A 57,671-nucleotide genomic window follows, 5' to 3' on the forward strand; every position below is an offset into this window, starting at 1 on the left:
TTCTTCCCGCGCTGGCTGCCATCCCCACTGCCCGGGTTACAAACCCCCGGACCCCCCACACCAGCCGCGCCCCCCCCCGGGCCGGGGGGGGGCCCATTCGACGTTCTCCGGGGCCGGGGCCGCCGGGCGGGACCGGGCCGGCGCGGGGCGACCGCGGCTTTTCGCAACGCCGGGGCGTGCGGCCCCGGCGGACCGCTACCGTCGGAGCCATGGCGGATCTGGAGCGCAGACGCAACGAGGAACTCGCCCGGATACTGCACCAGCTCGGCTGGAACCCGGAGCGGCTGGCCCGCGAGGTCAACCTCGCGCTGCCGGCGCGGCTGGCGATCAGCTCCACCGCCCCCTACAAGTGGCGCGACCGCGGCATGGTCCCGCGCAGTCCGCACGACCAGGCCGTCTGTGAGGTACTCAGCCGCACCCTCGGTATCGCCGTCACCTACGAGCAGCTCTGGGGCCGGATGGGCGGCCACCGGGGCGCCAAGATCCTCTCCCCGCGGCTGCTCACCGACCCGTGGACGGCCGACACCGCGCAGACCGCGCTGCGTGAGGCGGCCACCGATGCCGGACCGGTCCGCCTGGCCGACCTCTTCCGCGACTCGGACCTCGCCGAGGCGGCCCGCCGGCTGACCACCCCGCCGCCGCCCGTCGCCGGCGGTGACGGCGTGCTGCGCATCGCTCCCGGCCTGGTCGGTGAACTCGGCCTCGGGTACCGCAGCAAGCTCCGGTTGGAACGCTCCTGCGGCGGCGGACTCGTCCTCGGACCGGCGCGTGCCGAACTGGCCATGGTCGCCAAGCTGTTGGAGCTCGGTGCCTACGACGAACCGCTCGGCCGGGCCCTGTACGGCGCGGCCAGCCGGCTGGCCGGGCTGGCCGGCTGGGCGGCCTACGACCTCGGCCACGAGGCCGCCGCCCAGCGGGCGTTCGCAGCCGCGCTGCGTGCTGCGCACGTGAGCGGCGAGCACGGGCAGGGGGTGGCGGTGGTGGGCGGCCTGGTGGTGCTGGCCACCCAGGGGGCGGGCGGACGCGGGCCGGACGTGGTCACCGTGCTGGCGGAGGCGGTGGCGGCGGCCGGGGACGCGCTCGGTCCGGCCGACCGGGCGCTCCAGTTCGGACGGATCGCGCGCGCGTACGGACGGCGGGGCGACGGGGAGGCCCTGGCCGAGGCCGCGGAGCGGGCCTTCACGGAGCTGGGCGCGGTCGGGGTGGGCACCGCCGCCGGTGCGGGACGGGCGGTCGCCGGGGGCGCCGAGGCGGACGGGTACGGCGGGGGTGACGGGCTCGGCGGAGGTGACGGGGCCGGGACGGCCCACGGGGTCGGCGGAGTTGCCGGCCCGGGTGAGGTGCGGGCCGATCTGGCGGGCATGGTGGGGGAGGGGTACCTCTTCCTGGGCGACCACCGGCGTGCCCAGGCCCTGCTGGCCGAGGCGGTGGCGGGCCTCGGACCCGACCGGGCGCGGGCCCGGGCCCTCCTCATGGTCAGGCTGGCCGACTCCCGGCGCCGCACGGGTGACACGGCTTCGGCGATCGCCACGGCAGACGAGGCCCGGGCGCTGGCCGCAGGGATGCAGTCGGAGCGGGTCGCGCGGGCGCTGCGCGACATCGACGCGGCGTTCCGGGCGGCGACGGCGACGGTGCCGTCCTCGGCGGCGACCGCCGATCCGGCGGAGGCGGAGGCGGCGACGGAGGCGGCTTCGGCCTCGGCGGATGTTCCGGGGGTGGCGGAGGTGCCAGGGCCGCGTGACGGTGGTGCGGTCGGCGGTACTGCCGCGGGCGCCCGTACCGGAACCACCCGTGGGGGTGCGGAGGAGACCGCCGGAACCGCCGTCGCGGTCTGAGCCGCAGTCCTGAAGCGCAGTCCCGATCGGCGTCCGACCGCCCGCCGGGCCGCCGCCCGAAACGTGGGCCGATCGGCGTCCGGACGGACGGCCCGGAACACCGCCCGGGCCGTCCGTCCGGAATACCCGTCCGAGCCGCTGCCGCGGGCGCTGCGGATCCACCGGCGGGAACGGCCGGGAGGGGGCTGACCCCCTTGCGGTACCCTGAGCCCATGCGAACCGTGCGCCTGCTCCTTAGCCGGCCGCGCTGACCAGGACCGGCCGCGCCCTCGGGCGGAGCCGGAGTCGGCGTGGCGTCCCCTCCTGCGAGGGGCTTTTTTGTTTTCCGCCCGGGTGTTCGCCCGGTCTCCGCCCGGGTTTCCCGGCCCGGGCGCCGTTCGCCGCAGCCGGCCCGGCGCGCCGGTTCGCCAACTGACATCGATGGAGCTTGAAGGACCATGAGCGAGACGACCCCTGCGTCCGGCGCGGCCGAGACCGCGACCGAGCCGTTCCGGTACAGCGCCGCCCTGGCGGCGGAGATCGAGTCCCGCTGGCAGGACATCTGGGAGAAGGAGGGGACGTTCCACGCCCCCAACCCGGCCGGTGACCTGGCCGACCCGGCAGCCGGTGACGTCGCCGCGAAGCCGCACAGCTTCATCATGGACATGTTCCCCTACCCGTCGGGCGCGGGCCTGCACGTCGGCCACCCGCTGGGCTACATCGCCACCGACGTCTTCGCCCGCTACCAGCGGATGACCGGCCACAACGTGCTGCACACCCTGGGCTACGACGCGTTCGGCCTGCCCGCCGAGCAGTACGCGGTGCAGACCGGCACCCACCCGCGGATCTCCACCGAAGCCAACATCGCCAACATGCGCCAGCAGCTGCGCCGGCTGGGCCTGGGCCACGACCCGCGCCGCTCGATCTCCACGATCGACCCGGAGTACTACCGCTGGACGCAGTGGATCTTCCTGCAGATCTTCAACTCCTGGTACGACGCGCAGGCCGGCAAGGCCCGCCCGATCACCGAGCTGATCGCCCGCTTCGAGGACGGCTCGCGCGAGGTACCGGGCGGCCGGGCCTGGGCGTCGCTGAGCGCCGCCGAGCGCGACGAGGTGCTGGGCGAGTACCGGCTGGCCTACTCCAAGGAGGTGCCGGTCAACTGGTGCCCCGGCCTGGGCACCGTGCTGGCCAACGAGGAGGTCACCGCGGACGGCCGCTCCGAGCGCGGCAACTTCCCGGTGTTCAAGTCCAACCTGCGCCAGTGGATGATGCGGATCACCGCCTACTCGGACCGGCTGATCTCGGACCTGGACCTGCTGGACTGGCCCGAGGCCATCAAGCTGCAGCAGCGCAACTGGATCGGACGCTCCGAGGGCGCCCGGGTCGACTTCGCCGTCGACACGCCGACCGGTGACGCCGAGAAGATCACCGTCTTCACCACCCGTCCCGACACCCTGTTCGGCGCCACCTACATGGTGCTGGCCCCCGAGCACGACCTGGTCGACGCGATCGTGCCGGCGTCCTGGCCGGAGGGCACCCGGGAGGAGTGGACCGGCGCCGCCGCCACCCCCGCCGAGGCCGTCGCCGCCTACCGCGCCGCCGCAGCCGCCAAGTCCGACGTCGAGCGCCAGGTCGAGGCCAAGGTCAAGACCGGCGTCTTCACGGGCTCCTACGCCGTCAACCCGGTCAGCGGCGAGCCCGTACCGGTGTTCATCGCCGACTACGTGCTGATGGGCTACGGCACGGGCGCCATCATGGCCGTCCCCGCCCACGACCACCGCGACTTCGCCTTCGCGCGCGCCTTCGAACTGCCGATGCGCTGCGTCGTCGAGCCGACCGACGGCCGCAGCGAGGACCCGCACGACTGGGACGACGCGTTCGACACCTACGACTCCGTCATCGTCAACTCGGCGCACGCGGACGGGACCGAGGACGGCATCTCGCTGAACGGCCTGGGCGTCGTCGACGCCAAGGCCGCCGTCACCGCTTGGCTGGCCGGGCGCGGCATCGGCGAGGGCACCGTCAACTACCGCCTGCGCGACTGGCTGTTCAGCCGCCAGCGGTACTGGGGCGAGCCCTTCCCGATCGTCTACGACGAGGACGGCGTCATGCACGCGCTGCCCGAGTCGATGCTGCCCGTCGAGGTCCCCGAGGTCGACGACTACTCGCCGCACACCTACGACCCCTTCGACGCCACCTCCTCGCCGAAGACCCCGCTGTCCCGCAACGAGGACTGGGTCAACGTCGAGCTGGACCTGGGCGACGGCGTCAGGAAGTACCGCCGCGAGACCAACACCATGCCCAACTGGGCCGGTTCCTGCTGGTACGAGCTGCGCTACGTCGACCCGACGAACGGCGCCGACGTCGTCGACCCGGCCAACGAGCGGTACTGGCTGGGCCCGACCGAGCAGAAGCCGGGCGGCGGCGCCGACCTGTACGTCGGCGGTGCCGAGCACGCCGTGCTGCACCTGCTGTACGCCCGCTTCTGGCACAAGGTGCTGCACGACCTGGGCCACGTCTCGTCCGTCGAGCCGTTCCACAAGCTGTTCAACCAGGGCATGATCACCGCCGACGTCTACCGTGACGAGCGCGGCTTCCCGGTGCCCGCCACCGAGGTGGAGGAGCGCGACGGCGCCTACTCCTGGCAGGGCGAGCCGGTCAAGCGCGAGGCCGGCAAGATGGGCAAGTCCCTGAAGAACGCCGTCGCCCCGGACGAGATCGCCGACGAGTACGGCGCGGACACGCTGCGCCTGTACGAGATGTCGATGGGCCCGCTGGACGTCTCCCGTCCCTGGGACACCCGCGCGGTCGTCGGCTCGTACCGCTTCCTGCAGCGGCTGTGGCGCAACGTCGTCTCCGAGACGACCGGTGAGCTGGTCGTCGTGGACGAGCCGGCCGACGAGCCGACCCTGCGCGCGCTGCACAAGGCCATCGACGGCATCCGCGGCGACATGGCCGGGCTGCGGTTCAACACGGCCGTCGCCAAGGCGATCGAGCTGAACAACTTCCTGGTGAAGCGCGGTTCGACGCCGCGCGAGGTGGCCGACCAGCTGGTGCTGATGGTCGCCCCGCTGGCCCCGCACATCGCCGAGGAGCTGTGGCGCCGGCTGGGCCACGTCGAGTCGCTGGCCCACACCGACTACCCGGTCGCGGACCCGGCGTTCGTGGTCGACGAGTCGGTGACCTGCGTCGTGCAGGTCAAGGGCAAGGTCAAGGCCCGGCTGGAGGTCGCGCCCTCGATCTCGGACGCCGAGCTGGAGGCGCTGGCGCTGGCCGACCCGGCGGTCGTCGCGGCGATCGGCGGGGCCCAGGTGCGCAAGGTCATCGCGCGGGCGCCGAAGCTGGTCAACATCGTCACCGGCTGACGTCGGTCGGTGACGCCGGTCGGCGACGTCCGCCGGCCGAGGCCGACCGGGTGACGCCGATCGGGTGACGTCGACCGGCGTGAGGACGTTCGGACGGCGAGTTGTGGGCGGGTGTCCCTTCGGGGGCGCCCGCCCCGCGGCGTTCCGGGGCCGGCCCCGCCGGGCGCGCGCAGGCAGAGCGGGTATGGGCAGAGCGGGTGTGGGCAGAGCGAGTACGGGCAGAGCGGATATGGGCAGAACGGGGGCCGGAGCGGCCGGGTGCTCTCGGGGTGATCCCGGATCTGTCCCTGATCTCGGGCCCGCCGGGCCCGATCGGTCTCCTCCCCGACGAGTACGGGGGCTACGGTGGAACCCTCGGTGGTCCGGCCCGCGTTGGGACCGGTGGGGGCCGGTTCGGCTGGCGGAAGGTGGCTCGTGATGGACGTGCTCGGCGTGATGGTCGGACTGGCCCTGCTGTTCGGGCTCGTGGTGGCTGCGCTCGTCGTGGTCGGCGTGGTGAAGGCGGCCCGCGCGGTCGGCGAGAAGATGGAACGCCAGGAGGCCAAGGCCCGGCGTGCGGTGGAGAACGTCACGCTCAAGGCCAAGACCTACACCCAGACCGGCCCGCAGGGCCAGATCTCCGCCGTCCGGCTGGGCTTGCGGACCTCCCTGAGCGGCACCCGGCAGGTCCTGGAGGGCGGCCTCACCCAGGACGGCCAGCTCACCGAGTCGCTCGCGCTGCTGGCCCGGCTGGACACCCACGCGGCCGAGCTGGACGGCGAGCTGCGGACGCTGGAGCGCGAGCCCGACGTCGGCCGGATCGCGGCGAAGCTGCCCGAGCTGCGGGAGCGGGCCGAGCGGATCACCCACTCCGCGGAGACGATGCGCTGGGCCGCCCAGGACCGGATGCACCGGTTCGCGGACGACGAGCTGGGCCGGTTGAGCCAGGAGTGCGAGAACGAGGCTGGGGCGCTGCGCCACTGGGACGCTGCTGCGGGCGCTGCGGGTGCGGGCAGCGGGGCGCGTTCGGGCGCGGCGAGCGGCGGGGCGGCCGGTCCGGGCGCCGCGCGTGAGGCCGCGCGGGACGGGGCGGCCCGGAACGCGCTGCCGGACGGAACGAGCGGTCGGCCGAGCGCGGAGGAGCTGCTGGGTCTCTCCGACCCGCTGGCCAAGCTGGCGCACCGGCTGCGGAAGCCTACGGCCGGTCCCTCGGCGGGCTGAGCACGGCGTCCGGGCGCTGTCGCCCGGGCCATGCGGGGGGTAACCTCCGCCTCATGCCCGCCGACCTCGCGCTTGTCACCGATTCCACGGCCTACCTGCCCCAGGAAGCGGTCGACAGGCACAGCATCACGGTGGTCCCGCTGAGCGTCGCGGTCGGTGACGACGTGTTCGCGGAGGGGGTCGAGATCTCTCCCAAGGACGTCGCCGAGGCGTTGCGGGGCAAACACCGGGTGACCACCTCACGGCCCAGCCCGGAGTCGTTCGCGGCCGCCTACCGGTCGGCCGCCGAGAACGGCGCGCAGGGGATCGTCTCGGTGCACATCTCCGGCGAACTCTCGGGGACGGCGGAGGCGGCCCGGCTGGCCGCCGCAGAGTCGCCCGTCCCGGTCCGGGTGGTGGACAGCCGACTGGTCGGCATGGCGCTCGGGTACGGGGTGCTCGCGGCTGCGGAGGCGATCGCGGCCGGGCGCGGCCTGGACGAGGCCGCTGAGGCCGCCACCCGGCGGACGGCCGTGAGCAGCGGTTTCTTCTACGTCGACACGCTGGAGTACCTGCGCCGGGGCGGCCGGATCGGCGCCGCTCGGGCGCTGCTCGGTTCGGCGCTGGCGGTCAAGCCGCTGCTGCACCTGGACGGGGGGCGGATCGAACCCCTGGAGAAGGTCCGGACGGCGTCCCGCGCGATCGCCCGGCTGGAGGAGATCGCGGTCGAGCGGGCGGGGGAGCAGGAGGTCGACATCGCGGTCCACCACCTGGCCGCGGAGGACCGGGCCGAGCCGCTCGCGGAGCGGCTGCGCGGGCGGGTACCGGGACTGCGCGACCTGTACGTGGGTGAGGTCGGTGCGGTGATCGGTGCGCACGTCGGACCGGGGCTGCTGGCGGTGGTGGTCTCACCCCGGTGAGTCGGGGTGGGCTCCGGTGAACCTCGGTGGGTCCGGTGAACCTTGGTGGGCCCGGTGGGCCCGGCGCGGGTGGCTCCGGCCGGCTCCCGCGAGTCGCGGCCAGGGGGTTGCTGCGTACGGGCCGGTGGCGGAACGCTTCGTAGGCTCGGGAGCCCGTGGAGCCGGCGTACCGTCAATGCGCACATGGTCAACTACTCCCTGTGGGTGACATCTTCTCTCCACAGCCCCCCGGTTTTCCACAGGGCTTCGGCAATTTCCGCGCGACTCCGCAGCGACTCCTACCGTGCTCCGCATGACGAGCATGCGCATCGGCGCGACAAGGCGCCGCCGGATTCAGCACATCACCGAGACCGCGGGGTTGCGGATGGCGGCACTGCTGCCGGCCGCCGAGGAGCCGCCCGAAGAGCTGTCGGTGTACGAGAAGCCCGCGGCGCGGGCGGCGGAGCGCGCCGGAGCCTCCCCGGCCGGTGGGCCGCCGAGCGGCGGGCCCCTGCACGCCGGCCACTTCGCCGGCGACCTTCCTGTCGGTGACTTTCCTGCGGGTGACCTTCCTGCGGGTGGCTCCCTGGCCGGTGGTGCACCGGCCGGGACCGGGCCGCCCCGCGGGCGACCGGACGCGGGACCCGTTCCACCGCACGGTGTGCCGCCCGACGGGCCGGGCGAACCCCCGTCCGACAGCCTGCCGACCGGGCTGCCCGGCGGGAGCCCGGCCGTCGTACCGGCGGGCGCGTACCCGTGGGCGGGCGCGGCCCACGCCCTCGACCGGCGGGCGGTGGCGGGACTGCTCGTCCTGCTGCTGCTCGCCGTGGGCTACGGAGTCCAGCACTTCTGGCTGGCCAGGCCGCAGTCCGTCGACGTGCCGACGGCGGCGGTCGCCTCGGTGGGGCCCGGCACCCCGCTGTCGGGCCTGGCCGGTCCCGAGGCCGGTGGCGGCCCCGGGACGGGCGCTGCGGACAGCGGCACCGCCGCGGGCGCGGGCGCGTCCGCCCCGGTGGTGGTCGACATCGGCGGCCGGGTCCACTCGCCGGGGCTGCACACCCTGCCCGGCGGTTCCCGGGTCGCGGACGCCCTGCGCGCGGCCGGCGGCCCGCTGCCGGGGACGGACACCAGGAACCTCAACCTGGCCCGCGTACTGACGGACGGTGAGCAGATCCTCGTCGGCGAACCCGGCCTCCAGCCGGCCGCCGGTGCGGCGACCGGGCCACCGCCGGCCGGTGCGCCGAAGCAGCCCGTCAGTTTGAACCGCGCCACCCTCGAACAGCTCGACACCCTCCCGGGCGTCGGTCCGACCCTGGCCCAGCGGATCATCGCCTTCCGCACTTCGCACGGCGGCGCGTTCCGTTCGATCGACCAGCTCCGGCAGGTGAGTGGCATCGGGGAGCGGACCTATACGGAGATCAAACCGCTGCTCACCCTCTGACGACCGTCCGGACCGCTCCCACCGGCGGCTCCCGTACCCACCCCTGCCCGAAAGGAGGTGCCGTCATCGCCACCACCGCCCTCACCCCCGTCACGAGGAAGAGCCCGACACCGACCACGACGCGGCCGAGCGACTTCCGCCTGCTCCTGCCCGCCGTCTCCGCCTGGGCGGTCTCGGCTGCGGCCCTCGGGATGGGGCCCGGTCACGGGGCGGTTCTTCTCCCGGCCGCAGGGGCGGCCGGACTCCTCGGGCTCGTCCTGCTCGTCCGTCCCCCGGGCACCGGCCGCCGCCGTTCCGCCGCCGTGACACTGGCAGCCCTGCTGCTCACCGGGGCCGCTGCCGCGGGCGCCACCTTCCTCCACACCGCCGACCTGCACCGGGGCCCGCTGCCCGAGCTGGCCCGCGCCGCCCTTCCCGCCCCGGACGTCGACGTCGAACTGACCGTCACCGGCGATCCCCACCTACACACCTCACGGACCGGGGGATCCGGCGCCGGACAACGGCTGCTCACCGTGGACGCGGTCGTGGACCGGGTCGCCGTCCCGGACGGCCTCCTCCCCGGCCCGGGCCCGCACACGGTCCGTACCCGGACACCGGTCACGGTGATGGTCCGAGGGGACGACGGGGCGGACACCTGGGAGCGCCTGCTGTCCTCGACCGAACTGGCCGTCGCGGCGACGGTCCGCCCGGCGGGGGAGCAGGACGACGCGTCGGCGGCACTCCTGATCGTGCACGGCGTGCCGCGACAGCTCGCGCCGCCGAACGTCGCGCAACGCATCGCCGGCCGCCTGCGGTCCGGGTTGCGCGCGGCGACCGACCACCTCCCGCCGGACGCGCGAGGGCTCCTGCCCGGTCTGGTGGTGGGGGACACGTCGCGCCTGCCCGACGAGCTCCGGGAGGCGTTCCGGAGCACCGACCTGGCCCACCTGGTCGCCGTCAGCGGAGCGAACCTCGCGATCGTGCTCGGCGTACTGCTGGGCGCGCCGGGCCGGGCCGGAACCGCCGAACGGCGCGGCCTGGCCGCCCTGTTCGGGATCCCGCTGCGCACCAGCGCGCTGCTCGGAGCCGTTGTCACGCTGGCCTTCGTCACGATCTGCCGTCCGGAACCCAGCGTGCTCAGGGCGGCGGGGACAGGACTGCTCGGACTGCTGGCGCTGGCCACCGGCCGCCCCCGCCAGGCGGTGCCGGCCCTGGCGGGCACCGCCCTGCTTCTGGTCCTCCTCGACCCGTACCTGGCTCGCTCCTTCGGCTTCCTGCTGTCGGTGCTCGCCACCACCGGACTGCTGGTTCTCGGCCCGCACTGGGCGGACGCCCTGCGGGCCCGTGGCTGGCCGGACCGCCTCGCGGGTGCCGTCGGGGCGACGGCTGCGGCCCAGGCGCTCTGCGGGCCGGTGACGGTGCTGCTCTCCGGGCACGTCAGTCTGGTCGGCGTCCCGTGCAACCTGCTGGCCGAGCTGGCGGTGGCCCCGGCGACCCTGCTCGGGTTCACGGTCCTCGCGGTTGATCCGCTCTCCCCGGCGCTGGCCAGGCTGCTGGCCGAACCGGCCGCGGTGCCGGCCGGCTGGCTGGCTGCGGTGGCCAGGCACGGTGCCGAGCTTCCGGGGGCCCGGTTGTCCTGGTCGGGCGGCCTCGTCGGCACGGCCACGCTCGCCGTGGGGACGGTCGCGTTCTGCTGGACGGTTCCGCTGCTGCTGCCCCGCCGCGCCGGCCCGGGGGGACGGCGAGCGCCGCGCGGCAGGCTCCGGCCGGTGGTGACGGGCGTGCTCCTGCTGGCCCTGCTCGCCGTGCTGTTCCGGCCACCGCTGCTCGCCAGGGTCGCGACCGGCTGGCCGCCCCCGGGCTGGCGGCTGGTCATGTGCGACGTCGGGCAGGGGGACATGCTGGTGCTGCCCGTCGTCGGGGAGGGCCACGACCCGCCGGACAGTGCCGTGGTGGTGGACGCCGGGCCGGATCCCCGGACGGCCGACCGGTGCCTGCGCGACCTCGGGATCACCCGGGTGCCGCTGATCCTGGCGACCCACTTCCATGCCGATCACGTCGAGGGGTTGCCCGGCGTGCTGCGGGGCCGACGGGTCGGGGCGTTGGAGGGGACGGTGCTGGACGACCCGCCGGGCGAGGCAGCCAGGGTGGCGGCGTGGGCGGCGGCGGCCGGGGTGCCGCTGATGCGGGCGGGGCGCGGGGAGCGACGCTCGGCGGGGTCGGAGGTGTCGTGGGAGGTGCTGTGGCCGGACGGAGCGGAGCCGCTGGTGGCCTCAGGCGCCAACAACGCGAGCGTCGCGGTGCTGGTGACGTTGGCGGGCGGGTTGCGGCTGGCCCTGCTGGGCGATCTGGAGCCGCCGGCGCAGGAGGCGCTGCTGAGCCGGCTCAGTGCGGCCGGTGGTCGTGCGCGGGTGGACGTGCTGAAGGTGGCCCACCACGGCTCGGCCCATCAGGACTGGTCCCTGACTGCGGCGTTGAGCCCTCGGCTGGCGTTGATCTCCTGTGGTGCGGGCAATCCGTACGGCCACCCGTCGCCTCGGACGGTGGAGCGGTTGCGCGCGTTGGGGGCCACGGTGCTGCGGACGGACCGCGTCGGTGACATCGCGGTGACGGGGGACTCCCCGGCCCGCCTCGGAGCCGTCGTCCATGCGCAGGGTCCGCACACGGCCCCCGGGCGGCGTGCCCCGCCGGGGTGATCCCCCGGAGCTCCGCCCTCCTCCCGACCCCGAGCGGGGCTGCGGGCCAGGGGAGCGGGCCAGGGACCAGGGAGGAGGCGGGGAGGGGGCGGGGGTGGGGGCGGGAAGCCCGAGGGGCACGTTGTTGTTCGCGATCGCCTCGCACAGGAAGTCGGACCCGCCGACTTCCTGTGCGGGGCCGCCGGTGGAGGCCGTCCGCGAGGGGCAGCGGCGGTCAGCCCTGCTCCCGCCAGCCCTCGTGAGTGGCGGCGAGGGCGTCGAGGGCGCGGAGGCGGTCCGGGGTCCAGCCGGAGTCCGGAGGCTCCAGGACCACCAGCCACTGGGCGTCCTCGGCGTCGTCCTCGCCGGCGAGAGCGTCGCGGACGATTTCGAGTTCGCCGAGGTCGGGGTGGTCGAAGCCGAGCTCCTCCGCGGCCTCCTCGGCGGCATCGCGGTCGGGCAGGACGAGCAGTTGCCGGGCACCGGGGTCGAAGCCGCCGGGCTGGTCGGTGGTGGGATCTTCGGTCACCGGGCCATTGTCCCGTGAGCGGCGGACGGGTGGGCCAGCGGTGTCCGTACCCCGTGGGATGCTGGTAGGCGATGGCCAGGAAGAGTGCACCCGACGACCTGCTCGCCCCGCTGACTCTCGCGGTCGGCCAGGAGGAGCTGCTGCTGGATCGCGCGGTCGCCCAGGTGGTGGCCGCGGCGAAGGCGGCGGACCCGGACACCGACGTGCGGGATCTCGCGCCAGGGAGCCTCCAGCCCGGCAGCCTGGCCGAGCTCACCACGCCCTCGTTGTTCGCCGAGCGCAAGGTGATCGTGGTCAGGGCCGCGCAGGACCTCTCCGCCGACTCCGTGAAGGAGGTCAAGGCGTACATCGAGGCTCCCGCCGAAGAAGTGATCATCGTCTTGGTCCACGCGGGCGGCGCCAAGGGCAAGGGTCTGTTGGACGCGGGGCGGAAGGCGGGAGGCCGGGAGGTCGCCTGTGCCAAGCTGGCCAAGGCGAACGAGCGGCTGGCGTTCGTCAAAGGCGAGTTCCGGACGCTCGGACGCTCGGCGACGCCGGAGGCCTGCCAGGCCCTGCTGGACGCGCTCGGCAGTGATCTGCGTGAACTGGCGGCCGCGTGCAGCCAGCTGACCTCGGACGTCGAGGGCACGATCGACGAGACCGTGGTGGCCCGCTACTACAGCGGCCGGGCCGAGGCGACCGGCTTCGAGGTGGCGGACCTCGCGGTCACCGGTCGGGCCGCCGAGGCACTGGAGCGGCTGCGCTGGGCGCTCGCCGTGGGGCAGCCGCCGACCGGTATCACCTACGCGCTGGCGTCCGGTGTGCGGAGTATCGGGCGGCTGGCGACGACCGGACGGAACATGCGTCCGGCGGACCTCGCGCGCGAGCTGGGCATGCCGCCCTGGAAGGTCGACCGGGTGCGGCAGCAGATGCGCGGCTGGACCGGCGACGCCGTGGCCGTGGCGCTGACCGCGATCGCGCAGGCGGACGCCGCCGTCAAGGGCGGCTCCGACGACCCGGCCTTCGCGCTGGAGCGGGCGGTGGTCGCCGTGGCCAGGGCCGCCCGGGCCGGCTCCCGCCCGTCGTACTGACCACGTCCACCGGGGGATGCTCGTAGAGCTTGTAGGGCCCGGGGGCCAGGACGGCCGGAGAGGGACGGCCGGGCGCTCGGCCAACGCGGACGCCCCGGCCTCCGGCACGGACACACCGGCCGCCGCCGCCCCGGCGCCCCTCCCGGTTACTTGCCGCCGATGGCCTTGAGCATGTCGCGGGTGTCGTCGAGGATGGTCCGCCGGACGGTCTCGCGGTCCAGCGTGTGGTTCTTGCCGACCTGGTAGTTGTCGGTCCAGTAGAACGAGTACGTCATGCCGCCGTCGCGGACCTGTAGGTAGTAGTTGATGTCGTGCAGACTCTTGTCGGAGCTGGTCGGCTCGTCCCCGTAGGCGAAGTAGGCCTCTTCGCCGAGGTTCGGCACGTCGGTGATCTCGTACTTCTGCTGCTCGAAGTAGTGCCGGGTGGCGGCGAACTCGGGTGAGGAGTCGACGGCCTTGTGCAGCTCGACGCGGATGTCGAGGGTGGCGTAGTCCGGGGTGTCGCTGTCGCTGACCGTCCGCTTCACCAGGGCGTAGCACCGCATGATGTCCATGGACTCGCTGCGCCCGGTGTGCTCCAGCGGATAGTTGTCCACCATCTTGTACTTCTGCCGGAACCCGGTGAGCTTGCCCGCCTCGCAGATCTTGTCGACGGGGTGGTAGCCGCGGAGGCTCTGCGCCGAGGAGCCGCCGTCCACGAGGCTGGGCACGACGGCGACGGCGCCGGCCCAGGCGGCCGAGGCGATGATCGCACCGACGAACGCCCAGACCGCGTTCCGGCGCAGGTTCCCGCCCTTCCGGTCGCCCGCGGCACCGGCTGCGCCGCCGGGCACGGTGGGGGTCCCGGGCGGGGTGGGTGCGCCCGGCGAGCTCGGCAGCCCGGGCGGCGGACCGAAGCCGGGAGGGCCGCCCGGTGTGGGAACCGTCGGTGGTGACGAGGGCAGTGGCTGCTGCGGGAAGCCGGCGAAGCCCGACCCGCTCTGCGGCGGTGGCGGCGGTGGTGTCCCCAATGTGAGCCCCCCTTGGGCCTGCGACGAAGGTGCCGGAACCAGACCTTATCGGTCGGGCCGCAGGACGCGACAGGAGTCGCAGCGGCCCCGCCCGACCGCTGTCACCGGGCTCCGGAAACGACTGCTGCCCGCCCGGTGTGTACCGGGCGGGCAGCAGTGGAAGGGCCTAGGAACCGGCACTTCTGGTGGCGCTCTGTGCACCGCACCCGCGTGGCGAACGCAGGCCGCGTGCGGTGCGAGTCGTTCTGTGCTCCTCGGGCGTCCGGGTAGAGGGCCGGTGCGTCCCGAGGGGAGGGGCCGTCGATGCGGCCCCGAGGGCGTCAGGCCTGGACGGCGGTGTTGACGCGCTTGGTGATGGCCGACTTCTTGTTGGCGGCCTGGTTGGCGTGGATGACGCCCTTGCTCACGGCCTTGTCGAGCGCCTTGGAGGCGGCGCGGGCCAGCTCGGCGGCCTTCTCGGTCTCGCCGGCGGCAGCGGCCTCACGGGCCTTGCGCAGAGCGGTCTTCAGCGAGGACTTGACGGCCTTGTTGCGCAGGCGCGCCTTCTCGTTGGTCTTGTTGCGCTTGATCTGGGACTTGATGTTCGCCACGAAGGAGCCTCAGTCTTGTCTGGAATGAAACGGTTGGAACGGGCTGCACCGCGCGGCCGCCGGACCAGCTGAGAGGGCATGCCGGGGCCAGGTGCAGCGGCCAACGCTACCAGGGGCGCACCGTCCGCCCCAAACCGGGCGGCGGTCCGTACGGCGGTCCGGTCCGGTTCCGGGCGTGGTCTAGGCGCGCAGGACCGGTTCGCCGTAGTGCTCCACCTCGGGGAACGGCCGGTAGTGGTGGTGCAGGGACTCGCGCCACCGCTGGTACTCGGCGGAGCGGCGGAACCCCTCGGTGTGGTCCTCCAGTCTCTCCCACTCCACCTGCAGCAGGAACCGTGAGCCCCGCCCCTCGTCCAGGCAGCGGCGCAGCTCCAGTGAGCGGAAGCCGGGCTGGACGGAGATCAGCGGTCGGGCCTCGGCGAAGGCGGAGAGGAAGGCCTCCTCCTGGCCGGGCAGGACGTCGAGCAGTGCGCTTTCCAGGATCATGCGACATCATCCTGCCCGGGCCCGGTCGCCCGGGGGAGAGTCGACGGCCGAGGTCCGCAGGAGAGGCCCGTGGAACGCGCCCGGCGGAGGCGCGGACCGCCCCCGGAGGCGCCCCGGTGGCGCCCCGGCAGGGGCGAACCGGACGGCGGCGCGCGTCCTGCTCGCGGGAAGTGGGAGGATGGGAGGAACTATCTCGATCGGACGACCGTCCGGTCGCCCGGGAAGCCGGTCAGCGATGACCCGGACACCCCCGGCCCCCGGACCAACGGAGAATCGGACCAAGGTGCCCGCGACCCCCAGCAATGTGCCAGAGCCCAGCCGTACCGACCCGGCGCTGATCCGCAACTTCTGCATCATCGCCCACATCGACCACGGCAAGTCGACGCTCGCAGACCGGATGCTGCAGATCACCGGTGTGGTCGACCCGCGGCAGATGCGCGCCCAGTACCTCGACCGCATGGACATCGAGCGCGAGCGCGGCATCACGATCAAGTCGCAGGCCGTCCGTCTCCCGTGGGCGCCGAAGACCGGCGTCAACACCGGCAGCACGCACATCCTCAACATGATCGACACCCCGGGCCACGTGGACTTCACGTACGAGGTGTCCCGCTCCCTGGCTGCCTGTGAGGGCACCGTCCTGGTGGTGGACGCGGCCCAGGGCATCGAGGCGCAGACCCTCGCCAACCTGTACCTGGCGCTGGAGAACGACCTCACGATCATCCCGGTGCTCAACAAGATCGACCTGCCGGCCGCGCAGCCCGAGAAGTACGCGGCGGAGATCGCGCACATCATCGGGTGCGACCCGGGCGACGTGCTCAAGGTCAGCGCCAAGACCGGCCTCGGCGTCGAGGAGCTGCTGGACCACATCGTCGACAACATCCCGGCCCCGGTCGGCGTGAAGAACGCCCCCGCCCGCGCGATGATCTTCGACTCGGTCTACGACTCCTACCGCGGCGTGGTCACCTACGTCCGTGTCGTCGACGGCCAGCTCACCAAGCGTGAGCGGATCGCGATGATGTCGACCGGCGCGACGCACGAGCTGCTGGAGATCGGCGTCATCTCGCCGGAGCCGAAGGTCGCGGACGGCCTCGGCGTCGGTGAGGTGGGCTACATCATCACCGGCGTGAAGGACGTCCGGCAGTCCAAGGTCGGTGACACGATCACCTCGATGCACAAGGGTGCGACCGAGGCGCTGGGCGGCTACAAGGACCCGCGCCCGATGGTGTTCTCCGGCCTCTACCCGCTGGACGGCTCGGACTACCCGCTGCTCCGCGACGCCCTGGACAAGCTGCGGCTGAACGACGCCGCGCTGGTCTACGAGCCGGAGACCTCGGTCGCGCTCGGCTTCGGCTACCGCTGCGGCTTCCTGGGCCTGCTGCACCTGGAGATCATCCGGGAGCGCCTGGAGCGCGAGTTCAACCTCGACCTGATCTCCACCGCCCCGAACGTGATCTACCGCGTGGTGATGGAGGACGGCACGGAGCACACCGTCACCAACCCGAGCGAGTTCCCGACCGGCAAGATCGCCGAGGTGTACGAGCCGGTCGTGCGCGGGACCATCCTGGCGCCGAACGAGTTCGTCGGCGCGATCATGGAGCTGTGCCAGTCCCGCCGCGGCAACCTGCAGGGCATGGACTACCTCTCCGAGGACCGTGTCGAGCTGCGCTACACGCTGCCGCTCGCGGAGATCGTCTTCGACTTCTTCGACTACCTGAAGTCCAAGACCCGCGGCTACGGCTCCTTCGACTACGAGCCGATCGGCGAGCAGTCGGCCGACCTGGTGAAGGTCGACATCCTGCTGCACGGTGACGCGGTGGACGCGTTCTCCGCGATCGTGCACAAGGACAAGGCCTACAACTACGGCGTGATGATGGCCGGCAAGCTGCAGAAGCTGATCCCGCGCCAGCAGTTCGAGGTGCCGATCCAGGCCGCCATCGGCTCGCGCGTGATCGCCCGCGAGACGGTCCGGGCGATCCGCAAGGACGTCCTCGCGAAGTGCTACGGCGGTGACATCTCGCGTAAGCGCAAGCTGCTGGAGAAGCAGAAGGAAGGCAAGAAGCGGATGAAGATGGTCGGCCGGGTGGAGGTCCCGCAGGAGGCCTTCATCGCCGCGCTGTCGACGGACGCAGAGGCGCCGAAGGAGAAGAAGTAACGACGGTGCCGTCGAGGGGCCCGGGACGTGACGTCCCGGGCCCCTCGGGCGTTCCGGGGTGCTTCAGGTGCTTCAGGTGCTGCGGTTCGGTTCAGCGCAGCGACATGACCACGCCGTTGACGATGGCCGCCTTGGTCAGCCGTCCGGTCAGGCCGGTGAGGACGGAGGTCCGCATCGAGTCGTCGCCGTGGATCAGCTGGACCATGCCCTCGCGCCGTCCGAGGCTCAGGCACTGCACGGCGTACCGGAACGCGAACGGCTTGTCGGTGCGTCCGGCGAGGACGTTGCCGAGGTAGCGGCCCATCGGCTGGGCGGTGGCGCAGCCCATCCGCAGGGTGCCGGTGCCGGGGACGGTGACCTCGGCGGCGTCGCCGATCACGTACACGTCGGGGTGCGAGACCGACCGCAGGTGGCCGTCGACGACGGCCCGGCCGGTCGGGCCGACGGTGAGGCCGGCCTCGGCGGCGAGCGGGTGCGGTTCCATGGCGGCGGCCCAGACGACGAGGTCGGCGGGGATCCGGCCGGCCGCGGTGGTGAGGCCCTCGGGGTCGACGGCGGTGACGGTGTGGTGCTCGTGGATCTCGGCGCCGAGTCCGCGGAGCACGGTGTGGACGTGGCGGCGGCCCTTGGCCGAGAACCAGCCGCCGACCTGGCCGGCGGCGACGATCCGGACCTTCCACCCGGGGTGGGCCTCGGCGAGTTCGGCGGCCAGTTCGATGCCGGTGGCGCCACCGCCGACCACGGCGAGGGTGCCGGGCCGTTCGGCGGTGCGCAGCCGTTCGGCCACCTCGCCGGCCCGCTCGACCCCGTAGGCGTGGTCGGCGGCGCCGGGGACGCCGTGCCAGGCGGTCCGGCTGCCGAGCGCGTAGACGAGGGTGTCGTAGGCGACGGCGTCGCCGTTGTCGAGGAAGACCTTGCGGGCGGTGAGGTCGATCCGGGTGGCGCGGGCCCGGAGGTGCCGCACGCGGCGGCCGCGCAGGACCTCGGCGACGGCGGGCCGGTGTTCGGGGTGGCCGGCGGCGGTCTCGTGCTGGCGCACGCGGTGCAGGAAGCGGCTCTCGGGGGCGATCAGGGTCACGCGGCCGCGCTTGCCGGCGCGGGTCGCGGCGGTGAGACCCGCGTAGCCGGCGCCCAGTACGACGATCTGCTTCTCGGTCATGTCGTCCCGCTCCTTCGCGGCGCCCGGGGGCGCCCTCTCGCGGCGTTCCCGGGGTTGCCGGGAGCGCTTCTGCGCGTGTTCGAGAAGGGGACGACGCGGCCGGACGGACTGTGACCGTGATCTGCGTCACGGGAAGGTCAGGAGGCTGCCACGTTCAGGTGGGCGAGCTTCTCCGGGTTGACGACGGTGTACGCCTCGGTGATCCGGCCGTCGGTGACGGTGAACGCGATCACGCCGCCGACCAGCCCGGGCTGCGGGTACCAGATCACCCCGGGCTCGCCGTTGACCAGCGCGAAGCCGAAGCTCCAGCCGGGTGCGAGGAACTTGGCGGCCAGGCCGCGGACGAGCCGGGAGACCTTGTCGGCGCCGAACACCGGGCGGGCGCCGGCGGTGACGATGCCGCCGCCGTCGGAGTGCCAGACCACGTCGGGGTCGAGGACGGCCAGCAGGCCCTCGATGTCGCCGCGGGCGGTGGCGGCGGCGAACGCCTCGACGGCCTGCCGGTGCTCGGCCGGGTCGGCGGTGGACCGGCGGCTGCCGGCCTTGACCCGGCGGCGGGCCCGGGAGGCCAGCTGGCGGGCGGCGTCGGGGGTGCGGTCCAGCGAGGCGGCGATCTCGTCGAAGCCGACGGCGAAGACGTCGTGCAGCACGAACGCGGCGCGCTCGGCCGGGGTGAGCTGTTCCATGACGGCGAGCAGCGCCATCGAGACGGACTCGCCGAGTTCGGCGACCTCGGCGGGGGAGGCGGGGGCGTCCTGGTACGAGACGGCCGGTTCGGGCAGCCACTCGCCGAAGTAGGCCTCCCGGCGGGCGCGGGCGGAGCCGAGCTGGTCGTAGCAGAGGCGGGTGACGACCGTGGTGAGGAAGGCGCGGGGGTCGGCGACGGCGGAGCGGTCGACCGAGCGCCAGCGAAGCCAGGCTTCCTGGAGGACGTCCTCGGCGTCGGTGAACGAGCCCAGCAGCCGGTAGGCGACCGACCCGAGGTAGCGCCGGTTCACCTCGAAGGGGTCGGACAGCGGCTGGTCGGGCCCGGTGGCCGGGGCGTGCACGGTCGCGGTCGACGGGTCGTCACTCACGGGCCCTACCGTAGCGCCGGTCGTCGCGATCATGAAGACCCGACCGGGGCGGGAAACGCCGGCCCGGCCGTCCGGACGCGCGGCCACCGGGTCAGCCCGGACACCCGGACACCCGCACACCCGCACACCCGGACGCCCGGACACCCGGACGCGCGCACACCCGCACACCCGGACGCCCGGACACCCGGACGCGCGGGAGCCCGGGGCGGTACGGCCGTCGGGCCGTCCTCCCCGGGCTCCCGCCCGGCGTCCGCCGGGGTCATTCCCGCTCGGCGACCGCTTCGGCGAACTGCGCCTTGTAGAGGCGTCCGTACGCCGCGTCGGCGGCGATCAGCTCGTCGTGCGTGCCCTGCTCGACGATCGAGCCGTTCTCCATCACCAGGATCACGTCGGCGTCCCGGATGGTGGAGAGCCGGTGGGCGATCACGAAGCTGGTGCGGCCGCTGCGCAGCCGGGCCATGGCGCGCTGGATGAGCACCTCGGTCCGGGTGTCGACCGAGCTGGTCGCCTCGTCGAGGACGAGGATCGACGGCTGGGCGAGGAAGGCCCGGGCGATGGTGATCAGCTGCTTCTCGCCGGTGCTGACGCCCGCGCCGTCGTCGTCGATGACGGTCTCGTAGCCGTCCGGCAGGGTGCGGACGAAGCGGTCCACGTGTGCGGCCCGGGCGGCCTCGACGACCTGTTCGCGGGTGGCGCCGTCGGCGCCGTAGGCGATGTTGTCGGCGATGGTGCCACCGAACAGCCAGGTGTCCTGGAGGACCATGCCGATGCCGGAGCGCAGGTCCTCGCGGGACATGGCGGCGATGTCCACCCCGTCGAGGGTGATCCGGCCGGAGCTCACCTCGTAGAACCGCATCAGCAGGTTGACCAGGGTGGTCTTGCCGGCGCCGGTCGGGCCGACGATGGCGACGGTCTGACCGGGTTCGACCTTGAGCGAGAGGTCCTCGATGAGCGGCTTGCCCGGGTCGTAGCGGAACGCGACGTCCTGGAAGACGACCCGGCCGCGCAGGGCGTCGGGGCGTTCCGGCATGGCCGGCTCGGGGGTCTGCTCGGGCGAGTCGAGGAGTTCGAAGATGCGCTCGGCGGAGGCGACGCCGGACTGCACCAGGTTGGCCATGCTGGCGACCTGGGTGAGCGGCTGGCTGAACTGCCGGGAGTACTGGATGAACGCCTGGACGTCGCCGATGGACAGCGCGCCGGTGGCCACCCGCAGACCGCCGACCACGGCGATCAGCACGTACTGCAGGTTGCCGATGAGCATCATCGCGGGCTGGATGATGCCGGAGATGAACTGGGCCTTGAAGCTCGCGGCGTACAGGGCCTCGTTGTGCTCGCGGAAGGTGGCCGCGGACTCCTTCTGCCGGCCGAAGACCCTGACCAGGGTGTGGCCGGTGTACATCTCCTCGATGTGGGCGTTGAGCTGCCCGGTGGACCTCCACTGCTGGACGAACTGCGGCTGGGCGCGCTTGCCGACCCGGGTGGCGACGACGACGGAGAGCGGTACGGCGATCAGTGCGATCAGCGCGAGCAGCCAGGAGATCCAGAACATCATGGCGAGCACGCCGACGACGGTGAGCAGCGAGTTGATCACCTGGCCGGTGGTCTGCTGCATGGTCTGGCTGATGTTGTCGATGTCGTTGGTGACCCGGCTGAGCACCTCGCCGCGCGGCTGCTTGTCGAAGTAGCTGAGCGGCAGCCGGGCGAGCTTGGCCTCGGCGCTCTGGCGCAGCCGGTAGCCGGCCCGCTGGATGGCACGCGCGGCGAGCCGGCCCTGGACGACGCCGAAGACGGAGGACGCGACGTAGATCGCCAGGACCCAGAGCAGGATGCTGCCGATGGCGTCGAAGTCCATGCCCTGGCCGGGGGTGAAGTCGACCGAGGAGAGCAGGTCGGCGATGTCGGTGTCGCCGCGTCCGCGCATGGCGTCGACGACCTCCTGCTTGGAGGCCCCGGCGGGGAAGCGGCCGCTGACGACGCCGGCGAAGATCAGGTCGGTGGCGTGGCCGAGGATCTTGGGGCCGACGACGGCGCAGCCGATGCTGAGCACGCCGAGGGCGAGGACGCCGGCGATCAGGGCGCGCTCCGGGCGGAGCAGTTTGAGCAGGCGTTTGCCGGAGCCCTTGAAGTCCATGGACTTCTCGGCGCCCTGGCCGCCCATGAAGCGCCCGGGGCCGGCCGGGCCGCGGCGGGCGGCGGCGGCCTGGGAGTCGCCGGCGGCCTTCGGGGGCCCACCAGGGCCGCCCCTGCCGGGGCCACCGGGGCCACCGGGGCCACCGGGGCCACCAGCGCCACCAGGACCGCCGAAGCCCCCGGGACCACCGGGGCCTCCGGGACCTCCCGGGCCGCCGGCGGGCGACTTCTTCGGGTCCGGCGCGGGCTTGTCGGGCGTGGTCACGCCGCCTCCTGCTCGGTGAGCTGGGAGAGCACGATCTCCCGGTACGTCGGGTTGCCGGCCATGAGTTCGCCGTGGGTGCCGCTGCCGACCACGGCGCCTTCGTCGAGGACGATGATCCGGTCGGCGTCGCGGATGGTGGAGACGCGCTGGGCGACGATCACCACGGTGGCGTCGGCGGTCTCGCGGGCGAGGGCCTTGCGCAGCCGGGCGTCGGTGGCGTAGTCGAGCGCGGAGAAGGAGTCGTCGAAGAGGTAGATGTCGGGCCGCCGGACCAGGGTGCGGGCGATGGCCAGGCGCTGGCGCTGGCCGCCGGAGACGTTGCCGCCGCCCTGGGCGATCGGCGCGTCCAGACCTTCGGCGAGCTGTTCGACGAACTCCTTGGCCTGGGCGATCTCCAGGGCCTTCCAGAGTTCCTCGTCGGTGGCGTCCGGCCGGCCGTAGCGGAGGTTGCTGGCCACGGTGCCGGAGAACAGGTAGGGCTTCTGCGGGACCAGTCCGACACTGTCGGCGATGGTCTCGGGGGCGAGTTCGCGGACGTCGACGCCGTTGAGCAGGACCTGGCCCGTGGTGGCGTCGAAGAGCCGGGGGACGAGGCCGAGCAGGGTGGACTTCCCGCTGCCGGTGGAACCGATGACGGCCGTGGTCTCGCCCGGGCGGGCGGCGATGTCGATGCCCCGCAGGACGGAGGCCTCGGCACCGGGGTAGCGGAACTCGACGTCGCGCAGTTCGAGGTGGCCGCGGCGGAGCACCTCGGTGACGGGCTCGGACGGCGGGACGACGCTGGAGTTGGTGGTGAGCACCTCCTGGATCCGTTCGGCGCACACCTCGGCGCGCGGCACCATCATGAACATGAAGGTGGCCATCATGACGCTCATCAGGATCTGCAGCAGGTAGGAGAGGAAGGCCGTGAGAGCGCCGATCTCCATGTCGCCGCTGTCGATCCGGTGGGCGCCGAACCAGAGCACGGCGACGCTGGAGACGTTCACGACCAGCATCACGCTGGGGAACAGGTAGGCCATCAGCTTGCCGACCTGGAGCGAGACCCCGGTGAGGTCCTCGTTGGCGCCGGCGAACCGGGCCTGCTCGTGGTCGTCCTTGACGAAGGCCCGGATGACCCGGATACCGGTGATCTGCTCGCGCAGCACCCGGTTCACGGTGTCGATCTTCTCCTGCATGCTGCGGAAGCGCGGGCGGAGTGCCCGCACCAGCACGATGACGACCGCGCCGAGGGTGGGCACGACGGCGAGCAGCAGGCCGGAGAGCGGTACGTCCTGGTTGAGAGCCATGATGATGCCGCCGATGCACATGATCGGCGCGGCCACCATCATGGTGAAGGACATCAGGACCAGCATCTGGACCTGCTGGACGTCGTTGGTGGTCCGGGTGATCAGCGAGGGGGCGCCGAACTGGCCCATCTCGCGGGAGGAGAAGCTCTGCACGCGGTCGAAGATGTCGGCCCGGACGTCCCGGCCGACTGCCATCGCGGTGCGTGCGCCGTAGTAGACGGCGCTGATGGCGCAGAGGGTCTGGAGCACGGTGATGCCGATCATCACCGCGCCCACGCGCAGGATGTATCCGGTGTCACCCTTCACCACGCCGTCGTCGATGATGTCGGCGTTGAGCGTCGGCAGGTAGAGCAGGCCGAGGGTGGAAATCAGCTGGAGCAGCACCAGCAGGGTGATCGGTCGGGTGTACGGGCGAAGGTACGCCCTGAGCAGTCTGATCAGCACTGGCTCACTCTTGTCGTCGGCGGCGGCTTTGGCATCCCAATTCTCGTTCTTCGGCGGGCTCGTTCAGGCCATTCCCGCCAAGCGAGCCGGATCTTTGTCCAGCCCTTTGCCGAACGTTCCGGTGGGCGGGGTGGTGCCGTGCACCGGGGGATCGGGAGGGTGCCAGCTGGCCGCTCCCTCTTACGGAATGACCGGTTTCCCCCTAGGCTGCTGATTGCCCCCTTGTTACTCACCGGTACCGGCCTGGTTACCGAAGGGGGCCGGCGACCGCCCCCACGGACGCCGCGACAATCCCTCAGAGCCTTCCCTCAGACGGCCACCCGCTCCCGGAGGTCCTCGTTGAGTTCCGCGCACTCCCTGATCGACTCCGGCCGCGCCGACATCGTCGCCGGGCGTCCTGCCTCCGTCGCCCACCTGTTCCTGGAGCGGGTCGCCGCCACCCCGGGCGCCGAGGCCTATCGCTACCCGGCCCCGGTGGACGAGCAGGCGGCGGACAGTGCCCCGGGCGCCGAGCAGTGGCGTTCGGTGACCTGGGCGCAGGCCGCGGCCCGGGTGTACGCGGTGGCGGCCGGCCTGCTGTCGCTGGGCATCCGTTCGGAGGACCGGGTCGCCCTGTCCTCCTCCACCCGGCTGGAATGGATCCTCGCCGACCTCGGCAACATGTGCGCGGGTGCGGCGACCACCGCCGTCTACCCGAGCACCAACGCCGACGAGACCGCGTTCATCCTCTCCGACTCGGGCTCCCGGGCGATGTTCGCGGAGAACGCCGTGCAGCTGGCCAAGGTCGTCGCCGAGCGTGAGCGGCTGCCCGAGCTGCAGACCGTGATCCTGTTCGACGCGCCGGCCGAGACCCCCGACGCCGCCGGGCTCAAGATCGTCACCCTCGCCGAGCTGGAGCAGCTCGGGGCCGACTACCTGGCCGAGCACCCGGGCGTCGTCGAGCGGACCGTCGCCGCGCTCGACAAGGAGCAGCTGGCCACCCTCATCTACACCTCCGGCACCACCGGCCGTCCGAAGGGCGTGCGCCTGGTGCACGACTGCTGGGCGTACGAGGGGAGAGCGCAGGAGGCGAGCGGGCTGCTGGCCGCCGACGACGTGCAGTTCATGTGGCTGCCGCTGTCGCACGTCTTCGGCAAGACGCTGATCTCGGGGCAGATCGCCACCGGCCACGTGATGGCCGTGGACGGCCGGGTCGAGCGGATCATCCACAACCTGCCGGTCATCCGGCCGACCATCATGGCCTCGGCGCCGCGCATCTTCGAGAAGGTCTACAACGGCATCGCCGGCAAGGCCCGGGCCGAGGGCGGCGCCAAGTACAGGATCTTCCTGTGGGCCGCCCGGACCGCCCGCGAGTACGCCCGGACCGCCCAGGCCAACCGGATCGCCACCGGCAGCGACCGCGTCCCGTTCGCCCTCGGCCTGAAGCACTCGCTGGCCGACCGGCTGGTGTACGCGAAGATCCGGGCCGCGTTCGGCGGGCGGCTGCGCGGTGCGGTCTCCGGCAGCGCCGCGCTCGCACCCGAGATCGGGTACTTCTTCGTCGGCGCCGGGGTGCCGATCCTGGAGGGCTACGGCCTGAGCGAGACCAGCGCCGGTTCGAGCGTCAACCGGGCGGAGGACATCCGGGTCGGCACGGTCGGCCGCCCGCTGCCCGGCACCGAGGTCAGGATCGCCGAGGACGGCGAGATCCTGCTGCGCGGCCCCGGCATCATGCGCGGCTACCACAACCTGCCGGAGAAGACCGCCGAGGTGCTGGAGGCCGACGGCTGGTTCCACACCGAGGACATCGGAGAGCTGTCGGCGGACGGCTTCCTGCGGATCACCGACCGCAAGAAGGACATGTTCAAGACCTCCGGCGGCAAGTACGTCGCGCCCAGCGAGGTGGAGGGCAAGTTCAAGGCGGTCTGTCCGTTCGTCAGCAACATCCTGGTGATCGGCAACGGCCGCAACTACTGCACCGCGCTGATCGGCCTGGACGAGTCGGCGATCATGCCGTGGGCCGCCGAGCACGGCCTGGCCGGCAGGTCCTACACCGAGGTGGTCGCCGACCCGCAGGTCCACAAGCTGATCGACGGGTTCGTGCAGCGGCTCAACGCCGACCTCCAGCGCTGGCAGACGGTGAAGAAGTTCCACCTTCTGCCGCGCGACCTGGACGTCGAGCACGGTGAGCTCACCCCGAGCCTGAAGATCAAGCGGCCCGTGGTCGAGCGCGAGTACGCGGACGCCGTCACCGCGATGTACGCGGGCAGCAACGAGGCCTGACCGTCGCCGTCCCGTACGGACCGGAGGACCACCCGGGCCGTACGGGACAATGGGGTCATGCCCTCCGCACTCCCCGACGGCGAACCGGTGCCGTCCGACGGTTCCCTGCCCGCATCCGCGCTCGACGGACTCGGCTCCCGGCCGTTCGGCTTCTACCTGCACGTGCCCTACTGCGCGAGCCGCTGCGGCTACTGCGACTTCAACACCTACACCGCCACCGAGCTGCGCGCCTCGGGCACCGTCGCCTCCCAGGAGACGTACGCCGACAACGTGGTGGCCGAGATCCGCCACGCCCGGAAGGTGCTGGGCGGTGCCGACCTGCCGGTGCGCACCGTCTTCCTCGGCGGCGGCACCCCCACCCTCCTGCCCGCCGGCGACCTGGTGCGGATGCTCGCCGCGATCCGGGAGGAGTTCGGGCTCGCCGACGGCGCCGAGGTGACCACCGAGGCCAACCCGGAGTCGGTCGACCCGGCCTACCTCGCCGAACTGCGCGCGGGCGGCTACAACCGGGTCTCCTTCGGCATGCAGAGCGCGCGGCCGCACGTCCTCCAGCTGCTCGACCGCCACCACACCCCCGGCCGCCCCGAGGCGTGCGTCGCCGAGGCCCGCGCCGCCGGCTTCGAGCACGTGAACCTCGACCTGATCTACGGCACCCCCGGCGAGTCCGACGACGACTGGCGGGCCTCCCTGGACGCCGCGATCGGCGCCGGGCCGGACCACGTCTCCGCGTACTCGCTGATCGTCGAGGACGGCACGAAGCTCGCCGCCCGGGTCAAGCGCGGCGAGCTGCCGATGATCGACGACGACGTGCACGCCGACCGCTACCTGATCGCCGAGGAGGCGCTCACCGCCGCCGGCTACTCCTGGTACGAGGTCTCCAACTGGTCCACCACCCCGGAGGGCCGCTGCCGTCACAACGAGCTCTACTGGACCGGCGGCGACTGGTGGGGCGCCGGCCCCGGCGCCCACAGCCACGTCGGCGGCGTCCGCTGGTGGAACGCCAAGCACCCCGCCGCCTACGCGCAGGCCCTCACCGGGCACCGCAGCCCGGCCCAGGGCCGCGAGCGGCTCACCGCCGAGGACCGCCGGGTCGAGCGGATCCTCCTGGAGCTGCGCCTCGCCGAGGGCATCCCGCTGGACCTGCTGACGGACACCGGCCTGAAGGCCGCCCGGCAGCACCTCGCCGACGGCCTCCTCGACGCCGGATCCCACTCCGCGGGCCGCGCCACCCTGACCCTCCGGGGCCGCCTGCTGGCCGACGCGGTCGTGCGTGACCTGGTGGACTGAGATTCGCTGGCGCCGGACACCGCCGACCTCCGGACGTACGCCTGACGCGCCTCAGTCCGGCAGGGTGACGAAGTCGATCAGCTCCTCGACCCGGCCGAGCAGCTCCGGCTCCAGGTCCCTGTAGGAGTCCACCGAGGCGAGGATCCGCTTCCAGGCGGCGGGGGTGTCCACCGGCCAGCCGAGACGGCGGCAGACGCCCTCCTTCCACTCCTCGCCGCGCGGGACGGCGGGCCAGCCGGGGATGCCGACACTGGACGGCTTCACGGCCTGCCAGACGTCCACGTAGGGGTGTCCCACCACGAGCACGGCCTCGCCGGTGACCCGGGCGGCGATCCGGTGCTCCTTGGTGCCGGGCAGCAGGTGGTCCACCAGGACGCCGAGACGCCGGCCGGGGCCGGGGGCGAAGTCGGCGACGATCGCGGGCAGGTCGTCGATGCCCTCCAGGTACTCGACCACCACGCCCTCGACCCGCAGGTCGTCGCCCCAGACCCGTTCGACCAGCTCGGCGTCGTGCCGGCCCTCGACGTAGATCCGGGACCCGCGGGCCACCCGGGCGCGGGCGCCGGGCACCGCGACCGAGCCGGAGGCGGTCCGGCCGGGCGTGCGCGCGGGGGCCGGCCCGGTGGGCCGGACCAGGGTGACCACGCGCCCCTCCAGCAGGAAGCCGCGCGGGACCAGCGGGAAGACCCGGTGCTTGCCGAACCGGTCCTCCAGGGTGACGGTGAACCCCTCGGCGGTCTTCTCGCAGCGCACCACCGCCCCGCAGAAGCCGGTTTCCGCCTCCTCGACCACGAGGTCCCGCTCGGCGGGCACCTCGGGGGCGGGCTGCTGCCGCTTCCACGGCGGGGTCAGGTCGGGTCCGTACCGGCGGCTGTGCATGCAGCGACTATAGGGAAGACGGACGGAGGGTCAGAGCCCTGGCGCGCCCCAGACCGGGAACCAGCGGGTGAGGTCCTTCTCCAGCCGCAGGTCGTTCCCGAGCAGGGCGTTGACCTGCAGTTCCAGCGGGCTGTCGCGCTTCTCCCCGCCGCCCGCCGCCGGCGCGAAGGGGTAGAAGGTGCCGCGCTTGTACAGGTAGACCAGCGCCAGCGGCCGGCCCCCCTCGTCGCGGAAGGCGACGAGCGAGCAGAGCAGCTGCGGCCCGAAGCCGTTCGCCTCCAGCTCGCTGTTGACCGCGTGCAGGTCGTTGACCAGCTCCGGCAGTTCCCCGGGAGCGTGCCGGGCCAGCAGCCAGGAGTAGCCGTACGCGTCCTTGGACGCCTCGACGGGGACGCCGCCGCGCTCGGTGTCGGCGTCCAGGAGGGCCCGGACCTGCCGTTCGACCTCGCCGAAGGCCCCGCCCTCCACGGAGGCGAAGCAGACCGACCCGACCCCGGTGGGCCGGAAGCCGGCCGCGGCCTCCAGGGTGATCGCGGCGGACGGCACGCCGAACAGCTGGTCGAGGTCGGGCCGGACGGGCTTGGTGCGGCCGAACAGGGCGTCCAGGATTCCCACGGTGGTCCCTTTCCCGGAGGAGGAGGCGGTTCAGTGGCCGAGCCGGGTGGAGATCTCGCCCAGCTGCTCCAGCCGCTGCTCCAGCGTCGGGTGGGTGGAGAGCAGCCGGCCGGCGGTCTCCCGGGCGCTCAGCGCGGGGGCGAAGTAGAAGGCGTTGTAGGCCTGCGCCTGGCGCAGGTCCCTGGTCGGGATGGCGGCGATCTGGCCGGTCACCTTGGTGAGCGCCGAGGCCAGCGCGCTGGGACGGCCGGTGAGCTGGGCGGCGGCCCGGTCGGCCGCCAGCTCCCGGTAGCGGGAGAGCAGCCGGGTCAGCAGGAAGCTGATCGCGTACACCACCACCGACACCAGCGGGACGATCAGGGCGGCGATCGCGGCGTTGGAGTCGTTGCTGTTGCGGCCGCCGCCCATGAACCCGCCGTACATGGCGATCCGGGTCATGGCTCCGGCGAGGACACCGAGGAACCCGGCGACGGTCATCACCGCGACGTCCCGGTGGGCGACGTGGGACAGCTCGTGGGCGAGCACGCCCTCCAGTTCCTCCGGCTCCAGCCGGCGCAGCAGCCCGGTGGTGACGCAGACCACCGCGTTCTTCGGGTTGCGGCCGGTGGCGAAGGCGTTCGGCATGTCGTTGTCGGCGACCGCCACCCGGGGTTTGGGCATGTCGGCCAGCGCGCAGAGCCGGTCGACGGTGCCGTGCAGCTGCGGGTACTGCTCGGGGGTGACCCGGTGCGCCCCCATGGCCCGTTCGGTGATCTTGTCGCTGAACCAGAACTGGGCGACGAACAGGCCGCCCGAGATCAGGACGACGATCGGCCAGGCGCCGCGCAGCAGCACGATCAACAGCCCGGTGAATCCGACGTACAGCAGCCCGATCACGAACATCGTGCCGACCATCCGGCCGGTCAGGCCGCGGTCCGGCGCGAAACGGGAGTGCTGGCCCGAGGTCGACATCGCTGGTCCTCCGTTCGCCGTCCGCTTCCGATGCTGCCACCAGGCCGGGCCCGCGGCATCACCCGCGCGCCGCGAACTGCGGGCAGGATCACTCCGGCCGGGCCGTTCCTGCCGTCGGACCCGGGCCTTACACTGGCAGGTAGGGTCCTGGCACTCGTATGTTCCGAGTGCCAAGCCCGGTTCCTCCCGGAACGGGCGAAGCTGCTCGAAACGGACACATGTCATATCGGACAACGCGTGAAGACGGAGGTGCGTGCCCATGGCCGGTGAGGTCCGCCAGCTGGACGACCGCAAACTCGCGGTGCTTCGCGCCATCGTCCAGGACTACGTGGGGACGGAGGAGCCGGTCGGCTCCAAGGCCCTCGTGGAGCGGCACAACCTCGGGGTCTCCCCGGCGACCGTCCGCAACGACATGGCCGCGCTGGAGGAGGACGGTTACATCCACCAGCCGCACACCAGCGCCGGGCGCATCCCCACCGACAAGGGGTACCGCCTGTTCGTGGACCGGCTGGCCGAGGTCAAGCCGATGAGCGCGCCCGAGCGGCGGGCGATCCGGCACTTCCTGGACGGGGCGGTCGACCTCGACGACGTGGTCGCCCGTACGGTGCGGCTGCTCGCCCAGCTGACCCGCCAGGTCGCGGTGGTGCAGTACCCCTCGCTCTCCCGGTCCACCGTGCGGCACATCGAGCTGGTCGCGCTGGCCCCGGCCAAGGTGATGCTGGTGCTGATCACCAACACCGGCCGGGTCGAGCAGCGGATGGTGGACTGCCCCGGGGCGGTGGGCGAGACCGTCCTGGCCGACCTCCGGGCCCGGATCAACGCGCGGGCCGCCGGACAGCGGCTCCCCGAGGTCCCGGGACTGCTGGAGGACCTTCCCGCGCAGTTCGAGGCGGGTGACCGGCCGACCGTCGCGACGGTCCTGGCGACGCTCTTCGAGGCGCTCGCCGAGCAGAACGAGGAACGGATCATGCTGGCCGGCACGGCCAACCTGACCCGTTTCGGCCACGACTTCCCGTTGACCATCCAGCCGGTGCTGGAGGCACTGGAGGAACAGGTCATCCTGCTCCGCCTCCTGGGTGAGACCGCGGACGCCGGGATGACGGTCCGGATCGGGCGTGAGAACGCCTACGAGGGCCTCAATTCCACCTCCGTCGTCTCGGTCGGTTACGGTTCGGGCGACGAGAGCGTGGCCAAACTGGGTGTGATCGGTCCGACCCGGATGGACTATCCGGGCACAATGGGGGCGGTGCGAGCGGTGGCACGGTACGTGGGCCAGATCCTGGCCGAGTCGTAGGAACGGCCACCGTCAGGACCCTGACGGTGGTTCCAGTCGCAAGCACTTCTACAGGCGGAACAAGCGGAGCATTTGGTGGCCACGGACTACTACGCGGTACTCGGCGTCCGACGGGATGCGGGGCAGGACGAGATCAAGAAGGCGTTCCGGCGCCTGGCACGCGAACTGCACCCGGACGTCAACCCGGACCCGAAGACGCAGGAGCGGTTCAAGGAGATCAACGCCGCCTACGAGGTGCTCTCCGACCCGCAGAAGCGCCAGGTCTACGACCTCGGCGGTGACCCGCTGTCGCCGAACGGCGGCGCGGGCGGCTTCGGCGCGGGCGCGGCGGGCTTCGGCTTCTCCGACATCATGGACGCCTTCTTCGGCGCCGCCTCGGGCCAGCGCGGCCCGCGGTCGCGGACCCGCCGGGGCCAGGACGCCATGATCCGGCTGGAGATCACCCTGGAGGAGGCCGCCTTCGGCACCACCAAGGAACTCCAGGTCGACACGGCCGTCACCTGCACCACCTGCAGCGGCGAGGGCGCGGCCCCCGGCACCTCCGCGCAGACCTGCGACATGTGCCGCGGCAAGGGCGAGGTCTCCCAGGTCACCAGGTCCTTCCTGGGCCAGGTCATGACCTCCCGCCCCTGCCCGCAGTGCCAGGGCTTCGGCACCGTCGTGCCGACCCCGTGCCCGGAGTGCGCCGGCGACGGCCGGGTCCGCGCCCGCCGCACCCTCACCGTCAAGATCCCCGCCGGTGTCGACAACGGCACCCGGATCCAGCTGGCCGGCGAGGGCGAGGTCGGCCCCGGCGGCGGCCCGGCCGGCGACCTCTACGTCGAGATCGCCGAGACCGCCCACACGGTGTTCCAGCGGCGCGGCGACGACCTGCACTGCACCGTCACCATCCCGATGACGGCCGCCTCGCTCGGCACCCAGGTGCCGTTGCAGACCCTGGACGGGCTGGAGGAGGTCGACATCCGGCCCGGCACCCAGTCCGGACAGTCGATCCCGCTGCACGGTCGCGGCATCACCCATCTGCGCGGCGGCGGCCGGGGCGACCTGATAGTGCACGTCGAGGTGCAGACGCCCTCCAAGCTCGACCCCGAGCAGGAGGACCTGCTGCGCCGCCTCGCGGTGCTGCGCGGTGAGGAGCGGCCGTCCGGCCAGTTCGCGCCCGGGCAGCAGGGCCTGTTCTCCCGCCTGAAGGACGCCTTCAACGGCCGCTGACGGCTCCGGCGCCCGGCACTCCGCGACCTCCGTCGCCGGGGTGCCGGGCGCCGTCGTTCCACCGCCCGACCCATTCCGGAGGAAGACCCCATGACCGCGCCCGTGTTCGTCGTCGAGACCGAGCGGATCGCCACCGCCGCCCCCGGCGTGCTGGTCCGGCTGGACGGGCCCGAGGGGCGGCACGCGGCGGCGGTGAAGCGGCTGGAGGCGGGCGAGGCCGTGACCCTGGCCGACGGGCTCGGCCTCGGGGTGGACGGCACCGTCGCGGCGGTGCACGGCAAGGACGCGATCGAGGTGACGGTGACGGCCGTCCGCCGCGAGGCCGAGCCGGCGCCCCGGATCGTCGTGGTCCAGGCGCTGCCCAAGGGCGACCGCGGCGAGCTGGCGGTGGAGACCATGACCGAGGTCGGGGTGGACGTGGTGATCCCCTGGTCGGCCTCCCGCTGCATCACCCAGTGGAAGGGCGACCGCGGCGCCAAGGCGCTCGCCAAGTGGCGCGCCACCGCGCGGGAGGCCGGCAAGCAGTCCCGCCGGCTGCGGTTCCCCGAGGTCCGCGAGCCGCTGACCACCCGGCAACTGGTCCCGGTGCTGGCCGGCGCGGCGTTCGCCGCCGTGCTGCACGAGGAGGGCGCCGAGCCGCTGGCCGGGGCCGCGCTCCCGGACTCCGGGGACCTCGTGCTGGTGGTCGGCCCCGAGGGCGGCGTCTCCCCGGAGGAGTTGGCGGCCTTCGCCGAGGCGGGGGCGAAGCCGTTCCGGCTCGGCCCGTCGGTGCTGCGCACCTCCACGGCAGGGGTGGCGGCCGGGGCCCTGCTGCTGGGCCGCACCGGCCGCTGGAGCTGAGCCGACCGCACCGGGCCGTTCGAGCGGGGCGGCGGGCCGGGTAGGCCGGGCGGGCCGGGCGGCCCCGGATCCCCGGTCCCCCGACAGGGGGTCCTGGTCGGCGAAAACCGGGCGTGGGCCGGGCACGGGTGCCTAGGGTGGCGGTGTGAGCGAACCCGAAAGCACCCCCGCCGGCGCCTACCTGCGCCACCCGCACCTCCACGGCGACCTCGTCACCTTCGTCGCCGAGAACGACGTGTGGCTCGCCCCGCTGGACGGCGGCCGGGCCTGGAGACTGACGGCCGATCACCTCCCGGTGCGCCGCCCGAGATTCTCCCCGGACGGGCGGCACGTCGCCTTCACCTCCGCCCGCGACGGCGCACCCGAGGTGCACGTCGTCCCGGTGGACGGCGGCCCGTCCCGACGGCTGACCCACTGGGGCGACGCCCAGACCCAGCTGCGCGGCTGGACCCCGGACGGCCGGCCGATCGCCACCACCGCCGCCGGACAGGGCTCGCTGCGCCGCACCTGGGCCCACGCGGTGCCGCTGGACGGCGGTGAGCCGGAACGGCTGCCGTACGGGCCGGTCGGCGGGCTGTCCTTCGAGGCGGGCGGCTCGGGGGCGCCCCCGGCCGAAGGCGGGGGGCGGGTGCTGCTGGTCTCCGCGTTCGGCGTGGAGCCGGCCTGGTGGAAGCGGTACCGGGGCGGGCGGACCGGCAAGCTGTGGATCGGTACGGAGCGGTTCGACCGGATCCACGAGGAGCTGACCGGGAACATCGACTCGCCGCTCTGGGTGGGGGAGGCGGACCGGGCGAGGATCGCCTTCCTCTCCGACCACGAGGGCGTCGGCGACCTCTGGTCCAGCCTCCCGGACGGCACCGACCTGCGCCGCCACTCCTCCTCCCCGGACGGCTTCTACGCCCGCAACGCCGCCACCGACGGCACCCGCGTCGTCTGGCACACCGCGGGCGACCTCTGGCTGCTGGACGACCTGGCCGACGAGGCGCCGCGGCGCCTCGACGTCCGGCTGGCGGGTCCGCGCACCGGCCGCCGCCCGCGTCCGGTCCCGGCCGCGCACTGGCTGGAGACCGCCGCGCCCGACCGCACCGGCCGGGCCGGCGCCGTCGTGGTGCGCGGGACCGTGCACTGGCTGACCCACCGGGAGGGCCCGGCCCGCGTCCTGGACGAGTCGCCGGGCGTGCGCGGCCGACTCGCCCGCGTGGTGCCCGGTTCGGGCGAGGACGGCGGGCAGGGCGTGGTCTGGGTGACCGACGCCGAGGGCGAGGACGCGATCGAGTACGCCCCCGCGGTGCTCGGCACCGAGCGCCGCCGGCTGGCCGCCGGGCAGCTCGGCCGGGTCCGGTCGCTGCTCGTCTCGCCGGACGGCAAGCAGGTGGCGGTCGGCGCGCACGACGGCCGGGTCCTGCTGGTCGCCCTGACCGACGGCGTCGTGCACGAGCTTGCGCACAGCACCGACGGCGAGGTCAGCGGCCTGGCGTTCAGCCCGGACTCGGCCTGGCTGGCCTGGTCCCAGCCCGCCCTCGGGCCGTGGTCGCTGCGCCAGATCGTGCTGGCCAACCTGACCACCCGGACGGTGTCCGAGGCCACCCCGCAGCGGTTCATCGACACCTCGCCGGCCTTCACCACGGACGGCCGGCACCTGGCGTTCCTCTCGGTGCGCAACTTTGACCCGGTCTACGACTCGCACGTCTTCGACCTGTCCTTCCCGAACGGCTGCCGCCCGTACCTGATCACGCTGGCCGCCGACACGCCGTCCCCGTTCGGGCCGCGGCGGGCCGGTCGGCCGGTCGGCGGCGAGGACGACGAGCCCAAGGGCAAGAAGACGGAGGGCGAGGAGGGCACGGCCGACGCGCCGCCGGTCACCCGGGTCGACCTCGACGGCATCGCCGACCGGATCGTGCCGTTCCCGGTCGAGGGCGGCCGGTTCGGCTCGCTGCGGGCCGCCAAGGACGGCGTGCTCTGGACGCGCGTCCCGCTGGTCGGCGAGCTCGGCGACGAGGCGGCCTCGCTGGAGGACGAGCGGCCGCGCCCCACGCTGGAGCGGTTCGACCTCCGCAAGCGCCGGGCCGAGCAACTGGTGGACGGGCTGGACTCGTTCGCGGTGAGCGGCGACGGCACCCGGCTCGCGGTGCTGGACGAGGGCGAGCTGCGGATCGTGCCCGCCGACCACAAGGCGGTCGGCGAGGACGACGAGATCGAGGTCGACCTCGCCCGGCTCCGAGTGACCGTCGACCCGGCCGCCGAGTGGCGGCAGATGTTCGACGAGAACGGCCGCCTGATGCGCGACAACTTCTGGCGCCCGGACCTCGACGGCGTGGACTGGGCGGGCGTGCTGGCCCGGTACCGGCCGCTGGTGGACCGGATCGGCTCCCACGACGACCTGGTCGACCTGCTCTGGGAGGTGCACGGCGAGCTGGGCACCTCGCACGCCTACGTGCTGCCGCACGGCCTGCACACCGAGCCGGCCCGCCGGCAGGGCCTGCTCGGCGCCGACCTCGTCAAGGACGGCGACGCCTGGCGGATCTCCCGGATCCTGCCCGGCGAGTCCTCCGACCCCCGGGCCCGCTCGCCGCTGGCGGCGCCCGGTGCCGCGATCCGCCCCGGGGACGCCGTCCTGGCGGTCAACGGGCGCCCGGTCGATCCGGTGACCGGCCCGGCGCCGCTGCTGGCGGGCACCGCCGGGCAGCCGGTCGAGCTGACCGTGGCCGGCAAGGACGGCACCGACCGGCGTCACCCCGTCGTCGTCCCGCTCGCCGACGAGGAGCCGCTGCGCTACCACGACTGGGTCACCGGCCGGCGGGCCGCCGTCCGGGAGCTGTCCGACGGGCGGCTCGGCTACCTGCACATCCCCGACATGCAGACCACCGGCTGGGCGCAGATCCACCGGGACCTGCGGTCGGAGATGGCCAGGGAGGGCGTGATCGTCGACATCCGGGGCAACCGGGGCGGGCACACCTCCCAGCTGGTGATCGAGAAGCTGGCCCGGCGGATCGTCGGATGGGGCATCGCCCGGGACATCGCCAGCCCGGCGCCGTACCCGGAGGACGCGCCGCGCGGGCCGGTCGTCGCGCTGGCCGACGAGTACTCGGGTTCCGACGGCGACATCGTCAACGCCGCCATCCAGGCACTCGGCATCGGCCCCGTGGTCGGCACCCGCACCTGGGGCGGGGTGATCGGCATCGACAGCCGGTACTCGCTGGTGGACGGCACCCTGGTGACCCAGCCCAAGTACGCGTTCTGGTCCGAGCGGTACGGCTGGGGCGTGGAGAACCACGGGGTCGACCCGGACGTCGAGGTGCTGTTCCCCCCGCACGCGTGGGCGGCGGGGGAGGACCCGCAGCTCGCCGAGGGCGTCCGGATCGCCCTGGCGGCGCTGGACCGGGCTCCGGCCAAGGCGGCGCCGGCGCTGCCCTGGGTGTAGGCACCGACCGGCGGTACGGGAGGCCGGCGGCGGGTCCGGCCTCCCGTACCCGGCCTCCCGCCCCGGGTACCCGTCCCTGGGGGCCCGTCCCGCCGAAGGTCGGCCTGCTCACCGAGGAGCCGGAGTCGGAGGGCACCGCCGCCGGGGTCCGCGTGGTCCGCCGGAGGCACCTGCGCGAGTACCAGCAGGCCGGGGCACGGCTCGGCTAGCATGCCGCCGTACGCCCCGACCGGCAGCGGGCCCGACGCCGGGCCCGGTTCCGGACCCGGGTCCGAGTCCCACCCCGACCGACAGCGCGAGGAGACCCCGATGGCCGGCGAGCCGCAGCCCGACTGCCTGTTCTGCAAGATCGTGGCCGGCGAGATCCCGGCCACCGTGGTGCGCAAGACCGACCGCGTCCTGGCCTTCCGCGACATCGCCCCGAAGGCCCCGGTGCACGTGCTGGTCATCCCGCACGTCCACTACCCGAACGCCGCCGCGCTGGCCGACGCCGAGCCGGAGATCGCCGGTGAGCTGCTCGCCGAGGCCGGCCGGGTCGCGGCGGACGAGGGCATCGCGGACTACCGCCTGATCTTCAACACCGGGGCCGGTGCCGGGCAGACCGTCTTCCACGCCCACGTCCACGTGCTCGGCGGTACGTCGATGACCGAGCGCATGGTCTAGCCGCGTGTCGCAGCGCGAACTCGTCGTCCTCGGCACCGCCAGCCAGGTCCCGACCCGGCACCGGAACCACAACGGCTACCTGCTGCGCTGGGACGGCGAGGGGCTGCTCTTCGACCCGGGCGAGGGCACCCAGCGGCAGATGCTGCACGCCGGGGTCTCCGCCACCCAGCTCACCCGGATCGCCGTCACGCACTTCCACGGCGATCACAGTCTGGGCCTGGCCGGGGTGATCCAGCGGATCAACCTGGACCGCGTCCCGCATCCGGTCGACGTCTACTTCCCGGCCTCCGGCGAGGTCTACTTCGAGCGGCTGCGGCACGCCACCGCCTTCCACGAGACGGCCGTGCTGCGCCCCCGCCCGATCGAGGAGTCCGGGCCCGTGCCCGCGCCCGGCGCCCGGTTCGTGCTGGACGCCGTCCGGCTCTCCCACCCCGTCGAGTCCTTCGGCTACCGGCTGAGCGAGCCGGACGGCCGCCGGCTGGTGCCGGAGCGCCTCGCCGACCTGGGCGTCTACGGTCCGGCCGTCGGCCGGCTCCAGCACCAGGGCGAGACCGAGGTGGACGGCCGGCGGGTCACCCTGGACGAGGTCAGCGAGCCCAGGCCGGGCCAGCGGTTCGCCTTCGTGATGGACACCCGGCTCTGCGAGGGCGTCCACGAGCTGGCCGAGGGCGCCGACCTGCTGGTCATCGAGGCGACCTTCACCGACGCCGACGCGCGGCTCGCCGACGACCACGGCCACCTCACCGCCGGCCAGGCCGCCAAGGTCGCCGCCGAGGCCGGTGCGCGGACCCTGGTGCTGACCCACTTCTCCCAGCGCTACCCGGACCTCGGCCAGCACCTCGCCGACGCCCGCAAGCACTTCGAGGGCCCGATCGTGCTTGCCGAGGACCTCGTGCGGGTACCAGTACCGCCCCGGCACCGCGGGTGAGGGGCCGCGCGGACCGCCAGGGCCGCGACGGCGGTCGCGGTGATGTCGAGAGCGGCCCGTGAACAGCACGGAAAACCGCTCGCGCCGCCTCCCGATCTGCCGGAGCATCGTCGCGTGCGGCCCCGCCGCCCGCCGCGGCGATCACGTCCGCGGCGTACCCTGGTGCCCCGGAGAGACCGAGCGGCACCCACGAGACACGGATGGGATGAGGCAGGCCCCAGCGCCGACCTATGAGTGACACATCGCATACCCGTACCAACGGACAGTCGCGCCCCGAACCGGCGGACGACGGCGGCTCCGTCAGCGCCCGGATCGTCATCCCCGAGAAGCATCCGATGGTCACCCTGCTCGGCACCGCGGACTCGCTGCTGCGCGTGATCGAGCGGGGCTTCCCCGCCGCCGACATCCACGTCCGCGGCAACGAGGTGACCGCCACCGGGGAGCGGGCCGAGGTCGCGCTCGTCCGGCAGCTCTTCACCGAGATGATGCTGGTGCTCCGCACCGGCCAACCCCTGACGGAGGACGCCGTGGAGCGTTCCATCGCCATGCTCCGGAGCGGCGTCGACGACCCGGACAGCCCGGCGCCGTCGCAGGTGTTCACCGCGAACATCCTGTCCAACCGCGGCCGGACCATCCGTCCCAAGACCCTCAACCAGCAGCGCTACGTCGACGCGATCGACAAGCACACCATCGTCTTCGGCCTCGGCCCGGCCGGTACCGGCAAGACCTACCTCGCGATGGCCAAGGCCGTCCAGGCCCTCCAGGCCAAGGAGGTCAACCGGATCATCCTGACCCGTCCGGCCGTCGAGGCGGGGGAGCGGCTGGGCTTCCTGCCCGGCACCCTCTACGAGAAGATCGACCCGTACCTGCGCCCGCTGTACGACGCGCTGCACGACATGATGGACCCGGACTCCATCCCGCGCCTGATGGCCGCCGGGACCATCGAGGTCGCCCCGCTCGCCTACATGCGCGGCCGCACCCTCAACGACGCCTTCATCATCCTGGACGAGGCCCAGAACACCTCGCCCGAGCAGATGAAGATGTTCCTCACCCGCCTCGGGTTCAACTCCCGGGTGGTCGTCACCGGCGACACCAGCCAGATCGACCTCCCGGGCGGCACCCGCAGCGGTCTCAAGGTCGTCCAGGAGATCCTGGTCGACGTGCCCGACATCCACTTCTCCGTCCTCACCAGCACCGACGTGGTCCGCCACAAGCTGGTCGGCCGGATCGTGGACGCGTACGAGCGCTGGGACGCCCGGCAGGAGGCCGAGGAACACCCGGTCCCGGCCAAGCCGGCCCAGCGTCGCGGCTCGCGCGCACCCCGACAGTCCCATCGCACCGAAAGCTGAGTAACCAGCCCGTCATGTCGATCGACATCGCCAATGAGTCCGGTTGGGACGCAGACGAGGAAGCCATCCTCGACGTCGCCCGCTACGCCCTGGACAAGATGCGGATCCACCCGCAGTCCGAACTGTCCGTGATCCTGGTGGACGGAGCGGCGATGGAGGAGCTGCACATCCAGTGGATGGACCTCCCCGGCCCGACCGACGTGATGTCGTTCCCCATGGACGAGCTGCGCCCCGGCAAGGAGGGGGAGGAGCTGCCGCAGGGCCTGCTCGGCGACATCGTGCTCTGCCCCGAGGTCGCCGAGCAGCAGGGCAAGGCGGCCCCGTCCAAGCACTCGATGGACGAGGAGCTCCAGCTGCTCACCGTCCACGGCGTGCTGCACGTCCTCGGGTACGACCACGAGGAGCCGGACGAGGAGGAGGAGATGTTCGGCCTCCAGAAGGCGATCCTCGACGGCTGGCGGGCCGGGCGCGGCCTCGGCGGCATCTCGCCCGCCCCCACCACCCACTGAGCGCGGAGCCCGAACCCCTGTGAGTGGTGAGAGTACGAGTTTCATCCTCGGTGCCGTGCTGCTGGTGGTGCTCGGCTGGCTGGCCGCGTGCGCCGAGGCGGGCATCTCCCGGGTCTCCCGGTTCCGCGCGGAGGAGGCCGTCCGGTCCGGCCGGAAGGGGTCGGCCCGGCTGCTGGCCCTGGCGTCGGACCCGATCCGCTACCTCAACCTGGCGACCCTGATCCGGGTCGCCAGCGAGATGGCGGCGGCCGTCCTGGTCACCGTGGTCTGCGTGCGCAGCCTGGACTCGACCTGGCAGGCCGTGCTGCTGGCCTTCGGGGTGATGGTGCTGGTGTCGTTCGTCGCGGTCGGCGTCTCGCCGCGCACGATCGGGCGCCAGCACCCGCTCAGCACCGCGACGGCCGCGTCCTTCGTGCTGCTGCCGCTGGCCCGGATCCTCGGTCCGATCCCACGGCTGCTGATCCTGCTCGGCAACGCGCTCACCCCCGGCAAGGGGTACAAGGAGGGGCCGTTCGCCTCCGAGGCCGAGCTGCGGGCGCTGGTCGACCTCGCCGAGAAGAACGACGTCATCGAGGACGACGAGCGCCGGATGGTGCACTCGGTCTTCGAGCTGGGCGACACCATCGTCCGCGAGGTGATGGTGCCGCGGACCGACCTGGTGATGATCGAGCGGCACAAGACCGTCCGGCAGGCGCTCACGCTGGCGTTGCGCTCGGGCTTCTCGCGGATCCCGGTGGTCGGCGACAACGAGGACGACGTGGTCGGCATCGTCTACCTCAAGGACCTGGTGCGGCGCACCCACATCAACCGGGACTCCGAGTCCGACGAGGTGGGTGCGGTGCTGCGGCCGGCCGTCTTCGTGCCGGACTCCAAGCCGGCCGCCGACCTGCTGCGCGAGATGCAGCAGATGCGCTCGCACGTGGCGATCGTGATCGACGAGTACGGCGGTACCGCCGGGCTGGTCACCATCGAGGACGTCCTGGAGGAGATCGTCGGTGAGATCACCGACGAGTACGACCGGGAGATCGCGCCGGTCGAGGACCTCGGGGACGGCTCGTACCGGATCACGGCGCGGCTGCTGGTCGAGGACCTGGGCGATCTGTTCGGGATCGAGCTGGAGGACGAGGACGTCGAGACCGTCGGCGGCCTGCTCGCCAAGCACCTGGGACGGGTGCCGATCCCGGGTTCGTCCTGCGAGATCCCGGTGCCGGAGGAGATCCCGGGCGGGCTGACCGCGATCCGGCTGACCGCGGAGAGCTCGGCGGGCCGCCGCAACCGGATCGGCTCCGTGGTGGTCGCGCCGGTCAGGGCGCAGGCCGACGCGGCGCAGGCGGCCGGCGAGTAGCGCTCCCGTCCTCCGGGGGCGACGATTGGGGGTATGACTCACCAACTTCGCGCGGAGTACGGCCCGCAGGGGACGGCGGGCGGGGTCAAGGTCTGGCACGTGGTGCGGGACGGGGACCCGGCCACCGCCCTGTGCGGGCGCACCATGCCCGCCGACGCCGAGACACGGCCGGAACAGGAGTGGGGGACCGGGCTCCGGTGCTGCCAGCAGTGCGGCTCGCTGTACATGCACGAGGTGCCGCACATGCACGGAAGCCACCCCTACGCCTAGGCGGAGGTAGCCATGAAGTTGCAAGACGAACTGCCGGTGGACCACAAGCTCGCGACGGTCTGGCGGATCGGGGCGGGGCTCGGCGGGATCTTCCTGATCGTGTTCGGCTGCCTCGGGCTGGCCGACCATCCGGGCTTCCTGTCCACCAGCGGTGACGGCATCGCCGGGATGTCGACCAACGGGGCGTTGAGCATCCTGTCCATCGTGGTGGGCGCGATCCTGGTCGGCGGCGCGGTCGTCGGCGGGAACTTCGCGTCCAACCTGAACATGGTGGTCGGCGTGCTGTTCGTGCTCTCCGGCTTCTACGGGCTGACGGTGCTCGGCCGGCCGGACGCCAACATCCTGAACTTCCGGATGTCGAACGTGCTCTTCGCGTTCGTCTTCGGGCTGGTGATCACCACGTTCGGCATGTACGGGCGGGTCAGCAGCCACCTGCCGCACGACAACCCGTACTGGCGCCGGCGGGCCGAGGACGAGGAGCCGCTGCCGTCCGGTCCCAAGACCTTCGTGAAGGTGCTGCGGCCGGGGCCGCCGAACCCGATCGGGCACTGATCCGGGGCCGTGGACGGGCGCCTATGCTCCTGGGCATGAGTGACATCGTCGAACTCGACCCCGAAGACAAGAAGATCATCACCCTGGCCCGCTCCGCCCGCGCCCGCAACGGCGTCGCGGAGGGGGCCGCGGTGCGTGACGAGACCGGCCGGACGTACGTGGCCGGGACGGTCGCCCTGGAGTCGCTGCGGCTCAGCGCGGTGCAGACGGCGGTGGCGATGGCGGTGGCCAGCGGCGCGAGGTCGCTGGAGGCCGCGGCCGTGGTGAGCGAGGCGGAGCAGCCCTCGGAGGCCGATCTGGCCGCGGTCCGGGACCTCGGCGGCGCCGGGACGCCGCTGCTGCTGGCGGGGCCGGACGGGACGCTGCGGGCCTCGGTCGAGGCGCGCTGAGCGGTACGCCGGACGCGGCCGCGGGGGCGGCCGATCGACGCCGCTCCGGCGCCGTCCGGCCGGCGGTGCGCGGTCCGGTCCGCGGTTCGGTCCGCAGTCCGGGCGTAGTCCGCTCCGGGCGCTCGGGGAGGCGGCCCCCGGGCGCCCTGCCGTATCGGTTCAGCGGATAATCTCACCGGGGAGTTGCTGCGGTGAGGGGGCTTACCGATGGGGCCGTTCGCGTTCTTCGCGGGACTGCTGCTGGGCGTGATGGGGATGGGCAAATGGCAGGAGACCGGCTCGCCGTTCTGGCTCTGGGGTTCGGTCTCGTTCCTGCTGATCGTGCTGGTCTGGGGCCTCGCCTCGGTCCTCGGAGGGGGGAAGAAGTGACCGCCCGGGGCGGCCCGGTCCGTCCCGCTCCCCGTGATCAGGGAGAATGGGGCGCATGAGTGCCCCTTCCTCCTCGTACCGCTCCGGCTTCGCGTGCTTCGTCGGCAGGCCCAACGCGGGCAAGTCGACCCTGACCAACGCCCTGGTGGGGACGAAGGTCGCGATCACCTCCGACCGTCCGCAGACCACCCGGCACACCGTGCGCGGCATCGTGCACCGTCCCGAGGCCCAGCTCGTCCTGGTCGACACCCCCGGCCTGCACAAGCCGCGCACCCTGCTCGGCGAGCGTCTGAACGACCTGGTCCGCTCCACCTGGGCCGAGGTCGACGTGATCGGCTTCTGCCTTCCCGCCGACCAGAAGCTCGGCCCCGGTGACAAGTTCATCGTCAAGGAGCTCGCCGAGCTCAAGAAGACCCCCAAGGTCGCCATCGTCACCAAGACCGACCTGGTCGACTCCAAGCGGCTGGCCGAGCAGCTGATCGCCGTCCACCAGCTCGGTGCCGAGCTGGGCTTCGAGTGGGCCGAGATCATCCCGGTGTCCGCCGTGGGCGACAAGCAGGTCGACCTGGTCGCCGAGCTGATCACCAAGCTGCTCCCGGAGGGCATGCCGCTCTACCCGGACGGCGACCTCACCGACGAGCCCGAGCAGATCATGGTCGCCGAGCTGATCCGCGAGGCGGCCCTGGAGGGCGTCCGGGACGAGCTGCCGCACTCGCTCGCGGTCGTCGTCGAGGAGATGCTGCCGCGCGAGGGCCGGCCGGCGGACCGTCCGCTGCTGGACATCCACGCCAACGTCTACATCGAGCGGCAGAGCCAGAAGGCGATCGTGATCGGGGCCAAGGGCGCGCGGCTCAAGCACGTCGGCACCACGGCCCGCAAGCACATCGAGGCGCTGCTCGGCACACCGGTCTTCCTGGACCTGCACGTCAAGGTGGCCAAGGACTGGCAGCGCGACCCGAAGCAGCTGCGTAAGCTGGGCTTCTGAGCAGTCCGGACGAGCGGGGGCCGGACCGGACGGCAGGGGGCGGGAATTGAAGCTGCACACCTGTGAGTGGGGCTCGGGGGACCGGCTCGCCCTGCTGGTCCACGGGATCATGTCCGACCACCGCAGCTGGCGGTCGGTCGGTCCGGCGCTCGCCGCGCGCGGCTACCGGGTGATCGCCGTGGACCTCCGCGGCCACGGTGCCAGCCCGCGCGGCGAGGGCGCCACCCCGACCGACCGGTACGCGCCCGAGCGGCTGGCCGAGGACCTGGTGGACACCCTGCCGACCGGCGCGGAGCTCGCCGTCGGTCACTCGCTCGGCGGCCTGGCCCTGCTGCAGGCGGTCGAGCGGCTCCGGCCCGCCCGGGCGGTCTACTCCGACCCGGCCTGGTGCTTCGCCCAGTCCGACCTGTTCGACCCGGGCGTCTTCACCCACTTCAAGCGGGCGACCCGGGAGCAGATCGCCGCGCTCGCCCCGCGCTGGGACGCGGCCGACGTGGACGTCGAAGTGGCGACGCTGGCCGCCTGGGACCCGGACAGCGCGCTGGGGCTCGCGGGCTTCTACGCGCAGGCGGTCCTGCCCGGCGCCCCCGCGGTGCCGTCGCTGCTCCAGCTCCCCGACCGGAGCTTCCTGACCGGGCCCGAGGACGCCGAGCGGCTGCGCGGCGTCGGGTACGAGGTCCGGAGGGTGCCCGGCGCCGGGCACACCATCCACCGTGACGACCTCACGGGCTTCCTGGCCTCGCTCGACGGCTGGCTCTGACCGGCGCGCGCCCCCGTACGGGGGCGCGGGCGGACGGGCGTGCTGCTGCCGCTGTGGGCCGTCCGGATGCCGCGCCGGCGCCCGGGGAGTGGCCCCGGGCACGCGGGCAGCGCTACGCGCCCTCGCGCAGCACCAGGGAGACCAGCTCGCGCTGCGACTCGGTGAGTTTCGGGTCGGCGCAGTGCACCGTCCGCCCGTCGACGGTGATCTCGTAGTGGAAGCCGTCGGGCACGCCGTACGAGGGGGTCCGCAGCCCGCCCGCGACGGCCTCGCGGGCGAGTGCGTGCACATGCGGGGCGTCCGTCCGCTCGGTGGTGTCTAGCTCCGCGTGGCGGACGAGTCCCGCGAAGCCGCCGGTCCGGGTCACCTGGATGCGCATGGTGTCCATGGTGCTACCCGGGGAAGCCGTTTGCCGGGGTTTTCCCGGACCTTGACTTAAGTGCGGCTCAACCCGGACTGATGCCCACCTTCGCCCAGGCCGCGGTCACCGTGTCCGCCACCTCCGGTTCCGGGTAGCGGGCCGCGGCCGCGGCCACGGTGGACCGGGCGAAGGCGGTGAAGTCGGCGTCGGGGGGCAGCCGGCGGCCAGTGAGCGCGTCGTACCAGATCCGCCCCGCGCGTTCCCAGGCCGGACCGCCGAGTGCGGTGGCCAGCAGGTAGAAGGCGTGGTTGGGGATGCCCGAGTTGATGTGCACGCCGCCGTTGTCCCGGGTGGTGTGCACGTAGTCGCGCAGATGGGCGGGCTGCGGGTCCTTGCCGAGCCGGGGGTCGTCGTAGGCGGTCCCGGGCGCCTTCATCGAGCGCAGCGCGACCCCCTGCACGCCGGGGGCGAGCAGTCCGGCGCCGATCAGCCAGTCCGCGTCGGCGGCGTCCTGCCGCAGCGCGTACTGCTTGACCAACGAGCCGAAGACGTCCGAGACCGACTCGTTGAGCGCGCCGGACTGCCCCCGGTACTCCAGGCCGGCGGTGAACTGCGTGACACCGTGGGCGAGTTCGTGGCCGATGACGTCGATGCAGGCGGTGAAGTCGCCGAACACCTCGCCGTCGCCGTCGCCGAAGACCATCCGGTGGCCGTCCCAGAAGGCGTTGTCGTAGTCCCGGCCGTAGTGCACGGTGGCGTCGAGGCGCAGACCCTGGTCGTCGATGGAGTGCCGCCCGTACACGTCGGAGAACAGCGCGTAGGTGGCGCCGAGGCCGTCGTAGGCGTGGTTGACGGACTGGTCGGGGAGGGCCGGATCGCCCTCCCGCCGGACGACCCGGCCGGGCAGGCGCTCGCGGTGTCCGGCGTCCGAGATCACCCGCTCCAGACGGTCGGCGGCGGGCTGGCGGGGGACGGCGGTGAGCCGCGTGGTGCGGTGGACGGCGTCCAGGGCGAGGGAGCGGGTGGCGGGGGCGTGACCGTCCTCGGCGAGGCGGTCCAGGACGTACGGCGGAACGATCGCACAGAGCGGCGGTTCGGCTGTCATGTGGCCAAGAGTGAGGCATTGATGACGTGTTGTCACCGGCGCGGACGGAACCGTGCGCCGTCTCAAGGGGTGGAATGTCCGCCCGGCTCACTTCGGGGGCGTGCGGCCCTGGGTTACGCTGGGGACCATCATGCGCAATGGGCTGCTTCTTCTTAGCTGCCGCGTCGAGGGCCTGTAGTCCACCAAGGGCCGGCTCCCTCGCCGCGGGGACTGTGCTGCGCGCTGAATCGGGCGACCGTACGACGGGTCGCGAGCGGCAGCAGGCCGGCCGAGTCGGGTGACCGTCCCACCCCGACCAGCCCCGCATCACCACAGGAAGCCGAGACTCACCTCCATGACCGAGCAGAGCTCCGCCATGTCCGTCACCGCCGGTCGCGCGTTCGTCGACCGCCCCACCCCGATCACCGCCGGGTCCGTACGCCAGCAGCCGTCCGGCATGCGGTACGGCCGGTACCTGCCGTTCGGCACCGTCGACCTGCCGGACCGCACCTGGCCGTCGAAGGTGATCACCAAGGCGCCGCGCTGGCTCTCCACCGACCTGCGGGACGGCAACCAGGCGCTGATCGACCCGATGTCCCCGGCCCGCAAGCGGCAGATGTTCGACCTGCTGGTCCGGATGGGCTACAAGGAGATCGAGGTCGGGTTCCCCTCCTCGGGGGCCACCGACCACGCGTTCGTCCGCTCGCTGATCGAGGAGGGGGCGATCCCCGCGGACGTCACCATCTCGGTGCTGACGCAGGCCCGCGAGGAGCTGATCGAGAAGACCGTCGAGTCGCTGGTCGGGGCCCCGCGCGCGACCGTCCACCTGTACAACGCGACCGCGCCGCTGTTCCGCCGGGTGGTGTTCCGCAACGACCGGGCCGCCACCAAGGCGATCGCCGTCGACGGCACCCGGCTGGTGATGGAGTACGCCGACAAGCTGCTGGGCGAGGACACCGTCTTCGGCTACCAGTACTCGCCGGAGATCTTCGTCGACACCGAGCTGGACTTCGCGCTGGAGGTCTGCGAGGCGGTGATGGACGTCTGGCAGCCCGGCGAGGGCCGCGAGATCATCCTGAACCTGCCGGCCACCATCGAGCGGGCCACCCCGAACGTCCAGGCCGACCAGTTCGAGTGGATGTCGCGCCACCTGTCGCGGCGCGAGTCCGTCTGTCTGTCGGTGCACCCGCACAACGACCGCGGTACCGCCGTCGCCTCCGCCGAGCTGGCCTACATGGCCGGTGCCGACCGGATCGAGGGCTGCCTGTTCGGGCAGGGCGAGCGGACCGGCAACGTCGACCTGGTCACCCTGGGCATGAACCTGTTCTCGCAGGGCGTCGACCCCGAGATCGACTTCTCCGACATCGACGAGGTCCGCCGCACCGCCGAGTACTGCAACCAGATGGAGGTGCACCCGCGCCACCCGTACGCCGGCGACCTGGTGTACACCTCCTTCTCGGGCTCGCACCAGGACGCCATCAAGAAGGGCTTCGACGCCCTGGAGGCGGACGCCGCGGCGGCCGGCGTGCCGGTCGGTGAGCACACCTGGGGCGTGCCGTACCTGCCGATCGACCCGAAGGACGTCGGCCGCACCTACGAGGCGGTCATCCGGGTCAACAGCCAGTCCGGCAAGGGCGGCGTGGCGTACGTCCTGAAGAACGACCACAAGCTGGACCTGCCGCGCCGGATGCAGATCGAGTTCTCCCGGATCATCCAGGCCAAGACCGACGCCGAGGGCGGCGAGGTCACCCCGGCCGCGATCTGGGCGGTCTTCGAGGACGAGTACCTGCCGACCACCGGCAACCCCTGGGGCCGCATCGCGCTGAGCGGCTCGCGCACCCTGACCACCGAGGACGGCCGGGACGCGCTGACCGCCGAGGCCGTGGTGGACGGCGTGCCGGTCCCCCTGTCCGGCACCGGCAACGGCCCGGTCTCCGCCTTCGCCGACGCGCTGGGGCAGATCGGCGTGGACGTCCGGGTGCTGGACTACGCCGAGCACGCGCTGAGCGAGGGCGGCGACGCCCAGGCCGCCGCGTACGTGGAGTGCGCGGTGGACGGCCGGGTGCTGTGGGGCGTGGGCATCGACGGCAACACCGTGCTGGCCTCGCTGAAGGCGATGATCAGCGCCGTCAACCGGGCGCAGCGCGGGTAGTTCGTACGGGTGGTAGCTGCCGGGCCGTCCTGCGGGGCGGCCCGGCGGCGTTCGCGGTGGTGTTCGCGGAGGCCGGGGCGGGGCTGCGGGCGGCCCGGTCTGGCAGGTTGTGGCCTGCGCCACATTTTTTCGGTGATCGAGCCGTTCGAGGTACTGACACGTGTCGGCAACCGTGGCAACATCGACCCACCGGTAAGCCGGGTCGGTGGGACGGCCCGGTGGCCGGTCGCGTGACCTGCCCATTGTTGTGCAGGCCGCCTGCCATGTCTGGGGAGTGGCGCCGTGACAGGGATGTGGGGTGTTCGCCCGAGGTGGCGGACTGACGTTCTCGGTGACTTCTACTGTCCGGGCTGCGGCGGCGACCGCAACTACCGCCGGCAGCACGGCCGGCGGTGGCTGCGGTTGTTGGGGACCCCGGTGCTTCCGCTCGGTCCGGTGGTCGGCAGCGTGCAGTGCACCAGCTGCCACGGCCGGTTCGGCGTGGAGAGCCTGGAGCAGCCCACCTGCGTGCGTCTGGGCGGGATGCTGCGCGACGCGCAGTACACCGTGGCGCTCGTCATGCTGGCAGCCGGCGGAACCGCGCACCGCGCGGCCCGCGAGGCGGCCTGCGCGGCCGTCCGGGACGCCGGCTTCGAGGACTGCGGGGAGGCCCAGGTGCTGGCCGCCCTGGCCGCGCTCTCCGGCCTCGGCGGGGAGCTGTACGAGGCCCACGAGGTGGGGGGAGCCCCCGGCGACAGGTTGGACGATTCCGGCGGCCTGGCCGTGGAACTGCACGCCGTGCTCGAACCGCTCGCCCCGCACCTGGCCCACCAGGGCCGTGAACGGCTGCTGCTCCAGGGCGCGGCGATCGCGCTGGCCGACGGCCGCTACCGGCCGCAGGAGCGGGACGCGCTGGCCGCCGTCGGGCGCTGTCTGGACCTGCCGCAGGCGCGGGTCGGGGTGCTGCTGGAAGCGGCGACCCGCACCTCGCACTAGACCCGGACCCGACTGCCTCCCGTCCGTCCTCTTCCGCGTCCGGCCCGCCCCCGGGTCCGTGTCCTCCGCCCGCGCCTTCCCGTCCCCGCCCTTCCGCACCACCTGGCCGTGAGGAACGACTCCGGCCGACCCCGGACCCCCACAAACCGGGCCCTACCCCCCCTCCAGGGCCCGCCGTGACCCGCACCGATCGGGCGTCCCCCCACAGCCCCGGTGCGGGCACACGGCTGTCCCCGCAGGTGGGGGAGAATGGTGGGATGTCCACACTGTTCGACGGCCGCGGCGAGGCGGTGGCATGAGCCTGTTCCGGGACGACGGCGTGGTGCTCCGGGCACAGAAGCTCGGCGAGGCCGACCGGATCATCACCCTGCTCACCCGCCACCACGGCAAGGTCCGCGCGGTGGCGCGCGGGGTGCGCAAGACCAAGTCCAAGTTCGGTGCGCGCCTGGAGCCGTTCTCGCACGTGGACGTGCAGTTCTTCAGCCGGGGGAGCGACCTGATCGGCCGCGGGCTGCCGCTCTGCACCCAGGTGGAGACGATCGCCCCGTACGGCGGCTCGATCGTCACCGACTACGGCCGCTACACCGCCGGCACCGCCATGCTGGAGACGGCGGAGCGGTTCGCCGAGAACGAGGGCCAGCCGGCCGTCCAGCAGTACCTCCTCCTGGTCGGCGGGCTGCGCACGCTGGCCGCCGGGCTGCACGAGTCGCACCTGGTGCTGGACGCCTTCCTGCTGCGCTCGCTGGCGGTCAACGGGTACGGCGCGACCTTCGACGACTGTGCCAAATGCGGCCTGGAGGGCCCCAACCGGTTCTTCTCGCTCCAGGCGGGCGGGGTGCTCTGCCCGGACTGCCGGGTGCCCGGATGTGCCGTACCCTCCCCTGAGACACTGGTACTGCTCGGGGCACTGCTGTCAGGGGACTGGCAGACGGCCGACGCCTGCGAGCCGAGGTACTGGCGGGAGGGCAGCGGCCTGGTCGCGGCCTACCTGCAGTGGCACCTGGAGCGGGGCATCCGCTCGATGAGATACGTGGAGAAGTGAGCACATGGCAGCGCGACGGCTCTTCGGTGGAGGCGAAAGCAGCTGGGGGTCCCCCCGGCCGAAGGCCGGGGGCGAGTACCTCCCCCCGACCCCGCACCCCAGCGGCGCCCGGCCCCCGCAGATCCCCGCCGAGCTGGTCCCCCACCACGTCGCGATCGTCATGGACGGCAACGGCCGCTGGGCCAAGGAGCGCGGGCTGCCGCGCACCGAGGGCCACAAGGTCGGCGAGGCCGTGGTGCTGGACGTCCTCAAGGGCGCGATCGAGCTCGGCGTGAAGAACATCTCGCTGTACGCGTTCTCCACCGAGAACTGGAAGCGCTCGCCCGACGAGGTGAAGTTCCTGATGAACTTCAACCGGGACGTCATCCACCGCCGCCGGGACGAGATGGACGCGATGGGCGTGCGGGTCCGCTGGGCCGGCCGGATGCCGAAGCTGTGGAAGAGCGTCGTCCAGGAGCTCCAGGTCGCCGAGGAGCAGACCAGGGACAACGACGTCGTCACGCTGTACATGTGCGTCAACTACGGTGGCCGGGCCGAGATCGCGGACGCCGCGGCGGCCCTCGCGGCCGATGTCGCGGCCGGGAAGCTGGACCCGAAGAAGGTCAACGAGAAGACCCTCGGCAAGTACCTGTACCACCCGGACATGCCGGACGTGGACCTCTTCCTGCGCCCCAGCGGCGAGCAGCGGACGTCGAACTTCCTGCTCTGGCAGTCGGCGTACGCCGAGTTCGTGTTCCAGGACGTGCTCTGGCCGGACTTCGACCGCCGGGACCTCTGGCGGGCCTGCGAGCAGTACGCGAGGCGTGACCGCCGGTTCGGCGGCGCGGTGCCGAACGAGGTCGAGGCCGGGCCCGAGCTGCCGGCGCAGCGCTGAGCCCGCAGCGTTGCGCCACGCCGGTGGTGGCCCGGTCCTCCCGGGCGTGCGGAAGGGCCCGTGGGACGGTTCCCACGGGCCCTTCCGCGTCGGCCGGTTCAGGCCTTCTTGGCGCACTCCGCGCAGGTGCCGAAGATCTCCAGGGTGTGTGCGATGTCACTGAACCCGTGCTCGGCGGCGACCGAGTTGGCCCAGCGCTCCACGGCCGGACCCTCGACCTCGACGGTGGCACCGCACTGGCGGCAGACCAGGTGGTGGTGGTGCCCGCTGCTGCACCGGCGGTACACGGCCTCGCCGTCGGCGGTGCGCAGCACGTCGACCTCGCCGGCGTCGGCGAGTGACTGCAGGGTCCGGTAGACGGTGGTCAGGCCGACCGAGTCACCCCGGTGCTTGAGCATGTCGTGGAGCTCCTGCGCGCTGCGGAAGTCCTCGATCTCGTCCAGGGCCGCCGAGACGGCGGCTCGCTGCCGGGTCGAGCGGGCACGCGGCGACGGGCCTGCGGTGGTCACCGTGGGTCCTCCTGGGGTGGTGGGCGTCTCGCACCTCATTGTGCCAGCCCCGCACTCGACGTCGGAGCGGTCGCGTCGGACCGGTCCGGGCCGGGCAGTTGGACGTCGCAGACCTGCGGCCCCGCGTCGGGGGTGTCCCGGTGCCTGCGCCTGGCCAGGGGTGCGGCGATCGCGCTGAACACGGCGAACACCGCGATGGCGAGCAGCACGATGGCCGGGCCGGAGGGCACGTCCAGGTGGTAGGAGCCGGTGACGCCGGCCAGCGCGACGAGCACGCCGACCGCGATCGAGCCGGCCTGGGTGGCGGCGAAGGACCGGGTGAGCTGCTGGGCCGCGACCACCGGGACCACCATCAGCGCGCTGACCAGCAGCAGGCCGACCACCCGCATGGCGACCGTGACGGTGACCGCCGCCATCACGGCGAGCAGCAGGTTGAGGAACCGCACCGGTACGCCGGTGACCTTGGCGAAGTCCTCGTCCTGGCAGATCGCGAAGAGCTGGCGGCGCAGGCCGAGGGTGACGGCGATGACGACGGCGCCGAGCGCGCCGATGGTGGCCAGGTCGGAGGGCGAGACGGTCAGGATGGAGCCCCAGAGGTAGCTCTCCAGCGAGCCGGCCCCGGCCTGGGCGGACTTGGAGACCAGCAGCTTCCCGCAGGCCATGCCGCCGTAGAAGAGCATCGCCAGGGCGATGTCGCCGCGCTGGTTGCCGCGCGAGCGGACCAGCTCCATGGTGACGGCGCCGAGCACGCAGACCAGGACGGCCATCCAGACCGGGCTGGTGTTGAAGATGAAGCCGAGGCCGACGCCGGTCATCGCGACGTGCCCCATGCCGTCGCCCAGCAGGGCCTGGCGCCGCTGGACCAGGTAGATGCCGACGGCGGGCGCGGTGATGCCGACCAGGACGGCGGCGAGCAGCGCCCGCTGCATGAAGTCGTAACTGAGCATCTCGGTCATGCCAGCAGTCCCCGGGTGTGGTGAAGATCGGCGTGCGGGTGGACGTGGTCGTGGCCGGGCAGGGCGTGCAGGCCGGTGTTGGGGACGGGCGGACCGTCGTGCGCGACGCAGCCGTCGCGGAGCACCACCGCGCGGTCGATCAGCGGCTCCAGCGGCCCGAGTTCGTGCAGCACGAGCAGCACGGCGGCGCCGCGGGCGACCTCGGTGCGCAGGGTGTCGGCGAGTACCTGCTGGCTGGCGGAGTCCACCCCGGCCATCGGCTCGTCCATGATCAGCAGGTCCGGGGTGCCGGCCAGGGCGCGGGCGATCAGCACCCGCTGCTGCTGGCCGCCGGAGAGGTCGGCGACGCCGTCCCGGGCCCGGTCCAGCATGCCGACGGCGGCCAGGGCGCGGTCGACGGCGGCGCGGTCCCGGCGCCGGAACGGCAGCAGGCGGTGCAGCGGCAGCCGCCCGGTGGAGACGACCTCCCGGACGGTGGCCGGGACACCGGAGGCGGCCGTGGTGCGCTGCGGCACGTACCCGATGCGGTGCCAGGAGCGGAACCGGGCGAACGGGGTGCCGAACAGCTCCAGCCCGCCGCGCTCCAGCGGGACGGCGCCGGTGACGGCCTTGACGGTGGTGGACTTGCCGGAGCCGTTGGCGCCGAGCAGCGCGACGACCTCACCGGGGCGGACGGTGAGGTCGACGCCGCGCAGCACCGGCCGGCCGCCGCGCGAGGCGACGGCGTCGTGGAGGCGGACGGCCGGGGGTGTCGGGGAGGTCATGGCGTGGTGTCGTCCCGTCAGCTGGCGGCGCTGGTGGTCGCGCCGAGGGCGGCCTGGAGGTTGGTGAGGTTCTGCTTCATGACCGTGAGGTAGGTGTCCTTGGCCGGGTCCTTGACGCCCTCCAGCGGGTCCAGGACGGCGGTCTTGAGGCCGAGGTCCTTGGCGACGGTGTCGGCGAGCTTGGGGCTGACCAGGGTCTCGAAGAAGATCGTGGTGACGCCGTTCTCCTTGGCGGCCTTCTGCACGTCGGCGAGGCGGGCCGGGGTGGGCTCGGACTCCGGGTCCACGCCGTTGATGGCGACCTGGGTGAGGCCGTAGTGCTCGGCGAGGTAGCCGAAGGCGGCGTGGCTGGTGACGAAGGTGCGGGTCCTGACGTCCTTGAGGCCGTCCCGGAACTCCTGGTCCAGGGTGGTCAGCCGGCCGACCAGCTCGTCGGTGTTCTTCTGGTAGTCGGCGGCGTGGGCCGGGTCGGCCTTGGCCAGTTCGGCGCCGACGCTCTTGGCGACCGCCGCGTAGCGGGTCGGGTCGAGCCAGATGTGCGGGTCGCCCGCGGCCTCGTCGTGGTCGTGGCCGTCGCCCTCGGAGTGGCCCTCCGCCAGGTGGTGGTCCTCCAGCGGGCTGGCGGCGGTGGCGTCGACCTTGTGCTTGGCGCCGGAGTCGGCGACCGCCTTGTCGACGGTGGGCTGGAGGCCCTTGAGGTAGACGACCGCGTCGGCCTTCTTGACGTTGGCGACCTGCTTGGCGGTGAGCTCCAGGTCGTGCGGCTCGACGCCGGCGGCGGTGAGGCCGGTGACCTTCACGTGCTCGCCGCCGATCTGGGTGGCGAGGAACTCCATGGGATAGAAGGACGCGACGACGTTCAGCTTGCCGTCCGAGCCCTGGGCGCTGCCGGTGCTGCCGCAGGCCGTCAGGGCGAGGGCGGCGGTGAGGGCGGTGGCGGTCAGGGCTATGGCACTGCGAGTACGTCGTCGGATCATCATGACAACCATTCTCAGATTAGATGGAAATGATTGTCAAATCACTCGGACGGGTGAACGGGTGGTGACGGTGGGTGGGCAGGTGCCGGCGATACCGATTTGAACCCTGTACCCATATGGCCGGTAACCTGAGGTATTCGGGTACGCGCAACCAGCCGTGCCCTGACCGTGCCGTCCGTACTGAAGAGAGCACTGTGGCAGCCGACAAGATCGAGACGATCGTCAGCCTGAGCAAGCGCCGTGGCTTCGTCTACCCCTGCAGCGAGATCTACGGTGGCACGCGTGCCGCCTGGGACTACGGGCCGCTGGGTGTGGAGCTCAAGGAGAACATCAAGCGCCAGTGGTGGCGTGCGATGGTCCAGGCCCGTGAGGACGTCGTCGGACTCGACTCGTCGGTGATCCTGGCCCGCGAGGTCTGGGAGGCCTCCGGCCACGTCGCCACCTTCAACGACCCGCTGACCGAGTGCCTCTCCTGCCACAAGCGCCACCGGGCCGACCACCTGGAGGAGAAGTACGAGGCCAAGCACGGCTTCCCGCCGCCGAACGGCCTCCAGGACGTCAACTGCCCCGACTGCGGCGTCAAGGGCCAGTTCACCGCGCCCAAGGACTTCTCGGGCATGCTGAAGACCCACCTCGGTGTCACCGAGGAGGCGAGCGGCCTGGCCTACCTGCGCCCGGAGACCGCCCAGGGCATCTTCACCAACTTCAAGGCCGTCCAGACCACCTCGCGCAAGAAGCCGCCGTTCGGCATCGCCCAGGTCGGCAAGAGCTTCCGCAACGAGATCACCCCCGGCAACTTCATCTTCCGGACCCGCGAGTTCGAGCAGATGGAGATGGAGTTCTTCGTCAAGCCGGGCGAGGACGAGCAGTGGCACGAGTACTGGCTCCAGCAGCGCTGGGACTGGTACGTCGACCTCGGTCTGCGCACCGACAACATGCGCCTGTTCGACCACCCGAAGGAGAAGCTCTCCCACTACGCCAAGCGCACGGTGGACATCGAGTACCGCTTCAACTTCGGCGGCACCGAGTTCTCCGAGCTGGAGGGCATCGCCAACCGCACCGACTACGACCTGACGGTGCACAGCGAGGCCTCCGGCCAGGACCTCAAGTACTTCGACCAGGAGTCCGGCGAGCGGTACTTCCCGTTCGTCATCGAGCCGGCGGCCGGCCTCAACCGCGCCATGCTGGCCTTCCTGATCGACGCCTACTTCGAGGACGAGGCGCCGAACGCCAAGGGCGTCCTGGAGAAGCGCGTCGGCATGCGGCTCGACCCGCGGCTGGCCCCGGTCAAGGTCGCGGTGCTGCCGCTGTCGCGCAACGCCGACCTCTCGCCGAAGGCCCGCGGCCTGGCCGCCGACCTGCGCACCGCGTGGAACGTCGAGTTCGACGACGCCGGCGCGATCGGCAAGCGGTACCGCCGCCAGGACGAGATCGGCACGCCGTTCTGCGTCACCGTCGACTTCGACACGCTTGAGGACAACGCGGTGACCGTGCGCGAGCGCGACACCATGGCGCAGGAGCGCGTCTCGCTGGACCAGGTGAAGTCGTACCTGGCGGCGCGGCTCATCGGCTGCTGACGTCCGACTGATGCCGGCCGTCGCCGGCCGTTCGTCGCGGGGAGCCCCCGTTCGCCTTCGGGCGGGCGGGGGCTCTTCGCGTGCGCCTGCGGCCGGCGACCTCAGGCGCCGTCCGGACCCGGGGCCTGTCCGGACCCGGGGCCCCGGCCGGGCCTAGCGGCGGCCCCAGCGGGAGCGGGGCGGCGGGGTCGGGGCGGTCGGCAGGCCCTCCGTGCGGAGGGCGGCGAGGGTGGCGCGGTGGCGGGCGGCGTCCGCGAGCAGTGTGGTCAACAGCTCGTCGTACAGCTGCCGGTGGCCGGCCGCGTGCAGCGCGGCGGCCAGACCGACCAGTTCGGCCGGCGGGCGCAGCGCCGCCAGCTCGCCCAGCAACAGGCCGGGGAGCGGCGGGGCGAGAGCGGTGACGAGGCCCACCAGGTCGGCGGTGGGCCGGCCCGCGGCCTGGCGGAGCAGCGTCCGGGCGTCGGCGGCGCGGTCCGACCGGTGCAGGTGGACGGCCAGGGCGGCCAGTTCGGCGGGCGGGGCGGAGCCCCACTCCCAGAGCAGGGTGGCGCTGTCGGCGTGCTGTCCGGCGCGTTCCAGCGCGTTCAACAGAGCGGGAAGCGCGGTGACCGGGTAGGACCAGAGGGTGTGGAAGAGCTCGGTGGCCTCCTCGGCCAGCCCGGCCTCGCGCAGCTCGGCCAGGGTGGCGGCAGCGTGCTCCGGAGCGCCCTGGGCCGCGCTCCGGGCGAGCTGGAGGGACGCGCCGGCCGAGCCGCGACGGGACAGCAGGGCGGCCAGACGGGCGGTGTCGTGCGGGGTGAGGCGGGTGGCGGCCCGGGCGAGCAGGTCGGCGGCCTCCCGGGAGGCCGCCTGCCGGGGTGGCGCGTGGTGGTGGGTGGCCTGTTGCGGGGCGTGGCCGCCGGTGGCCTGCTGGTAGAGGCCGATGATGCGGTCGGCCAGGGTGGTGAGCTCGCCGGGGGAGCGGCGACGGGGCGGTTCGGCGGCCGGGGGCGGCGGGGGTGGAGACGTGGTTGCGGCGGGCCCAGGCACGGCTCCTGCCGGTCCGGCCTGCTCTGCGGGCCAGGTCGGTCCGGTCGGCCCTGCGGGTCCGGTCGGGTCCGTCGGCCCCTTGGCCTTCTGGGCCTGGGCGGTGAACCGGCCGAACCGTGCTCCGGTGGCGCGCGGCGGCGGGGGTGCGGGAGACATCGACGGGGCGGACGCCTCGTCGTACGCGCCCCCGCCGAACCGTGCCCCGGTGGGCTGGCGGGGCATCCGCAGGCGCGGAGCCGGTTGCCGCAGGTGATCCTCCAGGATCTTCAACTGGTCGCTCAACTCCAGGCAGCGGGCCGCGAGTCCCTCGCGCAGCGTCCGCGCCTGGGCCAGCTGTCGCGTCAGCTCACCGTCCGGGTGCTGCCGTTCCGGCAGCGCCCGGACGGCCTCGAAGAGCCGGCGCTCGCGCTGGCCCGCGTACTGGCGGGCACGCAGTAACTCGTCCAGCTCGGCGCGGAGTTCCAGCGCGTCCTGCTCCGTGCCGCCGCCCGTGCCCGCGTCCGCGTGCGCGTTGGTGTCCGCGTCCGCGCCGGCGCCGGCGTCCGGGAAAGGGGGTTGTTCTGTGTGCCGTGTACGCATGATCACCGCAACCTGTCCAACTAGGCCCTGACTGCAAGTCATCCTGGCGTCGGTATACGGCGGCCGCGTTACGGCAGTGCGTCCAGAGGTTTGCGAGTGGAGTCCGGGAGCGCGGAGGGCGTGAGAACGGCGAATTCCGCGGAGCGCGCGCCCCTCGGCGGGGCCGTGGCCCCGCCGTCCGGCACCGGTGCGCCCGCGCTCACCCGGCCAGCCGCTCCCGGGCCTCCATCAGTGCGAAGCCCAGCAGGTTCTGCCCGCGCCAGGCCGCCGGCTCCTGAGCCCGCGCGTCGTCGGCGGCGAGCCCGATGCCCCAGATCCGGTCCACCGGGCTGGCCTCCACCAGGACGCGTCGTCGGGTCG

Annotated in this window: 49 protein-coding genes (1 of these 49 running past the window's edge); 30 read left to right on the forward strand and 19 right to left on the reverse strand. The window is 73.0% G+C overall.

Features of this window, described 5'->3' with window-relative positions:
- The first annotated feature begins 209 nt into the window (after positions 1-209).
- The 6 genes from ABZY91_RS13960 (at position 210) to ABZY91_RS13985 (ending at position 11,376) form a co-directional block, all read left to right on the forward strand.
- A complete protein-coding gene (locus tag ABZY91_RS13960; RefSeq protein ID WP_355402261.1) occupies positions 210-1,835 on the forward strand; it encodes a hypothetical protein in 1,626 nt (541 codons plus the stop codon).
- 437 nt (positions 1,836-2,272) lie between these two features.
- Positions 2,273-5,182: a leucine--tRNA ligase gene (leuS, locus tag ABZY91_RS13965; protein WP_355402263.1), complete on the forward strand. Its 2,910-nt coding sequence runs from the start codon at positions 2,273-2,275 to the stop codon at positions 5,180-5,182.
- Between the two features lie 417 nt (positions 5,183-5,599).
- Entirely contained in the window at positions 5,600-6,382 is a 783-nt protein-coding gene (locus tag ABZY91_RS13970; protein WP_355402264.1) for a hypothetical protein, read from the forward strand.
- A gap of 53 nt (positions 6,383-6,435) precedes the next feature.
- A complete protein-coding gene (locus ABZY91_RS13975; RefSeq protein ID WP_355402266.1) occupies positions 6,436-7,281 on the forward strand; it encodes a DegV family protein in 846 nt (281 codons plus the stop codon).
- Positions 7,282-7,573: 292 nt separating this feature from the next.
- The gene (locus ABZY91_RS13980) at positions 7,574-8,701 is read left to right on the forward strand and encodes a ComEA family DNA-binding protein (protein WP_355402268.1); all 1,128 of its coding nucleotides are present in this window, start codon (positions 7,574-7,576) and stop codon (positions 8,699-8,701) included.
- Positions 8,702-9,003: 302 nt separating this feature from the next.
- Positions 9,004-11,376 (forward strand): ComEC/Rec2 family competence protein, encoded by a 2,373-nt coding sequence (locus ABZY91_RS13985; RefSeq protein ID WP_355402270.1) that lies wholly within the window; start codon positions 9,004-9,006, stop codon positions 11,374-11,376.
- Positions 11,377-11,590: 214 nt separating this feature from the next.
- Here the strand turns inward: ABZY91_RS13985 and ABZY91_RS13990 are convergent, their stop codons facing one another.
- On the reverse strand, positions 11,591-11,884 hold the full coding sequence (locus ABZY91_RS13990; RefSeq protein WP_329885164.1) for a hypothetical protein: 294 nt from the start codon (positions 11,882-11,884) through the stop codon (positions 11,591-11,593).
- Positions 11,885-11,955: 71 nt separating this feature from the next.
- Here ABZY91_RS13990 and holA point away from each other — a divergent pair, with 71 nt between their 5' ends.
- Complete coding sequence (gene holA, locus ABZY91_RS13995; protein WP_329951496.1) at positions 11,956-12,954, forward strand: DNA polymerase III subunit delta; 999 nt, start codon at positions 11,956-11,958, stop codon at positions 12,952-12,954.
- A 146-nt stretch (positions 12,955-13,100) separates the two neighbouring features.
- On the opposite strand, the gene ABZY91_RS14000 is transcribed toward holA, so the two are convergent.
- The 3 genes from ABZY91_RS14000 to ABZY91_RS14010 all read right to left on the reverse strand — a co-directional run bounded on the left by ABZY91_RS14000 (position 13,101) and on the right by ABZY91_RS14010 (position 15,040).
- A complete protein-coding gene (locus ABZY91_RS14000) occupies positions 13,101-13,787 on the reverse strand; it encodes a hypothetical protein (protein WP_329885166.1) in 687 nt (228 codons plus the stop codon).
- A gap of 497 nt (positions 13,788-14,284) precedes the next feature.
- Positions 14,285-14,554: a 30S ribosomal protein S20 gene (gene rpsT, locus ABZY91_RS14005; RefSeq protein WP_329885167.1), complete on the reverse strand. Its 270-nt coding sequence runs from the start codon at positions 14,552-14,554 to the stop codon at positions 14,285-14,287.
- Between the two features lie 180 nt (positions 14,555-14,734).
- The gene (locus ABZY91_RS14010; RefSeq protein WP_329951497.1) at positions 14,735-15,040 is read right to left on the reverse strand and encodes an antibiotic biosynthesis monooxygenase; all 306 of its coding nucleotides are present in this window, start codon (positions 15,038-15,040) and stop codon (positions 14,735-14,737) included.
- Positions 15,041-15,323: 283 nt separating this feature from the next.
- On the opposite strand from ABZY91_RS14010, the gene lepA reads away from it, so the two are divergent.
- Positions 15,324-17,192, forward strand: a complete 1,869-nt coding sequence (gene lepA, locus ABZY91_RS14015) for a translation elongation factor 4 (protein ID WP_329885169.1) — start codon at positions 15,324-15,326, stop codon at positions 17,190-17,192.
- A gap of 91 nt (positions 17,193-17,283) precedes the next feature.
- On the opposite strand, the gene ABZY91_RS14020 is transcribed toward lepA, so the two are convergent.
- From ABZY91_RS14020 to ABZY91_RS14035, 4 genes are all read right to left on the reverse strand, one after another.
- Entirely contained in the window at positions 17,284-18,351 is a 1,068-nt protein-coding gene (locus ABZY91_RS14020; protein ID WP_355402274.1) for an FAD-dependent oxidoreductase, read from the reverse strand.
- Positions 18,352-18,488: 137 nt separating this feature from the next.
- Entirely contained in the window at positions 18,489-19,427 is a 939-nt protein-coding gene (gene sigJ, locus ABZY91_RS14025; RefSeq protein WP_329951499.1) for an RNA polymerase sigma factor SigJ, read from the reverse strand.
- 259 nt (positions 19,428-19,686) lie between these two features.
- Positions 19,687-21,585 carry an ABC transporter ATP-binding protein gene (locus ABZY91_RS14030; RefSeq protein ID WP_355402335.1) on the reverse strand — a complete coding sequence of 633 codons (1,899 nt, stop codon included), beginning with the start codon at positions 21,583-21,585 and terminating at the stop codon, positions 19,687-19,689.
- 233 nt (positions 21,586-21,818) lie between these two features.
- Entirely contained in the window at positions 21,819-23,552 is a 1,734-nt protein-coding gene (locus tag ABZY91_RS14035) for an ABC transporter ATP-binding protein (RefSeq protein WP_355402276.1), read from the reverse strand.
- A gap of 339 nt (positions 23,553-23,891) precedes the next feature.
- Between ABZY91_RS14035 and ABZY91_RS14040 the strand changes: the two genes are divergently transcribed.
- Positions 23,892-25,814, forward strand: a complete 1,923-nt coding sequence (locus ABZY91_RS14040) for an AMP-binding protein (RefSeq protein ID WP_355402278.1) — start codon at positions 23,892-23,894, stop codon at positions 25,812-25,814.
- Between the two features lie 57 nt (positions 25,815-25,871).
- Positions 25,872-27,101 (forward strand): radical SAM family heme chaperone HemW, encoded by a 1,230-nt coding sequence (hemW, locus tag ABZY91_RS14045; RefSeq protein ID WP_329885174.1) that lies wholly within the window; start codon positions 25,872-25,874, stop codon positions 27,099-27,101.
- A gap of 51 nt (positions 27,102-27,152) precedes the next feature.
- Here hemW and ABZY91_RS14050 read toward each other — a convergent pair whose 3' ends face one another.
- Genes ABZY91_RS14050 through htpX form a run of 3 tightly spaced genes read right to left on the reverse strand, consistent with a single transcriptional unit; the run spans position 27,153 to position 29,546 of the window.
- A complete protein-coding gene (locus tag ABZY91_RS14050) occupies positions 27,153-27,980 on the reverse strand; it encodes a DUF3097 domain-containing protein (protein WP_329885176.1) in 828 nt (275 codons plus the stop codon).
- 30 nt (positions 27,981-28,010) lie between these two features.
- The gene (locus tag ABZY91_RS14055; protein WP_329885177.1) at positions 28,011-28,595 is read right to left on the reverse strand and encodes a hypothetical protein; all 585 of its coding nucleotides are present in this window, start codon (positions 28,593-28,595) and stop codon (positions 28,011-28,013) included.
- Between the two features lie 30 nt (positions 28,596-28,625).
- Positions 28,626-29,546, reverse strand: coding sequence for a zinc metalloprotease HtpX (htpX, locus tag ABZY91_RS14060; RefSeq protein WP_355402280.1), 921 nt, complete (start codon positions 29,544-29,546; stop codon positions 28,626-28,628).
- 259 nt (positions 29,547-29,805) lie between these two features.
- Here htpX and hrcA point away from each other — a divergent pair, with 259 nt between their 5' ends.
- From hrcA to ABZY91_RS14135, 15 genes are all read left to right on the forward strand, one after another.
- On the forward strand, positions 29,806-30,840 hold the full coding sequence (gene hrcA, locus ABZY91_RS14065) for a heat-inducible transcriptional repressor HrcA (RefSeq protein ID WP_355402282.1): 1,035 nt from the start codon (positions 29,806-29,808) through the stop codon (positions 30,838-30,840).
- Between the two features lie 75 nt (positions 30,841-30,915).
- Complete coding sequence (dnaJ, locus tag ABZY91_RS14070) at positions 30,916-32,052, forward strand: molecular chaperone DnaJ (RefSeq protein WP_329885180.1); 1,137 nt, start codon at positions 30,916-30,918, stop codon at positions 32,050-32,052.
- 90 nt (positions 32,053-32,142) lie between these two features.
- Positions 32,143-32,892 (forward strand): 16S rRNA (uracil(1498)-N(3))-methyltransferase, encoded by a 750-nt coding sequence (locus ABZY91_RS14075; RefSeq protein ID WP_355402285.1) that lies wholly within the window; start codon positions 32,143-32,145, stop codon positions 32,890-32,892.
- Positions 32,893-33,037: 145 nt separating this feature from the next.
- The gene (locus ABZY91_RS14080) at positions 33,038-36,313 is read left to right on the forward strand and encodes a PDZ domain-containing protein (protein ID WP_355402287.1); all 3,276 of its coding nucleotides are present in this window, start codon (positions 33,038-33,040) and stop codon (positions 36,311-36,313) included.
- A 309-nt stretch (positions 36,314-36,622) separates the two neighbouring features.
- Positions 36,623-36,976 carry a histidine triad nucleotide-binding protein gene (locus tag ABZY91_RS14085; protein WP_329885184.1) on the forward strand — a complete coding sequence of 118 codons (354 nt, stop codon included), beginning with the start codon at positions 36,623-36,625 and terminating at the stop codon, positions 36,974-36,976.
- 4 nt (positions 36,977-36,980) lie between these two features.
- Complete coding sequence (locus tag ABZY91_RS14090) at positions 36,981-37,904, forward strand: ribonuclease Z (protein ID WP_329885185.1); 924 nt, start codon at positions 36,981-36,983, stop codon at positions 37,902-37,904.
- A gap of 335 nt (positions 37,905-38,239) precedes the next feature.
- The gene (locus ABZY91_RS14095; protein WP_329885201.1) at positions 38,240-39,253 is read left to right on the forward strand and encodes a PhoH family protein; all 1,014 of its coding nucleotides are present in this window, start codon (positions 38,240-38,242) and stop codon (positions 39,251-39,253) included.
- Between the two features lie 14 nt (positions 39,254-39,267).
- Entirely contained in the window at positions 39,268-39,762 is a 495-nt protein-coding gene (gene ybeY / locus ABZY91_RS14100; protein WP_238741059.1) for an rRNA maturation RNase YbeY, read from the forward strand.
- A 19-nt stretch (positions 39,763-39,781) separates the two neighbouring features.
- A complete protein-coding gene (locus ABZY91_RS14105; protein ID WP_329885186.1) occupies positions 39,782-41,107 on the forward strand; it encodes a hemolysin family protein in 1,326 nt (441 codons plus the stop codon).
- A 33-nt stretch (positions 41,108-41,140) separates the two neighbouring features.
- Entirely contained in the window at positions 41,141-41,377 is a 237-nt protein-coding gene (locus ABZY91_RS14110) for a hypothetical protein (protein ID WP_329885187.1), read from the forward strand.
- A gap of 12 nt (positions 41,378-41,389) precedes the next feature.
- Positions 41,390-41,929, forward strand: coding sequence for a DUF4383 domain-containing protein (locus tag ABZY91_RS14115; RefSeq protein ID WP_329885188.1), 540 nt, complete (start codon positions 41,390-41,392; stop codon positions 41,927-41,929).
- A 35-nt stretch (positions 41,930-41,964) separates the two neighbouring features.
- Positions 41,965-42,318: a cytidine deaminase gene (locus ABZY91_RS14120; protein ID WP_329885189.1), complete on the forward strand. Its 354-nt coding sequence runs from the start codon at positions 41,965-41,967 to the stop codon at positions 42,316-42,318.
- A 207-nt stretch (positions 42,319-42,525) separates the two neighbouring features.
- On the forward strand, positions 42,526-42,687 hold the full coding sequence (locus tag ABZY91_RS14125) for a hypothetical protein (protein WP_329951505.1): 162 nt from the start codon (positions 42,526-42,528) through the stop codon (positions 42,685-42,687).
- A gap of 55 nt (positions 42,688-42,742) precedes the next feature.
- Positions 42,743-43,672, forward strand: a complete 930-nt coding sequence (gene era, locus ABZY91_RS14130) for a GTPase Era (protein ID WP_329885191.1) — start codon at positions 42,743-42,745, stop codon at positions 43,670-43,672.
- A gap of 46 nt (positions 43,673-43,718) precedes the next feature.
- Positions 43,719-44,432: an alpha/beta fold hydrolase gene (locus tag ABZY91_RS14135; protein ID WP_355402292.1), complete on the forward strand. Its 714-nt coding sequence runs from the start codon at positions 43,719-43,721 to the stop codon at positions 44,430-44,432.
- Between the two features lie 112 nt (positions 44,433-44,544).
- On the opposite strand, the gene ABZY91_RS14140 is transcribed toward ABZY91_RS14135, so the two are convergent.
- Entirely contained in the window at positions 44,545-44,811 is a 267-nt protein-coding gene (locus ABZY91_RS14140) for a protealysin inhibitor emfourin (protein ID WP_355402294.1), read from the reverse strand.
- A 67-nt stretch (positions 44,812-44,878) separates the two neighbouring features.
- The gene (locus ABZY91_RS14145) at positions 44,879-45,898 is read right to left on the reverse strand and encodes a M4 family metallopeptidase (RefSeq protein ID WP_355402296.1); all 1,020 of its coding nucleotides are present in this window, start codon (positions 45,896-45,898) and stop codon (positions 44,879-44,881) included.
- A 334-nt stretch (positions 45,899-46,232) separates the two neighbouring features.
- Here ABZY91_RS14145 and leuA point away from each other — a divergent pair, with 334 nt between their 5' ends.
- From leuA to ABZY91_RS14165, 4 genes are all read left to right on the forward strand, one after another.
- The gene (gene leuA, locus ABZY91_RS14150; protein ID WP_355402298.1) at positions 46,233-48,029 is read left to right on the forward strand and encodes a 2-isopropylmalate synthase; all 1,797 of its coding nucleotides are present in this window, start codon (positions 46,233-46,235) and stop codon (positions 48,027-48,029) included.
- 435 nt (positions 48,030-48,464) lie between these two features.
- Positions 48,465-49,004, forward strand: coding sequence for a TerB family tellurite resistance protein (locus tag ABZY91_RS14155; RefSeq protein ID WP_355402299.1), 540 nt, complete (start codon positions 48,465-48,467; stop codon positions 49,002-49,004).
- A 295-nt stretch (positions 49,005-49,299) separates the two neighbouring features.
- Complete coding sequence (gene recO, locus ABZY91_RS14160; protein ID WP_329885196.1) at positions 49,300-50,046, forward strand: DNA repair protein RecO; 747 nt, start codon at positions 49,300-49,302, stop codon at positions 50,044-50,046.
- A gap of 4 nt (positions 50,047-50,050) precedes the next feature.
- Entirely contained in the window at positions 50,051-50,920 is an 870-nt protein-coding gene (locus tag ABZY91_RS14165) for an isoprenyl transferase (protein WP_355402300.1), read from the forward strand.
- Positions 50,921-51,018: 98 nt separating this feature from the next.
- Here ABZY91_RS14165 and ABZY91_RS14170 read toward each other — a convergent pair whose 3' ends face one another.
- Genes ABZY91_RS14170 through ABZY91_RS14185 form a run of 4 tightly spaced genes read right to left on the reverse strand, consistent with a single transcriptional unit; the run spans position 51,019 to position 54,129 of the window.
- A complete protein-coding gene (locus ABZY91_RS14170) occupies positions 51,019-51,429 on the reverse strand; it encodes a Fur family transcriptional regulator (RefSeq protein ID WP_327676752.1) in 411 nt (136 codons plus the stop codon).
- Positions 51,430-51,464: 35 nt separating this feature from the next.
- Positions 51,465-52,385 (reverse strand): metal ABC transporter permease, encoded by a 921-nt coding sequence (locus tag ABZY91_RS14175; RefSeq protein WP_355402302.1) that lies wholly within the window; start codon positions 52,383-52,385, stop codon positions 51,465-51,467.
- Positions 52,382-53,149, reverse strand: coding sequence for a metal ABC transporter ATP-binding protein (locus tag ABZY91_RS14180; protein ID WP_329879026.1), 768 nt, complete (start codon positions 53,147-53,149; stop codon positions 52,382-52,384). The genes ABZY91_RS14175 and ABZY91_RS14180 overlap by 4 nt, the downstream gene beginning before the upstream one ends.
- 17 nt (positions 53,150-53,166) lie before the next feature.
- Complete coding sequence (locus ABZY91_RS14185; protein ID WP_329951510.1) at positions 53,167-54,129, reverse strand: metal ABC transporter substrate-binding protein; 963 nt, start codon at positions 54,127-54,129, stop codon at positions 53,167-53,169.
- Between the two features lie 191 nt (positions 54,130-54,320).
- Between ABZY91_RS14185 and ABZY91_RS14190 the strand changes: the two genes are divergently transcribed.
- Positions 54,321-55,703, forward strand: coding sequence for a glycine--tRNA ligase (locus ABZY91_RS14190; RefSeq protein ID WP_329879024.1), 1,383 nt, complete (start codon positions 54,321-54,323; stop codon positions 55,701-55,703).
- A gap of 153 nt (positions 55,704-55,856) precedes the next feature.
- On the opposite strand, the gene ABZY91_RS14195 is transcribed toward ABZY91_RS14190, so the two are convergent.
- Together ABZY91_RS14195 and ABZY91_RS14200 are read right to left on the reverse strand one after the other, a co-directional pair.
- The gene (locus tag ABZY91_RS14195) at positions 55,857-57,311 is read right to left on the reverse strand and encodes a hypothetical protein (RefSeq protein ID WP_355402305.1); all 1,455 of its coding nucleotides are present in this window, start codon (positions 57,309-57,311) and stop codon (positions 55,857-55,859) included.
- Positions 57,312-57,510: 199 nt separating this feature from the next.
- Positions 57,511-57,671, reverse strand: the 3' portion of a protein-coding gene (locus tag ABZY91_RS14200; protein WP_355402307.1) for an NADAR family protein. The gene runs 421 nt beyond the window's last position; only the last 161 of its 582 coding nucleotides appear in the window; its start codon lies off the right edge, out of view; the stop codon is at positions 57,511-57,513.

Origin of the sequence: Kitasatospora sp. NPDC002965, from assembly GCF_040611255.1 — a bacterium.
GTDB lineage: Bacteria > Actinomycetota > Actinomycetes > Streptomycetales > Streptomycetaceae > Kitasatospora.

Coding starts and splice junctions, on each gene's coding strand:
- ABZY91_RS13960 (WP_355402261.1), top strand. CDS start 210: ATGGCGGATCTGGAGCGCAGACGCAACGAGGAACTCGCCCGGATACTG.
- leuS (WP_355402263.1), top strand. CDS start 2,273: ATGAGCGAGACGACCCCTGCGTCCGGCGCGGCCGAGACCGCGACCGAG.
- ABZY91_RS13970 (WP_355402264.1), top strand. CDS start 5,600: ATGGACGTGCTCGGCGTGATGGTCGGACTGGCCCTGCTGTTCGGGCTC.
- ABZY91_RS13975 (WP_355402266.1), top strand. CDS start 6,436: ATGCCCGCCGACCTCGCGCTTGTCACCGATTCCACGGCCTACCTGCCC.
- ABZY91_RS13980 (WP_355402268.1), top strand. CDS start 7,574: ATGACGAGCATGCGCATCGGCGCGACAAGGCGCCGCCGGATTCAGCAC.
- holA (WP_329951496.1), top strand. CDS start 11,956: ATGGCCAGGAAGAGTGCACCCGACGACCTGCTCGCCCCGCTGACTCTC.
- ABZY91_RS14010 (WP_329951497.1), bottom strand. CDS start 15,040: ATGATCCTGGAAAGCGCACTGCTCGACGTCCTGCCCGGCCAGGAGGAG.
- ABZY91_RS14020 (WP_355402274.1), bottom strand. CDS start 18,351: ATGACCGAGAAGCAGATCGTCGTACTGGGCGCCGGCTACGCGGGTCTC.
- ABZY91_RS14030 (WP_355402335.1), bottom strand. CDS start 21,585: ATGGGCGGCCAGGGCGCCGAGAAGTCCATGGACTTCAAGGGCTCCGGC.
- hemW (WP_329885174.1), top strand. CDS start 25,872: ATGCCCTCCGCACTCCCCGACGGCGAACCGGTGCCGTCCGACGGTTCC.
- ABZY91_RS14050 (WP_329885176.1), bottom strand. CDS start 27,980: ATGCACAGCCGCCGGTACGGACCCGACCTGACCCCGCCGTGGAAGCGG.
- htpX (WP_355402280.1), bottom strand. CDS start 29,546: ATGTCGACCTCGGGCCAGCACTCCCGTTTCGCGCCGGACCGCGGCCTG.
- hrcA (WP_355402282.1), top strand. CDS start 29,806: ATGGCCGGTGAGGTCCGCCAGCTGGACGACCGCAAACTCGCGGTGCTT.
- ABZY91_RS14075 (WP_355402285.1), top strand. CDS start 32,143: ATGACCGCGCCCGTGTTCGTCGTCGAGACCGAGCGGATCGCCACCGCC.
- ABZY91_RS14085 (WP_329885184.1), top strand. CDS start 36,623: ATGGCCGGCGAGCCGCAGCCCGACTGCCTGTTCTGCAAGATCGTGGCC.
- ABZY91_RS14095 (WP_329885201.1), top strand. CDS start 38,240: ATGGTCACCCTGCTCGGCACCGCGGACTCGCTGCTGCGCGTGATCGAG.
- ybeY (WP_238741059.1), top strand. CDS start 39,268: ATGTCGATCGACATCGCCAATGAGTCCGGTTGGGACGCAGACGAGGAA.
- ABZY91_RS14110 (WP_329885187.1), top strand. CDS start 41,141: ATGACTCACCAACTTCGCGCGGAGTACGGCCCGCAGGGGACGGCGGGC.
- ABZY91_RS14115 (WP_329885188.1), top strand. CDS start 41,390: ATGAAGTTGCAAGACGAACTGCCGGTGGACCACAAGCTCGCGACGGTC.
- ABZY91_RS14120 (WP_329885189.1), top strand. CDS start 41,965: ATGAGTGACATCGTCGAACTCGACCCCGAAGACAAGAAGATCATCACC.
- ABZY91_RS14125 (WP_329951505.1), top strand. CDS start 42,526: ATGGGGCCGTTCGCGTTCTTCGCGGGACTGCTGCTGGGCGTGATGGGG.
- era (WP_329885191.1), top strand. CDS start 42,743: ATGAGTGCCCCTTCCTCCTCGTACCGCTCCGGCTTCGCGTGCTTCGTC.
- ABZY91_RS14140 (WP_355402294.1), bottom strand. CDS start 44,811: ATGCGCATCCAGGTGACCCGGACCGGCGGCTTCGCGGGACTCGTCCGC.
- ABZY91_RS14145 (WP_355402296.1), bottom strand. CDS start 45,898: ATGACAGCCGAACCGCCGCTCTGTGCGATCGTTCCGCCGTACGTCCTG.
- leuA (WP_355402298.1), top strand. CDS start 46,233: ATGACCGAGCAGAGCTCCGCCATGTCCGTCACCGCCGGTCGCGCGTTC.
- recO (WP_329885196.1), top strand. CDS start 49,300: ATGAGCCTGTTCCGGGACGACGGCGTGGTGCTCCGGGCACAGAAGCTC.
- ABZY91_RS14165 (WP_355402300.1), top strand. CDS start 50,051: ATGGCAGCGCGACGGCTCTTCGGTGGAGGCGAAAGCAGCTGGGGGTCC.
- ABZY91_RS14175 (WP_355402302.1), bottom strand. CDS start 52,385: ATGACCGAGATGCTCAGTTACGACTTCATGCAGCGGGCGCTGCTCGCC.
- ABZY91_RS14180 (WP_329879026.1), bottom strand. CDS start 53,149: ATGACCTCCCCGACACCCCCGGCCGTCCGCCTCCACGACGCCGTCGCC.
- ABZY91_RS14185 (WP_329951510.1), bottom strand. CDS start 54,129: ATGATGATCCGACGACGTACTCGCAGTGCCATAGCCCTGACCGCCACC.
- ABZY91_RS14195 (WP_355402305.1), bottom strand. CDS start 57,311: ATGCGTACACGGCACACAGAACAACCCCCTTTCCCGGACGCCGGCGCC.